The sequence below is a fragment of the Chryseobacterium kimseyorum genome, assembly GCF_025971945.1.
Taxonomy (GTDB): domain Bacteria; phylum Bacteroidota; class Bacteroidia; order Flavobacteriales; family Weeksellaceae; genus Chryseobacterium; species Chryseobacterium kimseyorum.
Window position 1 is genome coordinate 1 of sequence record NZ_JAPDHW010000023.1, and the last position, 45,418, is coordinate 45,418.

Consider the following 45,418-nt stretch of genomic DNA (forward strand, 5'->3'; position numbering starts at 1 on the left):
AATATCAGGGGCGATATCTAAGTATCAAAGAAACGTCTGTCTTTATCCTGCTGCTTTTGCTCTTTTGGTTAATTTTTTTAACCAAGTTATTAATCTATTTTGCTTCATGCAAACTTACCATTGCAGCGGCATCCTTTTTTGTTATTGCGATGGATGAAATAAGTCATGATCATCAACAATTGTTCGCAATGACAAAAAAGATATAGTGGACAGCAGGTTCCCGGCTCCCAATGCGCGTGTAAGATGTGTAGAATGTGAAAGATATTCAGTTTAAAATATTTGAATTATAACTGGCAACAGGATTTTTCAACTTTAATATTTGATTTTTTAGACTGCTAATTTTCCGTAATTTTGCACCATGAATCACGACACTATCTGCGCACTGGCGACAGCCAACGGAATCGGAGCTATCGGAATTATCAGAATTTCGGGAGAACAGTCTTTTGAAATTGTCAACCGGGTTTTTCAGGGGAAAAATCTCGAAAAAGCCGATTCGCATACGGTTCATTATGGGTTTATAGTAGATGTGAAGATGGAAGATGGAAGTGGGGAGACAGAAGCTAAAGGCCAAAAGCCAGCAGCCAATAGCGAAGTCATCGATGAGGTTATGGTTTCCATTTTCAGAGCACCAAAAACTTTTACTGCAGAGGATTCTGTGGAAATTTCTTTTCACGGTTCTCCGCATATTGCCAAAAAAATTCTGGAAGTTTTGATTAAAAACGGTGCGAGAATGGCGAAAGCCGGTGAGTTTACGATGCGTGCGTTTATGAACGGGAGAATTGACCTGAGTCAGGCCGAATCTATTGCCGATTTGATCGCTTCAGAAAATGAAGCTTCACGAAAAGTCGCTTTGAATCAGTTGAAAGGTGGGATTACCAATGAAATTTCCATTTTAAGAACTGATTTATTGAATTTTACATCATTAATCGAACTGGAACTTGACTTTGCCGAGGAGGACGTGGAATTTGCAGACCGAACCGCTTTGAAAGCATCATTAAACAGGACTGAAGAAAAACTTCGTTCGTTGATAGACAGTTTCCAATACGGAAATGCGATAAAAAATGGGGTAGATGTCGCCATTATCGGGAAACCGAATGCCGGAAAATCTACTTTGCTAAACGCCTTGCTGAAAGAAGAACGAGCGATTGTTTCTGAAATTGCGGGAACGACGCGCGATACGATTGAGGAAGTTTTACATATCAAAGGAACAGCTTTTAGATTTATTGATACTGCCGGAATTCGTGAGACGACCGATATTATCGAGGAAATCGGAGTTAAAAAAGCAAAAGAGAAGATTGAAACCGCAAAAATTCTTCTGTATCTGTACGATGAGTTTGATTCTACACCAAATGAGATTACAGATTTTATCAAAGAATTCTACCGTGAAGATTTAAAGATTCTTCTTCTTCACAATAAAATTGATTTGCAGGAAGCTTCTTCTGTCAATATATTTGACGCAGAATTGAAAGAGCAATTATTTCCAGATTATACTTCGCAGATCATCGGAATTTCAGCAAAAAACAAAACCGGAATTGAGCAGTTGAAAACCGAACTTGCCGACTACATCCAAAATCTGGAAACTCAGGAAAGCACCATTATCACCAACCAACGTCATTACGAAGCGTTGCAGAAATCTTTAGAATCCGTGAAAAGGGTAGAAGATGCCATTTCAGGAAAGATTTCAACTGAATTATTGGCTTATGAACTTCGCTATGCTTTGGAATATCTAGGTGAAATTTCCGGTGAGTTTACGAATGATGAGGTCTTGGGTAATATTTTTTCTAAGTTCTGTATCGGGAAATAATTTAGCTTTTCTTTGGTTTCTTTTTCTTTCTTTTATTTGATTATCAGTTATTTATAAAAATTTTATTTTCTCTTTTTGGTGTTTATTTATATATTTGTACCACTTTTGTACTACTTCAGACCTCAAAAAAAGTCAAAAGTAGTACAAAGTAGTACAAATTCGAATTTATGAAAATATCACTTAGTCAAAGAAAATTGAAAGACGGCAGGATTAGTCTGTCAATCGAGTTTTACCGTGGTTCTGAAATTACTGATGACGGAAAAAGAAAGCATCTGAGAAGTTTTGAGAATTTAGACACCTATCTAATTGTTGATCCAAAAACTGCCAAAGAAAAAAAAGAAAATAAAGAAGCTTTAGAGTTTGCAGAAAATGTAATTGCAATTCGAAAAGCTGAATATGCTCAAGGAAGATTTGAGTTGAAAAATACTGCGAAAGCTAAACGAGTGTTTTTAAATTTCTTCGCTGACCTTGCCGAGGAAAAACGAACGCTTGATTCTTCAAATAATTATGGGAACTGGTATTCTACTCACCAACATCTAAAAAAAGTGGTTCCAAAGAATTTAATTTTTGAGGAAATTGATGAGAATTTCATTAAAAAAGTTCGGAAATATTTTGAAAAAGATGCAATTAGTAAAAGTGAAATTCCACTTTCTCAAAATTCAAAATATTCATATTTCAACAAATTTAAAGCTGCACTTCGGTATGCTTTCGATAATGGATATTTGACGGTAAATTATGCGTCAAAAATAAAATCATTTGAGCAGGCTGAAAGTCAAAGAGAATATCTGATTTTTGATGAATTACAACGTTTAGCAAAAGCGGAATGTAAATATCCGGTTTTAAAAAAAGCTTTTCTTTTTTCGTGTTTATCCGGATTACGTTGGTCAGATATTAATTCTCTGACGTGGAAAGAGGTCCGTGATGAAGGTGATATTTCAAGAGTTAATTTCCGACAAGAAAAAACAGACGGTGTAGAATACCTTTATATATCAAAACAAGCAAGAGAATTGTTGGGAGATAGACAAGATCCGAAAGAACGAGTTTTCAAAGGATTAAAATACGGAATGACCTACAATACTGAAATCGTCCGATGGTGCAATCGTGCCGCAGTTCCTAAGCATATAACTTTTCATTCAGCTCGACACACGAATGCTGTGCTACTATTGGAAAATGGTGCAGATATTTACACTGTTTCTAAAAGATTAGGACATCGTGAGTTAAGGACGACACTGCTCTATGCTAAAATCGTTGATAGCAAGATGAAGGAGGCTGCTGAAATTATCCCGGAACTAAATATCGAACTGTAAAAAATTTTTTATTATTTAGATTAATATATTAGTTACTAAAATTGTACTCAATCTATATCAATAATGATTATTCTTATTTAGACTTTTGATATTAAAGATTATTACATATCATTCCTATTTCGCCTTTAAGCGTTTGATAATGTTGTTTTTATGGTTTTCTATGATGACTTTTGCTTCATTATATTTATTAGACGAAAGCAATGGAAAATAACGAAATCATTCTGCACAAACTCAACCGAATTGAAAAACATATTTTCGGTTTAAAGGAAATTTTGAATGTCGAAGAACTTGCAGATTATACCGGTTTTAAGAAATCTTATATCTATAAATTGGTACATTCTAACAGTATCGCCTTTTCGAAGCCCAACGGCAAAGTGCTGTTTTTTGAACGTAAAAAAATTGACGAGTGGTTGTTAAAAAACAGTCACAAATCAAATGATGAAATTCAACAAGAAGCATTAGAATTTTCTTTACGCAAAAATAAAACCTAAAGGGCAAAAATATTCTGCCCGTACATACTAACCTCATTCGAGAATTTTAGGTAAAAAGTGAATGAAGTGTTGCCTTTAAAACTACGCTGTAGAACCATAATATTGGTGATTGAAGGAGCTTTTCGTATCATATGTAACTCCTGTCATGTGAACTTGACAGCACTCTATTCAAACCAGCTTTTAACTGATATAGAAAAAGTTATCAACCTTTTTAATCAGATATAAAAGATTAAGATAGTTTATAATATTAGTACTACTATATAGGAAACTTGACGATTTTATATAATCAATTTTAGTGATGTGCTAATATTTTTTTTTGTATATAGAAATTAATTAATTGGCCTCAAATGAATATATGTGCCGTTATATTTATCTTATAGCTTCAATCATTATTGTAGCAAGCCTACTTAACCCGTAAAATTGCGTTTTACCACGTAATAAAAATACTTTAGTAAATTGTAGCTTTTTAGGATGATCAGAATTTTAACAGAGGAAATTTTTGTAGATAGTGTGGTTCTCGGTGATTCATTTCATCCGAGCAATTTTGCATTTATCTGTGTTTATGTTGGAGAGATTACAATCAGTGTTAATAATGTTTCGCATCAATGTGACTATGGAAATTTGCTCCTTCTTTCGCCAAATAATCTTTATAAAGTTGAAAGTCATACTGGAAATCTAAAAATGTTCGTTCTCTCATTTGAAAGAGAAAAGCTTAGGAGCCAGATAAATTTTAAATTCAACCGTTACGATGTTTATCAGATTGCACAGATGGAAAATAGACATACACTAGAAATCACTGATCTGGAATTTGATCATCTCAAGCAATTGCTAACGCTGGCCAATTATTATTCCGCCAGCGATACTGACCATAAGTTCAAAAGCGAGGTTTTGACAGGTATCGTAACCTCAGTTATTTACATCATCACCAGCTTTCTACTGATTAATGAAAATTCATCACAGCAGAAAAATCTTAGAAAAGAAGATATCACCATTTCATTTTTGGAATTGATCTCTAAGCATTTTAAAGAAAAGAAAGAACTTTCTTTCTACGCCGAGAGCCTTCTGATCTCCGTTAAATACCTTTCAAACTGTGTACGGGAAATTACGAAATCACCGCCGACTAGCTTTATTGCAGATGCTCTGATGAACGAGGCTAAAATAATGCTTTTGCATCCCAACAATACGGTCGGTATGATTGCAGGCGAATTGGGGTTTTCTGATCAGTATTCGTTTGGGAAATTTTTTAAAAAACATACAGGGTTGAGTCCGATGAACTTCAGAAAGCGTAATCATCTGATCGACCCTATTTTTTAGAATCTACATAATTGGAGCAACCCAAATAATGATACCATTTGGACTTGTTTTTGTGCATTATTAACCTTTTGTCAAACACTTGATTGATTGACCTTTGCACTATAAATTTTAAAGCAAAGGATAATGACGAAATTTCTTGGTAAACTGTTGCTGTGTTTCAGTTTGCTTTCAACATTACAATTTTTTAATGCGCAAAATATTTCAGAAAGATCGTTTACTGTAAATGAACTTTCTAAAATGGTAAAGGCCAATCATCCGACCTTAAAAGTATATAGATCAGACATCGATATTGCCCGGCAGAATGTGAAGATCGCAAAAAATAATCTGTTGCCGGAACTTACAGCTGGATTGCAGGGATTCTATCTGGGTGATGTTACCATTCTTGATAAAGATTTTTCCAAGGTGACAACTGCAAAAATGCCCCATTTTGGGAATACTTTTTCACTTCAGGCAAGCCAGTTGATCTGGAAAGGCAACACGGTAAGAAACGGAATCAAGATCAGAACATTGCAGGAAGAATTGTCTGAACTAAGTTATGAGAACAATGAGCAAAGTATCAAATTACTTGTTTTGGGTTATTACCTGGATCTTTCAAAACTTTATAATCAGGAAAATGTTTACCACCAGAATATTGATTTGGCGAAAAAACGTCTTGACAATATCAAAAAGTTCTACAATCAGGGAATGGTCACCAGAAATGATGTCATTCGTGGAGAATTGCAGCTATCCAATCTACAACTGGCGTTGCAGGTGGTCAACAACAACCAGCAGATCATCAACAAACAACTCACTGTTGCTCTTGGTTTGGACGAAAATATAAAGATCATCCCGGAAAATTCTGTCTTAGATCATACAGCAGCTGTTGGTCAACTGCAGGAGTACAAGGAAATGGCTCAAAACCATCCGGCTATTCGGCTCACCGAAAGATCTGTGGATATTTATGACGTTTCCTCAAAGATCACCAAGGCAGAAATGCTTCCTTCGCTGGCAGCTTTTGCGGGTAGCAATCTGCAGCGTCCGCTCACATCATCCTCACCTGCGGTAGATATGTTTAGTAACAGCTATAATGCAGGACTATCCTTGAATTTCAATATCGATGCGCTGTTCAAGTCGCCGAAGAAACTCCAGCTGAACAAGATCGAAAAGCAAAAAGCCATCAATCAGGCAAATGACACGAGTCTATCTATTGGAATTGCTGTGAATTCAGCCTACATCAAATACAATGAAGCCGTCACCCAAAATAAGACCCTTGAAGTGAATGCCGATCTGACCAGTGAGAATTACAGAATTATGGAAAGCAAATATAACAACCAACTTGCCATCTTACTGGATCTGCTTGATGCCAGCAACGCCAAGCTTGATGCTGAATTACAATTGGCGAATTCAGAGATCAACATTGTGTTTTCGTACTACAAACTTTTAAGAGAAGCAGGAAATCTTTAAACAAATTTTAAAACTAAATTTATTATGTCAGAAAATACACAAGATTCAAACTTACCTGAGCAAAAAAATGAGACAGCTACTCATGAAAAAAAACATATAAAGCACGTCAAGAAAAAGAAAACGACGAAAATTATCAATATGCTGATCTTGGTCGGCGTTATCATTGGACTATTCTTCGTTGTAAAATCTTATTTTAATATCGGAAATGACCGTTATACCAACGCTTCACAGGTCGAAAGTTTTATCAATCCTGTCAATACAAGAGTTTCAGCATACATCAAAGAAATTCGTTTTGTGGAACATCAATATGTAAAAAAAGGAGATACTTTGTTGGTGCTCGACGACCGGGAGATCCAGACGCAGCTTGGACAGGCAGAAGCTGCATATATGTCGGCAATGGCATCGAGGAATGTGGCTGACAATTCTATAAAGACGGTCGCAAACAATGTCAATACCGCAGGTTCAAATGTAGAAGTGGCCAAAGCCAATGTAGAAGCGGTGAGAGCCCGTTTGTGGAATGCCCAGCAGAATTTCAACCGTTATCAAAACCTGTTGAAAGACGAAGCCGTGACAGGTCAGCAATTTGATCAGATCAAAACCGATTTCGAAGCCCAAAAGGCACAACTAGAAATGCAGATCGCACAATACCAGTCGATCATCAATACAAAAGCAACCAGCCAGCTTTCTGTGAATGAAGCACAATCTAAACTGGGTTTGAATGAGGCGGATATCAAAAGAAGTAAAAGTGCTCTGGAAATGGCAAAACTTAACCAGTCTTATACGGTAATTACTGCGCCTCACGACGGAATTATGGGCAGGAGAACTGTCAATATCGGTCAGTTGTTGAATGCAAGCCAACAGGTTGCAACGATCGTTGATACCAATAATGTCTGGATCACAGCGAACTACAGAGAAAATCAAATGAGCAATGTTGTGATTGGCGGATTGGCGACAATTTCTGTAGATGCATTGGGCGGAAGAGTTTATGAAGGAAAAGTAACGGCGATCTCTGGGGCAACAGGAGCAAGATATGCAGCAGTGCCGGTGGATAATTCCACAGGGAACTTTGTGAAAGTACAGCAGAGAATTCCTGTAAGAATTGAATTTACCAAGAATAATAATGCTGAACATCTCAAGATGTTGCGGGCAGGAATGAATGTAGAAGTCACTTTAAAATAAAACTATGTACAATCAAGGTCCTTTTGCCACTTGGGTTCCAAAACCCGTAATGCTGTTGCTGATCATCTTTATAATGTTCCCTCTGATGTCGATCTCGGGAGTGTACACCAGTAATGCTATAGATCTGTCAGGGGCATTGGCCACTTACTCTGAGTTTGTTTCAATGGCCAACAACGCCGGTTCGATAGGTATGGGCCTTGCACTGCTGATCGTCTTTCGGGTGAAAATGAGATTCAGATCCAAAGAGATCATTACAACGTGTGCCATTATTTTGGCGTTACTGTCTTATATGAATGGGACGACAGAAAATCCTTACCTCTTGGTGGTTGGAAGTTTCCTGATCGGATTTTTTAAGATGTTCCCAATGATAGAGATAATTCTTCCAATGATGTTCATCATCTCCCCAAAAGGCGACAAAGGTAAATTCTATGCTATTTTTTATCCGATCTCGATCGGCTTCGGACAGTTGTCTTCCTACTTTTTTGCCAATCTCGTATTCAACCATAATTATCAGGCACCATTTTTCATAATGAGCAGCTTAATGCTGGCCATTGCCTGCATTAGTCTTATCTTCCAGCACGACCAAAGATTCAGTTTCAAAAAACCATTGTATCAGATCGACTGGCTTTCGATGGTACTGCTTGGAAGTTCGGCTATGAGCTTTAATGTGTTTTTCACGTTTATGAGACAGCAGGGATGGTTTGTTTCGCCTTACATCAGAAATGCGCTTATCCTGAGTTTTTTGTTTTTGGGATTGACGATCTGGCGACAAAAATTCTTGAAAAGGCCTTTGATCGATTTCAAGGTCTTTACCAGGGAAAATACACTTCACAGTTTAATTCTGTTGGTATTTCTAGGCGTGTTTCTGGCAAGTTCCAGCATTTATGTACAATATTCCGTTGGTGTATTGGGATATAACAATCTGATCAATGCAAAGATCAATTTATGGATGATACCAGGAATCATTTTGGCAGGAGTCCTTGCATTCTATTGTTTTAAATACGAATGGAAAATGAAGTTTTACGTGGCAGGCGGATTCATCAGTTTTTTTCTGCACACACTCTGTCTCTATCTATTGATCCAGCCACAGATGAATATCGAATATCTTCAGTACTCTATGATCCTGAAAGGTCTTGGGATGGGAATGTTGTTTATTTCTATCTGGCTGTATGCAGCAGAGGGTGTTTCTATGGACGGCTTATTCGGTGCAATGGGGATTTTGATCATGATCAGAGGTTTCCTGGCAACTGCATTTGGAGGAGCGATCATCAGCTGGGCACTTTATCAGGGACAGTGGCAGAGCATGAACGATATTTCGATGTTCCTGGATAACGGGAATTTTACCAACGGGATGGCGATCTACCAGAATATCAGTCTCAATGCATTGATGGCTTCTTCCAAGATAGTTTTAGGCTCCATTTGCTGGTTGACGGTCCCAATTCTGATCTTTGTTCTGACCCATCATTATGGACAATTCAATTACAGAAGGGTTGTTCTCTTCCGGAAAATAATCAAAGGTGACAGTGTCAAGGGTTACAGGTTTACGTGATAAATTAAAGTCTTGTAATAAATATTTCATTTAAGATTTCCAAATTATGATTGTAAACGGCCCTCGAAAAATAGTTGACAGCAACAAAACTCAAATCTTGTTGACCGCTCAAAAACTTTTCAGTGAAAAAGGATACAGAAACACAAGCATCCGCGATATCGCAGATCGTGTAGGTACCAACTGTTCGATGATCAACTATCATTTCAAAACAAAGGAGAATTTATATATTGAAATCATTGAAAATCTTTGGCCTTCGTTAGATTACATCAGCTCTGACACTGAAACAAATGCGAATGTATTGTTGAAGGATTTTGTTTTTAAATCAATTGAGGAAGCTTTTAACAATACACAGCTGATAAAACTCTGTCTGGAAACCAAAATATTTCCTGTTTCCGAAAAAACAGATTCAATTATAAAAAAAATGACTGAGAAGCATTTCAGTCATTTTAAAATTTTAGCAGAAAAGGCCAAGTACAGCCATATCAAATTTTTGTATACTTCCATCTTTGCACTGACAATCGATATTGTAAGCCAAAATGCAAAGTCTGTGTACACTTCGAAAGATAGTCGCAATGGGTTGGAGGAATTGTTACGTTACGTAGAAACGACATTCCTGGTTCAATAGATATTTTTTTTATTTTCTAAATGTTAACTATCAACTTACACAATTATTTAGCAATCATCTCTTTATGATTGATTCCCCATTCTTTCAAAGCGTAGATGATGGGTGTCAGTGTATCTGCATAAGGTTCTGACTTGTAAATTATTTTGACAGGATAATCATCAATGATAATTCTTTTGATCAATTTATGCTGTTCCAGATCTTTCAGCTCCTTTGCCAGAACTTTCGGTGTAATTCCTTCAATACTGTCCTGAATATCGGTAAAGCGCTCATTCCCGACACCAACAGAGATGATGATCGCAAGCTTCCATTTGCCGTTGATGACTTCTAGTGCATCTTTTACAGGTTTTACGGTGTTGAGACATTCGTTGTAGGGTTTCTTTTTTGCCATTGTTATTGATTTATAGAATCTGAAGAACTTTCCGCATTGATTTCATCCATCAACTCGGCAAAAAGCTGAGCCGATTTTATTCTGTCTTCCAGTGCAAAGATATTAGAAACCATAATAATCTCATCAACCTGAGTTTTCTTCAGAAAATCTTCTATCTGCTTTTTGACTGTTTCCTTGCTTCCTACAAACGAATATTTTAGCATTTGATGTAAACTTGGATGTTTTAGAACTTCAATTAAATCTTCTGTCATTTCTGTCGGAGGCTGGAGTGATTTCGAATTTCCGGTCAGGACTCCAAAAAACATTCTGATCAATGAGGTGAATGAACGTTCCGCTTCTTCATCCGTATCAGCCACAATGATGTTGACACCAGCAATTGTATAAGGTTTATCTAAAACTTCCGATGGCTGGAATTCTTCTCGATAGATTTCTAAAGCCGCGTGAAGATGGGTAGATGCAAAATGACTGGCAAAAGCGTATGGCAACCCTTTCGCTGCAGCCAAATGGGCGCTGTCTGTGCTGGAACCTAAAATGTAAATGGGAACTTCAACGCCTTCCGCAATCGGAACCCTCACTTTAGAAGTTTTATTTTCTGCTGAAAAGTATTCCTCGATTTTTTCCACTTCAGCAGGAAACGAATGCGCTGCTTTCATAAAATCTGAACGGATTGCCTGTGCTGTCGGCATATCAGTTCCGGGAGCTCTTCCCAATCCCAAATCAATTCTGTTGGGATAGAGTTGTGCTAAAGTCCCAAACTGTTCCGCAACCACCAGCGGAGAGTGGTTGGGAAGCATAATTCCGCCGGAGCCAACCCTGATATTTTCCGTGTTTTCAGCAACATAACCAATAAGAATTGATGTGGCACTGCTTCCCACTGATTCCGAATTGTGATGTTCTGCAAACCAATATCTGGAATAATTGTTCTTTTCTGCAACCTTCGCCAGTGCCAGCGAATTGTTTAAAGTTTCTTTAAAATTGCTGCCTTCTGAAACAATGGCCAGTTCTAAAATTGAATATGATGTTTTATTACCCATTGTATTTCTTTGTGATATTTGAATCGTCATTAAAAAACTAACAGCGCAAAGTTATAAAATACTTTATAAAAGAAAGTGATTATAAAATAGATAGCCAATATTGATGGGTCCTATCATTAAAAATACACTTTCCTAAAGGAAAGCACTATCAAAATGAAAGTAAATTTAACATAACTTTGTCCCATCGAAAACAGATTAAATAATATAGATTTAAAATCAAAAGACAATGAATAAAAAAAACCGTGTTACGGAAGTTTTAGGAATCAAATATCCAATTATTCAAGGGGCAATGTCGTGGGTGACCAATGCTGAATTTGTTGCAGCAGTGAGCAATGCCGGAGGTCTGGGAATGTTGGGTCCTCACGCAGGTCAGAAGACAAATCCGAAATCTTTGGAAGAAATTACTAATCGGCTGAGAAGTGAAATTCGTAAGGTAAAACAGTTGACCAATAAGCCTTTTGCAGTGCCGGTAATGCTGTCTAATGACCTGACTACGGTTGATGTTATCGCTGATTTGCTCATTGAAGAAGGTGTTGAAGTGGTTCTTATCAACGGGATTGAAGGTTATGAATTTGAACCTTTGGCGAAAAAACTTAAATCAAATAACATTAAAATAATTTATCGTGCATTGAATCCAAGTGTGGAAAATGCAAAGTATGCAGAAAAAATTGGAGCCGATATTCTTGTAGCTACCGGATTTGATGAAGGTGGCACGGTGCCTGATAAAATTATTGGCACATTCTCCATCATACCGATGATATCAGATGCCGTGAATATTCCGGTGATGGCTGCCGGCGGAATTGCTGACCTCCGTGCTGTTAGAGCGTCGTTTGCTTTAGGTGCTGAAGGTGTTTTTGCAGGAACAGTTTTTATTGCTACAGAGGAAAATCCTGCTGCCAAAAATGTGAAACAACTCATTGTTGACCATACCGCCAGTGACTTGTTGATCTTCAGAACCAATCCGGCGTATTACCGCTCCATTCCAACACCATACAGCCAAGAACTTTTGGAAATGGACGAACGGGGTGATTCTCGGGATGAAATTGCCAATAAAATGTATGGCGAGCAGGGCTTAAAAGTTGGAATGTTGGATGGGGATATTCAAAGAGGGTACATCACTGTAGGAAATGGAATTTCTTACATAAAGAATATTCGTCCCGTAAAAGAAGTTGTCGAAGAGTTGATGTATGATTTTAATTAATGCAATTTTCAAATCCATATTGTAAGGTAGAATTTAAGTTCATCAATGTTAAAATAGGAAATGAATAAAACAGGGAAAAAATTAAAACTAGGTGCTGTTCTCGACGGTCTAGGCTGGAATCATATGGCGTGGCAACATCCCGCGATGCCTTCTGATGCCAGTGAAAACCTTGATTTTTACATAAAACAGGCTCAGTTGGCGGAGTCTGCCAAGTTTGATACTTTGTTTTTGGTGGATGTCAGCCACGTCGGTCCCGGAAATATTCCGCATTACCTGAGTATGTTCGAAGGTGTGAGTATAATGTCTGCCCTTAGTATGGTGACCAAAAATATTGGGCTTTCCGCTACCATCGCATCTTCTTACGGAGACCCTTACAGTGCTGCAAGGCAGATATTGTCGCTGGATAAAATTAGCAAAGGACGTGCATCACTCAACGCCATCACTTCCAATCCTGGTGGAATGGTCAATTTCAGCCGTGGACATTTGACGAAGAGAGACCAGTACCCGATGAACAAGGAATTTATTGAAATTGTCCTTGGACTTTGGGATACCTATGAGGACGATGCCTTTATCCGTGACAAGGAAAGAGGAATCTTTTTGAATCATCATAAAATGCATCACGTCAACTATCGTGGAGATTATTTTTCGGTAGAAGGTCCTTTGAACATCAGTCGTTCGGTTCAGGGCAGGCCTGTTCTTTATACCGCAGGAACTTCTGAAAACTTTATGGAAATTGCCACCAGCTATACAGACGGCGTTTTCACACACGGTATTGATTGGGAAGATACTTCGGCGTTGGCACACAGAATCAAGCAGAAACTTATTGCAAAACAGAGGCGACCGGAAGATTTCATTATTTCCATCTCACAAAATCCTATTGTGGGTGAAACTGAAAAAAATGCGATTGATAAATATATAGAACTGATGCAACTCAGTCCAAGAAACAGTCTCCCACGACCACAATTTTTTGGTTCAGCTGAAATTGTGGCAGACCAGGTTCAAAAATGGCACGAAGCAGGAGCAATGGATATGCTTTTAATACGACAGGACCATCCGCAGGGTTTGCGTGATTTTATTGATTTGGTTGTCCCAATTCTTCAGGACAGAGGCATTTTCAGAACAGAATATGAAGCGGATACTTTGAGAGGCAATCTTGAAATTCCAAATCCGCCATTCAGAAAAATTAATTAAAAAAATTAAAAATAAATTATTATGAAAATAGGAATTATAGGAGCCGGAGCCATCGGTGAAACACTGGCCAAAAAACTGAGCAACAAGGGTCATCAAATCTTCATTGCTAATTCGAGAGGCCCTCATACCATCGGTTTTGCGGACAACGAAGGAATCAAAGCTGTTGAACTTCAGGACGCAGCGAAGGATGTGGACGTCGTCATTATTTCCATTCCGTTTGGAAAAGTTGCAGAACTGCCGAAAGACCTCTTCAATCAATTAGATGAGAATGTACCTGTGATTGAGACTATGAACTATTTTCCTCTTCGCGACGGGCTGATAGAAGAAATAGAAAACGGGAAATCGCACAGTGTTTGGGTCTCCGAGCAGATCGGCCGACCGGTTGTAAAGGCGTTCAACAATATCGTAACGCACAGCTTCAGAAAGTTCGGTAAACCGAGCGGAACTCCGGGAAGAATTGCGCTGACCGTATCAGCAGACAAAGAAAACTGGAAAAGAATAGCTTTTCAAATTATTGACGAAACAGGATTTGATAGTTATGATGCGGGATCGCTTGCAGATTCGTGGCGTCAGCAACCGGGCAGCCCGCCTTATTGTACTGATTTAACCGTTGAAGAAATGGCTGAGGCTATCAAAAGATCAGATAAGGAACAGACGATTATCAATCGTGATCTTTCCAATGAAAAAATTGCAGAGTTAGGTAAAGAATATATGGATATTGTGTTGAGCACCAATTATCCTGATGGATTTGTTGATCCTGTAATCAATATCTACAGATCGATCAATGGAATTCCATTAAAATAAATTACTAATACATCTCCGTGATAGATATGCCCCAACCATCAAAACGATGGGTTGCGGGTGACGATGCGGTTAATGGAATCATTGCAAAAGGCCATCAATTGTAGCAGAAGCCAATGCATTTTTGGAATTGTCAACGATTCTTTACCATAACGATTGATGTGTATCAATCGTTTAAATTTTAGTCATTCAGATGTCGTGAAAGCATTATCTTTGTATGAAGTATGTTGAACCATTTATTTACAGAAAAGAACTCATCCTCAATTGAAGAATCTTTCAGAACATTGGCGGAATCATCGAAATCGGGAGAAATCATCAGTTTTTCTCGCAAGAAATTTTTTTCAGTTATTTTGCTCGATGGCTCTTATGAAATTAATTTTGAAGAAACGAGCCTGCCTTTGGAAGGGAAAAATATTTTGTTCACCACAACAAAAGTTCCTTTCGGTATCCATTGTTTTAAGGAAAATAAACCAGTTCAGTCCTGTGCTTTTTCAGAAGGCTTTATTACAAAGGCAAATTCTGGGTATGAACTACTTTCTTTCAGCGTTTACAAACCTGGAAGTCAGTTTGTTTATACTCTTGATGAAATTGAATATGATAAGTTTTCAGATATTTTCAAAAAAATAGCAGAGGAGGATTCAAATGAAGTTAATCTGTTGCAGACATCACTGTTGAGGCATTATACGATGGAGTTGATTCTTAACGGGCAAAAATTACAGCCGTCCGCATCATATATCAATCGCAGAAATACCGCCGAAGTTGTTGCTTGCTCGTTTATAAGACTTTTGGAGAATCAGTTCCCTATTGATGAGCTTACAAAAATCATTGGTATAAAGACGCCTGGTGAATTTGCTGAAGCGCTACATCTGCATCCGGTTTATCTCAACAGACAGGTGAAGAAAGCCAAAGGACGCACGATGAGTGATTTCATTGCGTCACGAGTGTTGCAGGAAGCCAAAATCCTTCTCAGAACGACAACCTGGAATATCAGCGAAATCGCATCTGCGCTGGCTTTCGAGGAAGCTTCCCATTTCAATACATTTTTCAGAAAACACACAGAAGTGACACCTTCTGAATACAGGAATTCCAAAGTTTGAATTGTGTAAGCATTGGTTGTATTGTCGCTATAACTCGGATTGAATAAAGACTGAGATTTGCATCAAACAAAAATCAGTACAATGACACAACAAAAAGTAGCTTTGGTTACCGGTGGTAACAGAGGAATAGGAAAAGAAATCGTAAAGAAGTTGATAGAAAAAGACAATGCGGTGATTTTCACCTATCGGTCAAATGAAAAAGAAGCGGAAGACCTTATCGCAGAATTTGAATCCACAGGAACTCGCATTAAAGCTTTAAAACTGGATGTCTCAAAAATGGAAGAGTTTGAGAGTTTTTCTGAGTCGATTAACCTCATCTTAAACGAATGGCAGGCTACGGGCATCGATTCTTTGGTCAACAATGCTGGAATTGGATTTTTTGTACCATTTGAAGAAGCGACCGTTTCCCAGTTCGATGAAATGCTGAATGTTCATTTCAAAGGCCCCTTTTTCCTGACCCAGAAATTGCTGTCATCAATCAATGACAGCGCAAGCATTGTTAATATTAGTTCTACTGCAACCCGTGTTGCACTTCCCGGATTTTCCGTGTATGCTGCAATGAAGTCGGCTATGGAAACGATTTCATTATATCAGTCCAAAGAATTGGGAGCACGAAAAATCCGTTCCAACAGTATTCTTCCGGGACCGATTGCAACCGATTTCTCAGGTGGGGCAGTCCGTGATATTAAAGATATCAACAGCCGGATCGCCCAGCAACACGCATTGGGTAGGGTAGGTTTACCAAAAGACATTGCTTCTGCAGTGGCATTTTTATGCAGTGAAGATTCTGCCTGGATCGACGGGCAAGGGATCGAAGTATCGGGAGGTTATATGTAAAAGATTTCCTGAAATTATGTTAAGGTATAAAAACCCACTTTTTAAGTGGGTTTTAAAATGTGAGATACAAACATCTTATCAAACTCTGCTGCTGAAACGTTGAAAAAATAGTAAATTGTCTGATATTTTTAATATCTTAAAGTCGATGAAAAAGGAGGATCTGGTCAAACAGTATACAATCAGAAACATCATCAATTACAGAAAGCTTGACTGGAGTATTTCAGAGGAGTTCCTGTATCTTACAGATGTACCGGAGATCTTTGAACCTTTTGAGATGAAACCGCATTATTTTGCCTATGGAATAATCAATTCCGGTAGCATCACAATTGAAGTGGATTACCAGAAGTTTGTGATAGATGAGCGTTCATTGTTAATCTACCGTCCTGATCAAAATGTCAAGGTAACTAGGATAGAAGCTGGTACCAAGGGAATGTTTGTACTATTTACGAAAAAGTTTACGGATTATCTTTTCGAGAGTTTCTTCTCCATCGCGCCCAATTCTTTTCTGAAAAATAAGTTCGGTTCACAGGTTGTACTTTCTAAGGAAGATCACTCGAAAATGAGTACATTGTTTACACGCACACTGGATTTTTTAATTACCTCGGAGGCAGACAATGAGAGATGGATCTACTCAGCTAAAAGTATGCTTCTGGCATTGATCAACGAAAGTGATTTTTTGGTAAACAGGTACATCGAAAACAGAAACACCAATCATCAACCTCGTGAGGAAGAGATCGGTTACAGTTTCAAAAAACTGGTTTCAAAGCACTACTTAACCTTTAGAAATATTGAATTTTACGCCCAAGAACTGAACATCACAACTAATTATCTGCATAAAATTATAAAAAGTCAGTTTTATCAAACTCCTTCAGAGATCATCAATATGGCGCTCCTGTCTGAGTGCAAAGTGCGTTTGTCAGATCCCAATGAGTCGATAAGTCAAATCGCCGATCATCTTCAGTTTACCAATCTTCAATCGTTCAGCCGATATTTTAAGAAGCAAACAGGCAGCACGCCCAGTTCATTTCGGAAAAACAATATTTTGGTAAATCCATAAAATGATAAAGTTTGTCCATTTTCGGATAAGCAAAAGGAGATAATCAATTGCTAATTTTATTTTATAATTAAATTCAATTAGTATGGAACGATTAAAAGGAAAAATAGCCATTATTACAGGTGCGTCTCAGGGAATGGGAGAGTCGCACGCAAGAAAATTTATTGAAGAAGGAGCGAAGGTGATACTTACGGATCTCAATGAAGACAGAGGAAAAAAGATTGCCGATGAATTAGGTGAAAATGCTTTGTTCGTAAAGCACGATGTTTCGGATGCAAAGCAATGGAAAGATGTTGTATCAAAAGGTGAAGAAAAGTTTGGACCTATTAATGTTTTGGTCAACAATGCGGGAATATTAGGGCCGATAAAAACGGTAACCGAAATCACGGAAGAAGAGTACCTGAAGGTAATTGATATCAATCAAAATGCTGTCTTTTATGGAATGAAATATACAATTCCGTCGATGCAGAAGGCTGGCGTAGGTTCAATTGTAAATATTTCGTCAGTTGCCGGAATAGTAGCAATCCCGGGATATCCAAGCCTGGCCTACACAGGCAGTAAATTTGCTGTCAGAGGTCTTACAAAGGCAGCCGCAGTAGAATATGGCAAAGAAAATATCAGAGCCAATTCAGTGCATCCAGGATACATCAAAACTCCAATGATGGTGGAAGCCACCGGCGAAGACGGAAGCGGAGCAGCAGATGTTACGCCTCTGGGCAGAATGGCAGATGCAAGTGAAGTCAGTAACCTGGTAGTATTTTTAGCATCTGATGAATCTTCATTTCTTACAGGAACCGAGCAGGTAATAGACGGCGGGATGAGCATCCAATAGCTAATTGTTTTCTGCTGAACATTAAATTTGTTTTTTAATAGCGTCACTTTAAGGAAAGTGGCGTTATTTATTTTTACGGACTATAGTGAACTTTAAAACACTTATAGGTAATCCTTGAGCGATTGATTTACAACCTTGATTCTCGTAAAATTGTGCTAAAACTTACTACTTATGTATCCACAAAATGTCATTTAAAGTTCGAACTTTGCACTGTAAACAATAAGGAATGAGTTACAGATTATGAAACATTACAATGACATCAGCAGTTTCAATAATGATATCGGAGTGGAAAGCCCGGAACATCCTTTGTTCAGTGTTACCTTTGGTCACAAAAGTGATGGTGGAATTGAGGATATCATTTTTACTGCCGATTTTTATATCATTTCTTTTCAGACATTTATTTCAGGAGACATTACCTACGGTACAAAAGAATTTGACCATCAAAGGGGGAAGATGACTTTTTTTCGGCCCAATCAAACGGTTACGTTTAAAAATGTAAAGGTGGAGGATGGCTGTTTTTTGATAGCGGTCAAAGAAGATTTTCTATCTGGCACCTTTCTGTTCACTGAAATGAAAAGCTATGGCTATTTTGATTATGAGACCAAGGAAGCTCTTCATCTTACGCCCAGTGAAGAAGAGACCATCTGGAATCTCGCACGGAATATGCATAAAGAATCATATAATAATACGGATGTTTACAGCAAACAAATTCTTCTGGCGCATCTTGGAACTTTACTGACTTATTCTCAACGATTTTATAAGAGACAGTTTATTAATCGAATTCAAACAACGGGTGCTTATGCCGATAGATTTCAGCAGGAGCTTGATAGATACTACAATGAAAGAATCATAAGTCAGGCAGGTCTTCCGACGGTTTCCTACATGGCGGAGAAACTTAATCTGTCCTCCCGGTATCTAAGTGACCTTCTCAAACAGGAAACGGGTAAAACAGCAATCGAGCTTATCCATATGTATCTTGTAAAAGAAGCAAAAAATCTACTCACTGAAGGGAAAATGAACATTACTGAAATTGCATTTTCCCTCGGATTCGAAAATTCTAATTATTTCGCAAGGCTTTTCAAAAAAGAGGTGGGTGTCTCGCCCAATGCCTTTAAAGATAACAGTTTAAATTAATTTTTTTTCGTGAAATTCTTTACCTGCAGGCAACTGGGGTGGGCTGCGCTATTGTCCGAAATCAAATTAAATATCAATTATTAAGTAAGACTTTAAATTAAATTATAATGAATACAGAAACACAACAATTATTCGAATCTTTTTCGTTTAAAAAAGGAATAAGTACCAAGAATAGAATTGCAATGTCACCAATGACAACCTGGGCCAGCAATGATGATTACACTGTTGCAGAAGATGAGATCAGACACTACGAGGCGCGTAGCGGAAATGTTGGTTTGGTCATAACGGGCTGTACCAGAGTGATGGCAAATGGTATCGGTTTTACAAATGAATATGCTGCTTACGATGATTCGTTTCTGCCAGGTCTCAAAAAACTGGCTGCTGCTGCGAAAAAGGGTGGCGCACCTGCTATACTTCAAATCTATCATGCCGGGAACAAGGCGGTGTTAGACCTTATTCCTGATGGTATTCCCGTCAGTGCAAGTGCTGTAGCTTTGGCACCATCTGCCTTATATACAGGTGGCATCGTAGCACGGGAATTAACAAATGAGGAAATTTTGGAAATGATTCGGGCTTTCGGAGAGACAACCCGCAGAGCAATAGAAGCTGGCTTCGACGGAATTGAATTGCACGGCGCTCACGGATTTCTTTTGCAGAATTTCTTTTCACCCTACTATAATCAGAGAAATGATGATTGGGGTGGAACAGCTGAAAAGAGGATGAACTTTGCCCTGGAAGTTATCAAAGAGGTCAAGGAAGTCATCGCAAAATATGCTGACCGTCCGTTTCTGATAGGCTTCAGAATATCTCCCGAAGAGCCAGAAAGTTACAGGGTAAAAGATACATTTCCACTGATTGATAAGCTGATTGATTCAGGGATTGATTATCTTCATGTGTCATTGGCAGATCTGCTTCATCAGAAACCGGCTGGTGAAGAAAATGGTGATTCAACTATATTAAGTTTGATACTTGATCACATTGACAACAGAATACCTGTAATCTCAGCAGGCGGTATCAAACAAGGCGATGATGCTGTGGAGGCAATTAAAATGGGATTATCACTGGTTGCCGTCGGACACGGATTAATTATAAACCCTGATTGGGCCGACCGTGTGAAAAATGGTGAGAAGGTCGATGAAGTTCTGTGTTTATCGAAGGCCGATGAGCTTGCTGTTCCGAAAAAGTTGCAGACCTTCATCAAAGTTGCCACAGGTTTTTTTCAGGTAACAGATTGATAAATTAACCTGATTTCGGTTTAAGCAAAATTTAAAAATAGTTGACCGTCATTTACTTTTTTTAAATTAAGTGACGGTTTTTTTTGGAAAGAAGCAATATGCCGTTAGCCCTTCCAAAATGTAGTGAACAGAGAGGTAATGTATCCCGGTAGCTTAGGAATTGGGATTTGTAAACTAATCATATTGATTTATTAATTTCTATATTTCTACTAATATAATTACTCTATATACAAAGACAGTATAAGTTAGCTGCTCCATTAAGTTCTACATAAGAATATGATTATTTTAAAAAAAATAATCTGGATTATTCTGGAATCAAAAGTAAAAAAAATGCTCTAATTTAGATTAAATTGGAGCAATTTTAGCATTTGTGCACTTGACAGGACTTTGTTCAAACCATTTATTGACAGATATAGATAATATTTTGAATGTATTAAATGATATTTAATTTATACCTTGGTCAACTAAAATCAATCAAAAATTATGTAATTTTTTTTAAAATTTTCTCATAAAGAGAAAAGTCTATTAAAATACAGTTTGTTAATTAAAATATATAGCGGACTTAATTTATTATTAAGGATATCAGTACTTAATGCAGAGTCATCAGGGGTTATGATAATTGTATCAATTTTTATAATACTTTTTCTTTAACCATAGACTTGCCCGTACCAACAAAATCAGAACCGGAACTTCTACCAATGGGCCTATGACCCCCACAAAAGCTTGCGCAGAGTTGATACCGAAAACAGAGATCGCCACTGCGATTGCCAGTTCAAAATTGTTTCCTGTGGCTGTAAATGCGATGGATGCATTTTTGTCATAAGGTACCTTCATCGACCTATTGATAAAGAAACTGACAAAGAACATCAATATAAAATATACTACCAGCGGCACTGCAACTTTTACCACATCCATCGGCAGTTCTACTATTTTTTCACCCTTAAGGCTAAACATCAAAACAATGGTAAATAATAACGCATATAAGGTTATGGGAGAGATTGCCGGTACAAATTTTCTGTTGTACCAATCAAGACCTTTTAATTTCACCAAAAAGTATCGGCTTAAAAACCCAGCCAGAAATGGGATGCCCAAGTAGATGAGAACACTCTCCGTTACATCTTTCATTGATACACTGACATTAAAATTGGCCAGTCCTAATTTTCCTGGTAAAACATTGATGAACAACCAGACAAAAAAACTGTAGGTGAATATCTGAAAAATACTGTTTAAAGCGACTAATAAGGCAGCATATTCTCTGTTTCCTTTGGCGAGATCGTTCCATACGATGACCATTGCAATACATCTTGCCAAACCGATGAGGATCAATCCGATCATATAATCCGGCTCGTTTCTTAAGAAAATAATGGCAAGGCCAAACATCAATATCGGACCGATGATCCAGTTCAACAACAATGAAATGCTGATTACTTTTTTATCTTTAAATGCAATCGGTAGTAAAGAATAATCAACCTTTGCAAGGGGAGGGTACATCATCAAAATCAATCCAATTGCCAGTGGAATGTTGGTTGCCCCAACAGAAAGTGAATTAGTGATGTTTGTTATTTCGGGAAATAGATATCCCAAACCGACTCCGAATGCCATCGCAAGAAATATCCATAACGTTAAGTATCTGTCGAGAAATTTTAGTTTTGGTTGCATACTGTTCAATTGATTCCTATTGTTTTACTTCTTCTTTCCATCATAATGGTATTGCGCCAGGTATTTCCCAGCTTTCCTACTTTTTCCCGATGACCAATCATTCTAAAGCCTGCGCTTTTATGAAGGGCCACTGTTGTTTCATTCTCAGGAAACATCCCGCTTTGCAGTGTCCATATTCCATTACTTTCACTTTCTTCTATCAGTTTTTGCATCAAGGCTTTTCCAATGCCTTTGCCTTGATAGTCATTGGAAATGTAGATGCTCACTTCTGCCACACCACCATAGACACATCGGTCACTCACTGCCGAGAGTGCCGCCCAGCCAACAACCGTGTTGTCTATTATTGCAACCAATCGGCTGTGCTTTAGTTTAGCTTTGTCCCATTCTTCCCAAGTCGGAAGAGTGGTTTCAAATGTGGCATTTCCTGTTTCAAGACCTTGCATGTATATTTCAGCGATTTCAGGAAAATGGTCCTTGTGTATTGGTATTATTTCCATTTTATTTTTCTACCTGTGAGAAAATATAAAACATCTCTGTGGCGATTTGAAGGCTTCTTTCTGCATAGACTTTTGTTTGTTCCGGCGTGTTGTCTGAAGCTTTGGGATCATCATATTTGATAGGAAATCTTGCTTCAGCTCCTATTACCAAAGGACAACCCTCATCAGCATTGTTGCAGGTCATAATCGCACCAAATTCTTTTTTGGGATTAAATTCATTGCTGTATTCCTTCGAAAAGCAAATGACAGGCGCTTCATTTTCTGCATACTTTACAGCATAGACAGGATTCTCATTATTACTCAGCATCTGAATTTGAAATCCTTGATTTTCCAATGTTTCAGCCACTTTTGGGAACATTGCGGTCGCTTCTGTACCTCCGGAATAACAATAAACGTTTTTAATGCCAAAATGAAAGGCCATTGTTTGCGCCCAGATCTGTGATAAGTGGCTTCTTCGGCTGTTATGGGTACAGATAAAATTCAGTCTATTGGTCTGATCTGCTTCCGATTTACTTTGGATGTAATCTGCCAATGGCTGCAAAACAGTTTTTCTTTCCTCGGTAATAGAGTCCAGTGAAATTGATTCTATAGTTTCTAAAATGGTCTGGTTCATTTTTATTTATTTTAATTAATAGCCTCTTCTTAAATTCTCTGCGTATTCATTGGGTAGGGGACTGTCTTCAACTGCCTTTGCCGCTTTCTCAATATTATAATCGAAGCGTATGAATTCTACCTGAATACTATTTTTATCCAAAATGGAACTTTTTTCATCAATCGTCAGCATTACATACCCACCACGGACGTCATTGTCTTTCGGCTTACCGACAGAACCTATATTGATCGCGTGACGGAATTGATCCTGACCATCAGCTCCCAAATTTAAGATTCGGTGGTAAGGTTTGTGCGTATGTCCAAAACACAGGATATCAGCATCTGCCTGTTCCATAATTCGGAGCATACTTTTTTCCTCACGGTCTTCGAAAAGATATTCGTTTATCTTTCTTGGACTTCCGTGAACCAATAGAAGCTTTAATTTGTCTTCATTCAGCTGAAATTCAACTTTGATATGTGCAGGAAGTGATCGCAGATAAGCACGTTCGTCATCCTTCATTATAGAATTGGTGTAGGAAATAGAAATGCTTCCATTGTCTTTTTCACTATCCGTCTTATACGCACAACCGCAGTCGTTGCTCATACGACCGATCCCGAAATCATAATTACCTGCTATGGTCGGTATTTTTCGTTTGCGGATCTCGTTGATGACCTCGTTTGGCCAGATGTTGTAACCGACAAGATCGCCTAGACAGTAGATGCTGTCGGGGTTTCTTTTGTCAACATCTTTGAAGAATGCTTCCAATGATGGTAAATTTGCGTGAATGTCGCTGAATAATGCAATTTTCATTTTATCTGTTTTTATTAGTATTGATAAGAAGATTTATTTTTAATAATCTTAAGTTTAATTAGATTGTATTTAAAATGTAACCTAATAATGCACCTCCTAATACGATGAACGCACTATTGATTTTTTGATGATTGAAAACAACAAAGGCACTTGCTAATGCGATAATGATCGTTCGCCATTCGGTAATAGTTTCTTTCCCCATTGTGAAGCATATCGCAACTATGATTGCTACAGAAGCTACATTGACGGCATCAAGAAATGCGGAAAGGCTTTTGTATCGCCGAATCCTTTTCATCAATGGTTTGAGCAATGCGACGAAAACAAATGACGGAAGAAATATGGCAATGGTCGAGAGAATGGCACCGGACAAACCGTTGATCTGATAACCGATAAAAGTCACAGACGAGAAAACCGGTCCCGGTGTGACCTGTCCCACTGCGATCGCATCTATTAATTGCTGTCTGGTGATCAAGCCTTTTGCAACCAATTCTGTATCTAAGAATGCAAATAACACATATCCGCTCCCATACAGTATTGAGCCGATCTTCAGGAAGATCCAGAACAATTTGACATTTGTTTCTGAAAGAAATTCACTTTGACCAACCTTGAAAAATAATAAAGGAACAAAACCCTGCATAGTGTTAACATTATTCCTGTTTTGAAACGAGAATACAGCTATGGCCAAGAAGCCCGCACCAAACATCAGATAAATCTCGATGATTCCTGATAAGGAACCTAATAATACAGCCATACCGACCAAAGCCAGGAATGCAGATTTGATCGACTTCTTTGCCAATGGAACCACTGCGCCGATGATCACCGCAATGATCGCAGGCTTGATACCGTAAATGAACGGTTGAACTTGAGGCAGCTGCCCATATTGATGATATAAAAAAGCAAAAACTCCCGTGATCAAAACGGCGGGGAAAATAAAGCACAAGCCAGCTGCTAGCAGACCTTTCCATTCGCCTTTGTCATAGCCGATGTGTATGGCCATTTCCGTACTGTCGGGACCCGGAATGAGGTTGGTTGCTCCCAGCAGATCCAGAAAATGCTGTTCGCTCATCCATTTCCTTTTGGCCACCACTTCATTCTGCATCATGGCAATGTGCGCTGCGGGACCTCCAAAACCGATGATTCCCAGTTTGAGAAAAAGAAGGATGATCTCTGTGATGCTTACCTTATTTTCCATCGGTCATTAACTTATTATCTAATGACCAGTAGCCTCCACCTTTGAGCAGCAAAAAAATGCTTCCCAAAAGCATAGCCCAGTCAGTTCGGCTTCCATGCAGCAGTTCCCATAATCCTTTTTCGATGTAGACTTCTGTTTTTGTAGTGGCAAAAGCAACTAGCATAATAATGATCAAAGGAATGCTGGCCAATCTGGTAAGTAATCCCAGTATTACCATTACGCCACACAGGATTTCAAATGTCCCTACGAGATTTCCGGAAAACTCGGGTAAGGGCAATCCTATTTTTTCAAATCGCCCGGAACCTTGCAACGCTGGGAAAAGCAACTTCTGGATACCTTCCGAAAGGAATACTGCACCAACCATTAGCCTAATTAAAATGGTGGTTTTGCTATTGTCGGTATGGTTAAGCTTTAACATTATCAGAAATGGTGTTTTTTCTTCTGAAGCTGCAGAATACAAAATTCTGAATGGTTTCAAATGGTGTCTTATGATCAACAGAAAAACACTCGACTGCTTCAAAATATTTCTCAAACCGATCTGTCATTGTCTGTTCTGAATATTGTTTAATATCGATACCGCTGCATTTTTTTGGTCCGAGCTTCGAAAAGGTACCGATTACCATCATTCCATTTCTGGAGATTGCATTTCCTGTAGTTTCTATATAATGATCCACATCATTTTCTTCGGTCAAAAAATGAAAGGCCGCCCTGTCGTGCCAAAAATCATATAGTTCTGTTGGTCTGAAATCCAAAATATCTGTAGTGATCCACTGCACTTTGTCGGCTTTGCTTCCTAGCCTTGCTTTTGCCCGTTCTATGGATGTATGGGAAATGTCGAGCACTGTAATATCTTCATACCCTAGCTCAAGCAGATGATCCACAAGAAAACTGTCCCCTCCGCCAATGTCAATAATCTTGGCGGACTTAGGTAAATCGAGCTGGCGGATAAATTGTAAAGAGGTCTCGGGATCAGGCTGATACCAGCTTACCGTTTCCAAAGGTTTATTTTGGTAAATGTTTTCCCAATGCGATCTTTTGTCGAATGCTTCCATATAGAAATTGATTTAGCAACAGCCTCCGCCTGGCGTACAAGTATTAGCATTAGTAACAGGCAGTTCCGCCAGATTCTTTTTCAACTTATCCGAAGGAATTCCGCAAGCATCCTGAGCAAGACAAGCCGTGGTCTTACTTTTCAGAACAAAAACTTTCCCATTGAACTCCAGATCATATTTACCAATGGTATTGCTTTGATATTCCACTTCGATCTCATTATTTTCAATTCCTAATTCCTCCTCAGAAAGTTTAATAATATCGAGCAGTTTACTTGGTTTTAACCGATGCTCGTAGTCATCTGCATTCCATAATTGAAAATTGACCACAGATTCCTGACGAATCGTTCCGCCACAATCAATGAATTTTTTATTGATCTGTCCGACTTCCGTCACGTGGAAATGCTCAGGCACAAAAGTCCCGTCTTCCAATTGAAACTCTACATTCTCCAATGTCGGCAAGATTTCTTTTATTTGTTCTAGTGTCATACTATTTTGATTTAATCGTTTTAATTTTACGGTAGGGTTTTGAAATTCTAATAACATATTGTACTAATGCAATATTGCGATATTTCACAGTAAAAAAATGCATCAACAGCATTTCTGATCGGTAACCGTATTGATAATTTTTGAAAAGTAATCTTTAAGGATCTCGAAAGTATTTTCATCGATGCAGTAACAAACGGAATTTCCTTCAATACTGCCTTTTATCAAACCCGCATTTTTCAGTTCTTTCAAATGCTGGGATATGGTGGGTTGTGCCAAGGGTAATTCATTGACGATGTCTCCCGTGATACACGTATTTACCTTGAGCAGATATTCTATGATGGCGACTCTTGCAGGATGTCCCAATGCTTTTGCTATCACTGCTATTTTATTTTGTTGATCTGTAAAGTGATCAGTTTTCGTAGCTCCCATAATAATTTAATATTGCAATATTACGATATATTTTATTGATAAAAAAAATTATTTGATGTAAAATCGAAAATTTATAAATTAATGTAAATTCGTTGCATATTTTCACATAATGAACCCAAATATAATTTCTTCCGAATTCAGTTCTTCAGCGGAATTAACTAATAAGCTTTATCAAAACGGTATCCTGAAAACATACCACGAAGGTGACATCATTCTGGATGAAAATGCTTCCATACGTTCCATTCCGATTGTAATGAAAGGATTGTTAAAAGTAATAAGGACAGAAGAAGATGGCAGAGAAATTTTACTCTACTACATCAAAGCAGGTGAAAGTTGCATTATGTCGTTTCTTGGTGGGATGCACAATGAGAAAAGTATTGTAAAGGCCGAAGTGGAGGAAGATTCAGAGATCTTGTTTTTACCAATGGATAAAGTTACACTATTCATCAAAGAATATCCGGAATGGCTGGATTACATTTTCAGGCTCTATCACAAACGTTTTGAAGAATTGCTCGATATTATCAATGCGATTGCCTTTAAAAAAGTAGATGAAAGATTACTGAATCTCCTCAGTAAGAAATCAGAAATCTCCCGTTCTAAAACCATCGTAATCACTCACGAACAGCTTGCCAATGAACTCGGAACAGTTAGAGTAGTTGTGTCCAGACTTCTGAAACAGCTGGAAGATTCCGGTAAATTAAAACTGGGTAGAAACAAAATTATCCTTTCAGATTCTATTTAAATTTCCCTATGTAACAAAAGTAGCTGTACAGCTTCACAGATATTTCCATTTTTGCTTTATAGAAATTAAACATGGAAATTTTCGGATATATAGCATCGGTTTTTATAGGTATTTCTTTAGGATTAATAGGGGGTGGCGGAAGTATTCTTACCGTTCCGGTTTTGGTTTATCTATTTGGAATTGACGCTTTTCTCGCTACAGAATATTCATTTTTTATTGTGGGAATCAGCAGTTTGGTTGGCTCCTTTTCTTACTTTAAAAAAGGATTGGTCGATTTCAAAACGGCATTTATTTTTGGCGTTCCATCTATCGTATCCATTTTTCTTACCCGAAATTTTCTTCTTCCTTTAATTCCCGGCGAAGTTTTTAGAAGGGGAAATTTTATAGTGACCAAAGATATTTTTCTTCTGTTGCTATTTGCAGGATTAATGATTACCGCTTCCTATAAAATGATACGGAAAAGAGTGGGATTAAAAATTGAAACAATCGCTTCAGAAAATAACAATACACCTTTAGCAGTAGCTGAAGGATCTGTAGTCGGTATCCTGACAGGTCTGGTAGGAGCAGGGGGTGGATTTATAATTATTCCTGCCTTGGTCAATCTTCTGAAAACGCCAATGAAAGTTGCTATTGGAACCTCTCTGATTATCATCTCCCTAAATTCTCTGATCGGATTTTTTTCATCCAGTAATCACATCAGAATAGATTGGAATTTATTAGGAAGAATCTCCGCGATTGCAGTTGTTGGAATAATCATTGGGGCACAATTATCAAAGAAAATTGATGGCAAAAAGCTAAAACCTGTATTCGGATGGTTTATTCTGGTGATGGGAATTTACATTATTATTAAAGAACTTTTCTTCTAATATTATTTGGGCAGCTTAATCCGCCTTCCACTCCCGCTTTTTGCTCGTCGTTCCTCCTCACAAAAAGAGCTCCGTTCAAGTCGGGCTGCAAACATTCGGTATTTCAAAATAGGACATAATTTATTAAAACTCTTATGTAACAAAAGTAGCTGTACAACATAAAACAAAGACAGAAATTTGTATCAAATTAAAATTAAATAAAAAATATCAAAATGCAAATAGAACAGATTTATACGGGATGTTTAGCTCAGGGAGCATACTACATCGTTTCTGAAGGTGAAGCGGCAATCCTTGATCCTTTAAGAGAAACTCAACCTTACATTGACAGACTAGAAAAAGACAATGTAAAATTAAAATACATTTTTGAAACGCATTTTCACGCAGATTTTGTGAGTGGCCACGTTGATTTAAGTAAAAAAACAAATGCGCCAATCGTGTACGGACCAACTGCAAAGCCCGAATTCAATGCGATTATTGCCGAGGACAATCAGGTTTTTGAAGTGGGAAAAATCAAAATCAAAGTTATGCATACGCCGGGGCATACGATGGAAAGTTCTTCCTTTTTGTTAATCGATGAAAACGGAAAGAAAAAAGCACTTTTCAGTGGAGATACTTTGTTTCTCGGCGATGTTGGTCGTCCTGATTTAGCTCAGAAATCGGCGAATATGACTCAGGAAGAATTGGCAGGACTTCTTTACGAAAGTTTATACCAAAAAATTCTCCCTTTAGATGATGAGATTATTGTTTATCCCGCGCACGGAGCGGGTTCTGCCTGCGGAAAAAATATGCAGAAAGAAACAGTTGATACGTTGGGTAATCAAAAGAAAACCAATTATGCATTGATTCAAAAAGATAAAGAAAGTTTTATCAAAGCTGTGACAGACGGACTTCTTCCGCCGCCGGCTTATTTCGGGATGAATGTAGCGATGAATAAAAAAGGCTACGACAGTTTTGATGAGGTTTTGTCAAAAGGTCTTCACTCTCTTTCTCCTGAAGAATTTGAGGAAATGGCAGAACATTCAGGAGCTTTTATTTTGGATGTTAGAAATAATGAAGATTTTGCAAAAGGTTTTGTTCCTCAATCTGTTAATATCGGATTAAACGGAGATTTCGCACCTTGGGTCGGAGCTCTGATTGTAGATATAAAACAACCTATTTTGTTAATTACCGATGAAAATTATGAGGAGGAAACGGTTACAAGACTCAGTAGAGTAGGGTTTGACAATGTTTTAGGTTTTCTAAAAGGTAGTTTTGAAGCCTGGAAAAACAGTGGAAAAGAAATTGACAAAGTTCATCGAATTTCTGCTACAGATTTTGAAAAGGAAATTAAAAATAAAGAGGTGAAGATTATTGATGTACGAAAAGAAAGTGAGTATGAAGCGGAACACGTCAATGAAGCCTACAGTAAACCTTTGGCTTACATCAATGAGTGGGTTAACCATATTGAACCGACCGAACATTTTTATCTTCATTGTGCAGGCGGGTACCGAAGTATGATGGCGGCGAGCATTCTCCTGGCAAGAGGTTACCGGAATTTTACCGAAATTGAAGGTGGATTTAAAGCCATCACACAAACTGATGTCCCCAAAAGCGATTTCGTTTGTCAAAGTAAAGTTTTGAAGTAATTTTAAATCAAATAAGTAAATTAATGTTAGATATCATAAAAGAACCCTGGCCTTGGTATATTGCAGGCCCGCTGATAGGTCTTACCGTTCCGGCTTTGCTGATTTTAGGCAATAAATCTTTCGGGATCAGTTCGTCGTTACGCCATATTTGTGCAGCCTGTATTCCAGCAAACGTGAGTTTTTTCAAATATGACTGGAAAAAAGAATCCTGGAACTTATTTTTTATCCTCGGTATTTTCTTCGGAGGAATGATTGCTGCTCATTTACTAATGATTCCTGGAGAAATTACAGTCAATTCAAACCTTAAAGCAGAATTGGCAACCTATGGGATCACGGATTACAGCGATCTTGTTCCGAAACAACTGATGAATTTTGAAAGTTTATTGACGTTAAAAGGAGTCATTCTGATGGTTGTCGGCGGATTTTTGGTTGGCTTCGGAACCCGATATGCGGGAGGCTGCACCAGCGGACACGCCATAATGGGACTTTCCAATCTTCAATGGCCGTCTTTAGTAGCAACGATCTGCTTTATGATTGGCGGTTTTTTAATGGCAAACGTGATTTTGCCCATCATTCTTTCACTCTAAATGTATCTAATAATGAAAAAAGAAACAGATATACGTCACCAAGATACCATTTGTACCAACGAAAGCCATCTTCAGCACAAATGGTATCGCAATATTAAATATTTAATTGTTGGTATTTTATTCGGAATCGTGTTTGTAAAAGCGGAGATTATCAGTTGGTTCAGAATCCAGGAAATGTTCCGTCTCCAGTCGTTTCATATGTACGGCGTGATTGGAAGCGCAGTTGTGACGGGGATGATTTCCGTTTGGATCCTCAAAAAATTTAAAGTTAAAACTATTTACGGAGAAAAAATTTCCATTGCTCCTAAAACTTTTAACAAAGGACAAATTTACGGAGGTTTGATCTTCGGGTTTGGCTGGGCCATCACGGGTGCCTGTCCGGGACCTCTTTTTGCACAGATCGGAACAGGAGCTTTTGGCATTGTTATTACTTTAATGAGTGCCGTAATCGGAACATGGATTTATGGTTATTTTAAAGATAAGTTACCACATTGAAAAATTATTATATTGATCTAAGATCATAAAATTTATTTGATCAATAGCCACTAGAAACCTATTTTTAGATCTTGAGTGAATGTTTAATTGATGACAGAAATAACTTTGGCTTTATCAAGTTTCTTTTGTAGACTAAAATAATTTACAACAGCACCTGTAAAACAGCAAATAATATAGACGGCACAGGATCTGCCGTGTAGCTTTCAGATAAGAAACGAAAGACACCCTCAAACACTATAGTTAAATTAAGAGCTGCTTTACAAATGTGGGCTAAATAAAAAAAGAGTTGCTCTACTAAAGGCAAAAAGGAGATGACTGAGTTATGATATTATTCTACAATCATAATCTGATTAATCAGATTAATCTGAATAATCCCTTAATAAGTCCCGATAACTGGTAAGTATTGAAGATTTAGAAATGAAACCGAGAAAAATATTTTCTTCATCTACTACCGGAAGACTCCAGGTGTCGGTATTGTCAAAGATCTGAAGGATGTCCCTGGCTTTGTCCTCCGGATGAATAAAAGCAGCAGGGGCTCTCATCAATTTTGTTAACGTCGGCATTGCATTATTTCCGGTACAAAAACAATATGGTCTGATGTCATCCAGTGTAAGAATACCCCTCAATTTTTTATCAATGTCAATAACTGCGAAAATATTCTTATTGCCATTCTTTACTAAATTGGACAGTTCTTCTATCCCAGCATTTTCATTTATAGTTTGGGAATATTTATCGATTAAATCTCCAGTATGCAAGGCAAATAAAAGATTCTTGTCGTGCTGACTGGTAAAGATCTTCCCCTCTTCCGCCAGTGATTTAAGTTCTGGGGAAATCGGAGAGAACCATTTTGCAATGAGATACGAGATCACCGAAACGATCATCAACGGAATGAAAAGGTCATATCCGAAGCTGGATTCTGCAATAAGAAATATTGCTGTTAGTGGTGCGTACAAAACGCCGCTCATTGCGCCGGCCATTCCCACAAGAACAAGGTTAGACACGGGCACATCCTTGAATCCGAACTGCTGGCAGACTATTGCAAACAAAAATCCAACAGTACCTCCGGCAAATAGGGAAGGTGCGAAATTTCCACCATTACCACCGCTGAAAATGGTGAAGGAGGTAGCAAAGGCCTTTAATAGACAGATTAAAACTAAAAATATAATGATCGTCCATTGTTTGATCTCAAAATACCGAAAAAGGCTGTTTTCTATAATAGAGTTTGTGTTTCCATTGGTAAAAGTTTTTACCGTGTCATATCCCTCACCGAATAATGGTGGAAAGAGCACACAAAGTAAAGATAGTATAGCGCCACCCAGCATTGCTTTTCGGATACGAGGCATCTGCAGTTCCTTCATAAAATGTTCGACCTTTTGTGAAATGATCAGAAAATATCTTGCATATATTCCGGTCACAATACCTAAAACAAGATAGTAGGGAAGATTCCGGTAATCGAAGGCCTCCCTTGTATGAAATCTGAAAAGGATATCTTCCTGAAGAAGGATCCGGGAGAGTAGACTTCCGCAGACCGCCGCAACTACCAAAGGAATAAAATCTGTGAAAACTACTCCTGTCAATAGAATCTCAAAAGCAAACATAACGCCTGCGATCGGGGCATTGAAGGCTGAAGCAACACCTGCTGTGGCGCCTGCTGCCAATAGCAGAGTTCTTTCTTTGTAATTGAGTCGATAGGTCTGCGCATAATTGGAGCCGATCGCTGCGCCAGTGACGGCAATTGGACTTTCCAGACCCGCTGATCCTCCGAGACCCACCGTAATGGCACTTTGTACGATTTGAGAGTAGGTTTTTACATAAGAAACAATGCTTGAGTTTTGGGCGATTTCATACAGGATCGCACCAATTCCTTTTCTGTCCTGGCCTTTGAATATGGTAAGGACGATAGTGGTGGTCAATACAATTCCCAAGAAGGGAAAGATGACGTAGAATAAGATCTGGTATTCAAAATGTACTTTGTGTGTAATGAAGAAATGGATGTTGTGAACAATTGTTTTCAGGAGAACACCTGCTAAACCGGCCGTACAGCCAACAAGAATACCGGAGAGCAGAAGGAACTGACTTCTACTGAGCCTATTATTGAGCCAATGCAGGATCAATTCATAGCTACGCGCCTTTTCAAGGCCATATTGTTGAAAGTCTCTTTTAAATCTAAGAAAACTTATTAATCGTTTTTTATTATGAATTTTCACTTCTATAATGTTATCTTATGAATTAAATGGGCATTTCCGCTGCCATTTTATATTGTGGATGAAATACAAAGAATGATAGATTAGATGTTTCATTTTTCAATACCTTATCAACTTGTTCTTTCCAACTATGGAGATCAAGGAAATTAAAAATATTATTCATCGATTCCTTTCTTTTCTGAATTACTGTTAAGGATCACATAGCCAATAATCCCGCCAATAATTGAGGCGGCAAATATTCCGATCTTCGCCTGGGTCTTGTACTCCTCGTGGGTAAAAGCTAGGGATGTGATAAACAACGACATTGTAAATCCTATGGATGCCAGAAAACCAATTCCCAAAAGATTACGGATATTCATACCCTCCGGTAATTTTACTACTTTCAATTTTATGAAGACAGCGGTGAATCCGACCACACCCAAAACCTTCCCAAGTAACAAACCCAAAGCGACACCTAATGCCACATTGGTATCAACCAGGCTATTAAGATCAATATCGAGTGAAACTCCGGCGTTGGCAATGGCAAAGACAGGAATAATGAAGAACGTCACGAAAGGATGCATTGCGTGTTCTAGTCTTTGCAGTGGAGGTGTTGCAGCAATAGTAGCCTCATTTATTTTTTCCAGCACGTGCAGCTGGTCATTGGTGAGGGTCGGTGTATTTTCCATAGGGTCTATATTTTTAAAAGATTCCAGGTAGTTGCTTATTTTTAATATAAAGACGGTCTCTTTGATCTTCACATCCGCAGGGATGGTAAATGCGGCCAATACTGCAGCAATCGTGGCGTGAACGCCGGAAATTATAAAACAGGTCCAAACGCCTGCAATCCCCAAAAATGCAAAGAAAAAGACAGACCTGATTCCCAATCTACTTCCTAGATACATTACGCCTAAAATCAGCAGGCCAATGATCAGATAAGTCATCTCAATGTTGGAAGTGTAGAAAAGTGCGATAACAAGAACAGCTCCCAGATCATCAACGATTGCGAGAGCTGTCAAAAACACTTTTAATGAAAGTGGGATCTTTTTACCCAAGAGAAAGAGAACACCCAGAGCAAAGGCGATATCCGTGGCCATTGGGATGCCCCAACCTTGATGCATCTCTCCGGTAGGGTTGAGCAAAAGATAGATTAATGCAGGCATTAGCATTCCTCCGATGGCGGCAACAATCGGAAGCATCGCCTTTCTCGGATTAGACAATTCTCCGCCAATGATCTCGCGTTTAAGCTCAAGACCGACTACGAAGAAGAAGATCGACATCAATCCGTCATTGATCCAGTGGTGGACACTGAAATCAAAATGGCTTTTGCCATTCCATCTGAATCCAAAAGTCTGTTCAAGAAAATGGTGGTAGTCCTCCGACAGACCGGTATTAGCCAATATCAATGCGATAATAACGCTAATCCCCAGAAGCAGTCCTCCTGATTTTTCCTGTTGTATAAATCTCTGAAGAGGCTGCGTTATTTTATCGATGGGCTTTGTGTTGTAGATATTAGTCATAATTTTTTAGAGATGTAAATCGCAAATTTATGAATCTAAAATCTATATTTCCTTCGAAAATATTTTTTTAAATTTATTAGCTTTAACTCTACATTAAATATCTACTAAAATATAGCTGTTACTTGTCTGTGTATTCATCTCTGGTTACGTAGTGGCAGGTTAATATGCCGGGGTTGATGTGCGGTAAATGGCTGCGGAGTTTAATTTTAGAGAAAGTATTAATGTACTTCTGCTAAATGGCAGTTTGTGATAATGGAATTGCTGAACACAAGATCTCAAAGTCTTGACGCCGTCGTTGCTGCTTATTCTTCTAAACTGTTGGGATGCTCGCAAAAAGGAGTTTTTTTGTCAAATTATTGCTGTCTCCGTTTGATATTAAGCGTCCAATCAATTCATGGTAATTTTCCATATGAATTTTCGTGCTATTTTACAATGCTGTTGATATAGTTTTCCAGATTCGTAAAGCCTGTTTGGGTTATAGTTGCTGCATCTGCGGCATCATTCATATTTAGCTTTTTTTCACTTTCCCAGCGATCCGGTATTCCGTCTGCGTCAGTGTCCTTTAATTTTGAGGTCTTGGCTTTCACTTTCGGTTGTCCGCCAGCATCAACTTCAGTTTTAAAGATCTGACCTTTTTTACCAAGGCTTTTAAAATAACCAATGATTCGCTTATCTACTGCATCGCGTCTTAAAGAAGAACCTGCTTCCGCCATGACAATTTTCCAGGCATCTGATGCAGCATGAATAGTAACATTACTTCTCAGTAATGCTGACGGTTCTTTTATTAGAGTTGCTTTTTGTCTGATAAAATCTTCATCATTCACCAACCGTCCGTTTACTTTACCATCTTTATTGAGATCAATATAATTATCTCTGTGATATACGTGATCTGTAGCAGTAAACATACTTAAAAAATCACTGGTAGAACTTGGTCCTGCAATAAAGTAGTTTCCCACAATATCCTGGAAGTGGTCTGTTGCCGAATGTCCTCCAACGAATGCACTTTTACCCCAATTGTAGACCACATTATTAATATATTCGATCTTTGCCTTCGCTTTAGGATTGCGGCTCTGGTTCCCTGTCCATAGACAATGGTGTACCGTTATATCTTTAGGATTCTCCAGAAGTGCCCCGAAACGTTGAGGGTCTATGCCTTCTCCGATAAGGCAGTATTGAAAAGTTATATTGCTGCTGTTCTTTACGTGTAGGTTGTCCCATCTGCCCCATTCGATGGAAACGTGGTCAAAGATAATATCCTTCAAATCATCTGCTACCACGGTGCATGCACCTTTGGGCATATCAATGCTTCCTCTGAATCTCATGTACCTGACAATTGTATTTCCACCAAAAGATACACCGTTGCCGTAAACCGTTACACCGATTCCGGGTGCGGTCTGTCCTGCAATTGTAATTCCTGGAGCAGCCGAGATCTTTTCTTTGATCTTGATCACACCTGCAATATCAAAAACAACAGTTCTACCGCTCTTGCTTACGGCGTCCCTAAATGAACCTGCTCCTGCGTCGTTGAGATTGGTTACATGATAAACTGTTCCGCCACGACCGCCGGATGCAAAACGACCAAAGCCTTCAGCTCCAGGAAATGCCAGCTGTTGTGCATTGCTCATCAAATTAAAATAACATAAAATGAATGGTAGGGTTATTTTCCAAAGCATAGCCATTTGATTTATAGCGAAATTAGTGCGAACATATTGATAGAGTGTCCTGCACTTTCCGTTCTAAAAATCTCAATCGATTCAACTCTCAGTAAACTACGCTGTCAACTCAACCAATCGTATTATAATATGTGTTATATAATCCAATATTTTAATCAAATCGATGTTGTTATCATTTTCAAAGCTTGATCCATTCAAGATCAAAATTAGAGACATAAAACTTTCAATTATAGACTTATAAAAATGTAAGTGAGTCAAGTGATATGGATCTTGATTTCGTCCTGCGGATAAAGTCAATTTCTTAAGTTCTTTATGAAATCACAGCTGATGTAAGATTATACTGCTTTATAGTTCTAAATTCCTTTTCCATTTTTTAAGACGTTGATTTATCGTCATAGAGCTGATTTGGCAAAAGTGTGCTATACATTATGAAATGTCTGCTGTTATGATCATTGTCATAAGATCAGTTTACTCTTGTTTATACATTTGAATTACCAAAACAAATCTAGTATATGGAAACAATATATTCTTTAGCTCTTTTAACAGTGCTACCGAAAGTCGCTAGCAAATCGATAGTTCAGCCAGTATGTCCGTTTAAAAAAGGCTCTGTTGTTAGCAAATATTCGCTAATGCTAAGCTGCAAGCTGGCATCTACATAATCAATAGTAAGTAAAATAACTTTTGACCAGATTGCGAAGTGACTTCTATATAAACAAACTATGTCAACTTTAATTGGTGCTTTAGATTCGGAAGAATTATATTTTCACCCTGCGAAAATTTATTATACCAAATCCATAAGCACAGTTTTCAACCCGTAAACCGGGCAATTGCTCAAGATATTGTTTTAAAAGGTTAAATTCTATGTTTTTAAAAGCTGGAAAGCCAATAAAATAGTTTTGCGTTATGTGACTTTTTATTCTCTACAAATTAACATATGATATGAGATATCTTGCTTTAATTTTTACTTTCTTCTTTTGTTGTAGTTATGCTCAGATATTAGATGCTATCCAAATAAATGAGATTGGACAGCATGAATTTGATGTTCTAGATGATCTTATGGTTTCAAAACATAAATTCACGCGTGTTAAGGATATTGAAGATGAAAATCAAAAAGTTTATACTAATGACAGTGACCATTTAGAACAATTGATGGTAGTGACTGTTTTTAGAAATTCGAATGGTTGTTCGAATGTGTTGAGTATTGTTGACAAATCTGCGATAAATGTCCTTCAATTGAAAAATGATCTTCCACAAGAAGGGTATGTATATCAAGGGAAAAAGAAGATGTCAGAGGATTTAATAGTTTCTCAGTTTAGTAAAGGAAAATTACATGTTCTGATCTCTGATACCATAACAGCATCTGGAGCTTACCAGATATTGTTAATATGTAGTAATTAAAAATCATTTTAATCAATATAATACTTGAAGTTATTAGCTTAGATTATTGTCGGATCAATTGTTGGGCTATTAGCCAAATTGATATTAAGGGATTTTTCAAGAGTGTCTTGGATGGTGACTATTATGCTTAGCAATACCGGAGCTGTCGTTGCTGGACTTCTCTCAGCAACTATTAGCTTAACGCCTGCGGGCGCCTGGGAAATTGGCTCTGTTGGTACTATGATTTCGGGATCAATAAGTTTACTTTTAATTCATCAGATATTTGAAAAGTATTGACATTATCTGTACAATAGATATACACATTATTTAATTAAACTCATTTTTATTATTCAGTAATAACATATAAAGATTCTTATGGAGCCAGAAAAATTTAGTTACGACAATTCTATTGTGAAAGCATTTTTATATGCTACTGTTGTGTTCGCGCTCTTCGGATTTATTTTTGGACTCACAGCAGCCTTGCTATTGTTTTATCCAGAACTTCCCGAATATTTATTCGGAACTGATGATCCTACAATCAAATCATTTTCTGCACAAAATATACAGGGTTTAATGAATACTCAGGGTGCTTTCGGATTTGGTCGGATCAGGATGCTTCACACAACGAGTGTAATTTTTGCTTTTGTATGTAATAATGTATTTGTCGGGATATATTATTCACTCCAAAGATTATTGAAAACCCGAATGTATAGTGATGTTCTGTCATGGATTCATTTTTGGTCTTGGCAATTCATGATTGTAACCACCTACATTACATTTTTTATGGGAATTAATACATCAAAAGAGTATGCGGAACACGAATGGGCAATTGACATTTTAATCGGTTTCTCATGGATTGTATTTGGACTCAATATGTTTCTGACGATTGCTCATCGCAGAGTCAGACATTTATACGTCGCAATTTGGTTTTATGTAGGTACTTGGATAGCATTTGTCATGCTTCATATCTTTAACAATCTTGAAGTTCCGTTAAGTTTTAGTGGATGGAAATCGTATTCTATGTATGCAGGAGTGAAGGATGCCGTTGTTCAATGGTGGTATGGACATAACGCAGTTGCTTTTATTCTTACAACACCGGTATTGGGGTTGATGTACTACTTTTTGCCGAAAGCAGCAGATCGTCCCGTATTTTCTTATAAATTATCAATTATTCATTTCTGGTCATTGATATTTGTTTATATATGGGCAGGGCCCCACCATCTGCAATACACGTCAATACCGGCATGGGCTCAGGCAGTTGGTACCGGATTTTCGATCATGCTTATAGCACCATCTTGGGGTGGTATGTTGAATGGTCTCTTAACGCTGCGAGGTTCATGGGATAAAGTAAGAGTAAACCCTATATTAAAATTTTTCGTTGTTGCTGTAACATGTTACGGAATGGCAACATTTGAAGGACCTCTTTTGGCTACCAAAAACATTAATAAAATAGGACACTTTACTGACTGGGTTATCGGTCACGTACATGTTGGTGCATTAGGGTGGAATGGTTTTATGGCGTTCGGAGTGATTTATTATTTGATTCCTATTCTTTGGCGAACGCAGCTTTGGTCTGTAAAATTGGCCAACTGGCACTTTTGGCTGGGTACTTTTGGCATTATTTTTTATGTGGTACCAATGTATATTTCCGGTTTTACACAAGGGTTGATGTGGAAACAGTTTAATCCAGATGGAACATTACTTTGGAAAAACTGGCTGGACACTGTAACTGCCATAATTCCGTATTTTCAATTGAGATTTGTGGGAGGACTGTTTTATTTGTCCGGTGGAGTTTTAATGGTAATTAATTTGGTAGCAACAGTTAGAAAGGGTTCTTTTCAGAAGAATGTACACGCAGAAGCCTTTGCTCTGGCAGATATCAGCAATAAACGTAAAGAAGGTGAGGGTGCGCATTTGTGGCTTGAACGGATGCCTGTTCTGATGGGAATATTGTCTTTTGTTGCAATCTCGATCGGAAGTATGACGGAAATACTTCCCACATTGTCAATGGACAAATCGGTTCCTATTATCTCAGCAGTAAAACCATATTCACCTTTAGAACTGGAAGGAAGGGATATTTACATCCGGGAGGGATGTAATGCATGTCATACACAGATGGTGCGACCTTTTAGAGATGAAATTACCAGATTTAATGGAAAGAACGGACAGTATTCGAAAGCTGGAGAATTTATTTATGACCGTCCATTCCTTTGGGGATCCAAAAGAACTGGACCCGACCTGCATAGGGAGGGTGGCAGAAATCCAAGTTCATGGCATTACAAACATATGTACAATCCTAGATCCACATCTGCAGGTTCTATAATGCCGCGATATCCTTGGTTAATTTCCAATAATTTAGATCGGTCTACAATGGTCAGTAAAATTAAACTGATGAAAGATGCTTTTAACGTTCCTTACACAAAAGCTCAAATTGATTCAGCTGACCGATGGGCTGACAACCAGGCAGCAGAAATAGTGAAAGACATTTTTGTCGAAGCTCAGGATTTAAAAACTGCTTATTCGACCAGAAAGGCAGGAGAATTGGAGAGAAAAGAAATTATTGCCTTGATTGCATATCTCCAGAGACTAGGAACTGACATCAGAACCAATGAAATTAAAACTGCTTCGACCAACTAAATATACTGTGTATGAAAAACTTGATTATTGTATTACTCGCAGATAAAGAAGATTATGGGATGTTTGAAGTCTTATCGACAATCAGTGTTATGCTTTTGATTTTAGCCATTGTTCTTTATGTATTTACTAGAAAACATCGCCGGGAAGAGGTTCGTGCACCTCTTGAAGATGATGGTAGTGGTGAAGCGGAATCCCATACGAATGACTTTGAGAAATCAGAAACTGATATTGATTCTAAGAACAGAAATTAAAATGAAAAGTACGAGATATACAGCGCTTACCATTTTATTGGTACTAATTAATTGCGCTCAGAAGAAAGAAGGTCGTGAAGATTACAAGAATGAGCATGACAAAGATTTTCTTCGTAACAAAGTTGGGAATTCTGCTGTACCAAATTCTGAAAAAGCAATTACAGTGGATGATTCGTCGACAGTTTCAAAACAGGCGGAGGAATCACCAACTAATTACAAAAAAAATAATAAACCAAACACTGGTGTGGGCGGAGCAAGGTAAAAACTGTAAGATTTACAAAATAAAATTTTGTAAATTATTTCTGCCAGATTATACTGATGCCGCACAGTTAACTTAAAGATATCGAGCTTAAAAACTTCGTAAGGAAAACTCTTTAAGAACAATATTCTCAATTTAGGTGGATTTCGAAAGGGCTGAATTCAACTCATAATTATTGAGCACCAACTTTAAGATAAAATATACATAGTCCTGTTCAAATGTTAATTTATTCTTCAATTCTTTAGATATATCAACGGATTGTAAATCCTTTGATAACTGCGCATAAATGGTTAAGTCGTCACCGATTACACGTATTCGAGAGTTGCCATCAATTTTCTTAACGAGTTGATCATTCAAGGTTCGTACTTTTACAAAGACTTCAATTAATTTAGGATTAAGATTCATGCGTCCAGCATATCTCTCAATGATGTTGATCTTAAACGACTCAAATGTAATCATATTAAATACCAGTGATGAAGAAGGATCCTGAGTGTTGATTTCTAGTTTGTAATTCATGAATTTGATATTGTTATTCTAACTTAAAATTTAAGGGCTTAAATTTATGAAAGAATTTTTTTTACTAGTATGTTTTAGACCATAGGTCCTGACATAAAATAATTTGGAGTTAAAAAATTGCTATGGCATTAAAGATCTAGAAAATCTTTTTCAATCAGTGATCACAGTCATAAAGACAAATATACATAAATGGTATTTTAGAATATTCTGTAATGACCAATAATTTTTAAGATTATCAATCACAATAAATAACTAATTATGATTATTGATGAAAAGCTACTTATAGCTTCTAAAACTGAATTAATCGTTCTTTCAAGGGAAGAAGACCTCTTTTCAGTAGGAGATATTCCTCAAAATTATTTTCAGGTTAAGAGTGGATGCTTAAAAGTTATAAACGAAAGAGAGGGTAATCGTCAATTTATTCATGATTTTTCTAATGCGGGAGACCCGGTAGGGGAAACATTTTTATTTACTGACAATCCTTATAACATTACTGCAATTGCACTTAATTCATGTAGTGTTTATGCATTGCCTAGGGAAACATTCTACAAATTTCTACTAAATTACCCAAACATACAGTCGAGACTCATTCAACATATTTCTGATAGCGCCAACTATAGGATGACGTTAATAAATCAGATAGCGTATAGTGAACCACGTCAAAAGATTATCGCAGTAATTGATCACTTTAAAATGCTGAAAAAGCATCGAAAAAAGCGATACGAGGTCCCATTTACAAGACAGCAATTGGCTTCGTTGACAGGTCTGCGTGTTGAGACCGTTATACGTACGGTAAAAACGATGGAATTTGAAAACATCGTTAAAATTATTGATGGGAAAATTTTCATATAGTTATTAAGTACCCTATAATTTAAAATATATGTGCTATTAAATAATGAATTAATAATCTGAAGATCTTTACTAAATTTTAACTGTGTTGGAATACCCCCACCCCCAATAAAGATCCTACCATTAATGACCTCGAAAGAGCTTCGATTTTCAAGTCATTAGAAGTAAGTGCAAACTGAACTTTCTTCCTGATCATGTAAGAAACCATACCAATTACCTACGTCATCTTATCTTGCCATATTCTGATTATCTTCATTTATAATCCCATTATAGAAGATCTTTAGAAGTATCTCTTTAGTATTCCAGCTCCATAATGCGGTCTTTCATAGCACATTGAAATAAATAATTCCAGTTGTTCGATACTGAATACTACAGTTTCATAGCTCTGTAGTCATCATAGCTTTATGACTACATATTGCTGTTGGTATAAGTATCTTAGATTACGTGCAGAAGTGTACTTGGCAAAAAAACAATTTTTCATCGCAACATTGTATTTGTCATATCACATAGCTTCCGCTTTTTAGATTAAAAAATGAGCATGTTAAGTCATTATGACTAATGTCATAAAACAGGATGTTATTATGAATGATCTTTGTTATTAACGCTTATACAATCATCTAAAACAAATTATATATGAAAAAGACAGAAAATCAGAATGCAAATTCTACGGGAAACATCAAGGCAAAATCTTCAGCGGCGGAAGGGCTGAGAGAATTGTTCATCGATGAGTTGAAAGACATTATTTATGCAGAAAGGGCATTGCTGAAATCTTTGCCGAAAATGGCTAAAAATGCAACCGAACCTAAACTTGTATCTGCAATAGAAGAGCATGTAAAAGTTACGGAAGGTCAAGTGCAAAGATTAGATCAGATCTTTGAAATTCTTGGGGAATCTAACCGGGGTAAAAAATGCGATGCCATGGAAGGTCTTATTAAGGAAGGTGAAAGTATTATGGAAGAAACAGAAGCAGGTCCTGTGAGAGATGCGGGAATCATTTCCGCTTCGCAGAAGATCGAACATTATGAGATTGCATCTTATGGAACATTGGCTGCTTTCGCAAAAACGCTTGGCGAAGACGAAATTTCCTCACTACTTGAAGCGACCCTTGCAGAAGAAAAAGAAGCAGACGCATTGTTAACTGATTCTGCATATAACACTATCAATTTTGAAGCTGCTGAAGAGGATAATAATTAAATAACTTTACATCAAGCTGGTTTTGCAGCTTGATGTTTTTTTAAACCCATATAATAGATGAGCACGCACTATATTTTTAAAGTTATTCCTATCGTTACGGCTTTTGTGTTTTCATCGGTGTCGGCACAGCGAGGAATTCCTCCCAAGGATATTACAAAAATTACCCATTCTACCAATTACCCGGAACATCTCGATTTCCTCCCCGAAATGGTTAATCTCTTAAAAGTTCCGGACGGATGGACGGTATCGATCGCTGCTTCAGGTTTAGGAAAACCGAGAATGCTTTATCATACTCCCAATGGAAATCTTTACATCACAAGACGTGATACAGGAGATGTGCTCCTTTTAAAAGATACCAACAACGACGGCAAATTTGAGGAAGTAAAAACTGTGGTAGCAGAATTTAAAGGCGTCCACGGAATTACTATGAAAGATGGATTGATGTATTTATGTAACAATAATGAATTGCGCAGATACACAGTCAACACAGACGGAACATTGTCCAATAAACAAATGCTTTTTAATGATATGCCGAGTGCAGGACAACATCCCAACAGAACCATGGATTTCGGGCCGGATGGTAAGCTTTATATTTCAATCGGAACACTCTGTAATGACTGTAAAGAGTCCGACCGCGAGGCTGCAACGATGATACAGGTTGATCCTTCTACAGGGAAAAGAATGATTTTCGCATCAGGTCTTCGGAACACCATCGGTTTTGACTGGCATCCACAGACCAATGAACTTTGGGGAATGGATAACGGCGGTGATGCAAAGGGTGATGACTGGCCACCGGAAGAACTTAACAATATAAAAGAAGGTAAAAACTACGGATATCCTTTTGCGTATGCCAAAAAGGAGGTTGATAAAACCCGTGAAGACCCGGCAGGAAACAGCAAAGAAAAATGGGTAGAAACCACTGAGCCTTCTTCTGCCGAATACCAGGCGCATATGGCACCTATCGGATTTCAGTTTTTCCCGGCAGGTTCTCCTTACAGTGGAGACGCGTTGGTTAGCTGGCACGGATCCTGGAACAGAAGCAAACCTGTTGGTTTTAAAGTGCAGAGAATCAGGTTTTCTAACGGCAAGCCGATAGGGGCAGATGACTTTTTAACTGGTTTCCTTAAAGGTAAAACGAGATTTGGAAGGCCCGCAGGTGTGGCAATTACGGCATCAGGTACTGTCTATATATCTGACGATGCCAACGGTGTCCTTTACAGTATTAAGCAAAAATAAAAAAGTATGAAAAAATTAATAGTATGCTTACTGATGGTAGGCTGTGCCGCTGCCATTCCTGATCAGCCTACGGCAAGAATTGAATTTAATGCTCCGGAATCTTATCCTGAAGGAATTGCTTATGACAGTATTTCAAATGTTTATTTTGTGTCCTCAGCAAGACTTGGCAGCATCG

45 protein-coding genes and 1 pseudogene are annotated in these 45,418 nt (G+C 37.9%); 30 read left to right on the forward strand and 16 right to left on the reverse strand.

Features of this window, described 5'->3' with window-relative positions; genetic code table 11:
* The 9 genes from OMO38_RS18865 to OMO38_RS18905 all read left to right on the forward strand — a co-directional run.
* The coding region (locus OMO38_RS18865; protein WP_264751729.1) for a hypothetical protein at positions 1–206 on the forward strand (206 nt) is incomplete at its 5' end.
* Positions 207–358: 152 nt separating this feature from the next.
* Positions 359–1,804, forward strand: a complete 1,446-nt coding sequence (gene mnmE / locus OMO38_RS18870; RefSeq protein WP_264751730.1) for a tRNA uridine-5-carboxymethylaminomethyl(34) synthesis GTPase MnmE — start codon at positions 359–361, stop codon at positions 1,802–1,804.
* 167 nt (positions 1,805–1,971) lie between these two features.
* The gene (locus OMO38_RS18875) at positions 1,972–3,111 is read left to right on the forward strand and encodes a site-specific integrase (protein ID WP_264751731.1); all 1,140 of its coding nucleotides are present in this window, start codon (positions 1,972–1,974) and stop codon (positions 3,109–3,111) included.
* A gap of 200 nt (positions 3,112–3,311) precedes the next feature.
* Positions 3,312–3,602 (forward strand): excisionase family DNA-binding protein, encoded by a 291-nt coding sequence (locus tag OMO38_RS18880; protein ID WP_264751732.1) that lies wholly within the window; start codon positions 3,312–3,314, stop codon positions 3,600–3,602.
* 471 nt (positions 3,603–4,073) lie between these two features.
* The gene (locus tag OMO38_RS18885) at positions 4,074–4,916 is read left to right on the forward strand and encodes a helix-turn-helix domain-containing protein (protein WP_264751733.1); all 843 of its coding nucleotides are present in this window, start codon (positions 4,074–4,076) and stop codon (positions 4,914–4,916) included.
* Between the two features lie 123 nt (positions 4,917–5,039).
* Positions 5,040–6,359 carry a TolC family protein gene (locus tag OMO38_RS18890; RefSeq protein WP_264751734.1) on the forward strand — a complete coding sequence of 440 codons (1,320 nt, stop codon included), beginning with the start codon at positions 5,040–5,042 and terminating at the stop codon, positions 6,357–6,359.
* 24 nt (positions 6,360–6,383) lie between these two features.
* Positions 6,384–7,538, forward strand: coding sequence for an HlyD family secretion protein (locus tag OMO38_RS18895; RefSeq protein ID WP_264751735.1), 1,155 nt, complete (start codon positions 6,384–6,386; stop codon positions 7,536–7,538).
* A 4-nt stretch (positions 7,539–7,542) separates the two neighbouring features.
* Positions 7,543–9,087, forward strand: a complete 1,545-nt coding sequence (locus OMO38_RS18900; RefSeq protein ID WP_264751736.1) for an MFS transporter — start codon at positions 7,543–7,545, stop codon at positions 9,085–9,087.
* A 46-nt stretch (positions 9,088–9,133) separates the two neighbouring features.
* Positions 9,134–9,712 carry a TetR/AcrR family transcriptional regulator gene (locus OMO38_RS18905; protein ID WP_264751737.1) on the forward strand — a complete coding sequence of 193 codons (579 nt, stop codon included), beginning with the start codon at positions 9,134–9,136 and terminating at the stop codon, positions 9,710–9,712.
* A gap of 43 nt (positions 9,713–9,755) precedes the next feature.
* Here OMO38_RS18905 and OMO38_RS18910 read toward each other — a convergent pair whose 3' ends face one another.
* Together OMO38_RS18910 and OMO38_RS18915 are read right to left on the reverse strand one after the other, a co-directional pair.
* Positions 9,756–10,100, reverse strand: coding sequence for a winged helix-turn-helix transcriptional regulator (locus OMO38_RS18910; protein WP_264751738.1), 345 nt, complete (start codon positions 10,098–10,100; stop codon positions 9,756–9,758).
* A 2-nt stretch (positions 10,101–10,102) separates the two neighbouring features.
* The gene (locus OMO38_RS18915) at positions 10,103–11,134 is read right to left on the reverse strand and encodes an LLM class flavin-dependent oxidoreductase (protein WP_264751739.1); all 1,032 of its coding nucleotides are present in this window, start codon (positions 11,132–11,134) and stop codon (positions 10,103–10,105) included.
* Positions 11,135–11,360: 226 nt separating this feature from the next.
* Here OMO38_RS18915 and OMO38_RS18920 point away from each other — a divergent pair, with 226 nt between their 5' ends.
* The 9 genes from OMO38_RS18920 to OMO38_RS18960 all read left to right on the forward strand — a co-directional run bounded on the left by OMO38_RS18920 (position 11,361) and on the right by OMO38_RS18960 (position 20,516).
* On the forward strand, positions 11,361–12,335 hold the full coding sequence (locus OMO38_RS18920; protein ID WP_264751740.1) for an NAD(P)H-dependent flavin oxidoreductase: 975 nt from the start codon (positions 11,361–11,363) through the stop codon (positions 12,333–12,335).
* A gap of 60 nt (positions 12,336–12,395) precedes the next feature.
* A complete protein-coding gene (locus tag OMO38_RS18925; RefSeq protein ID WP_264751741.1) occupies positions 12,396–13,526 on the forward strand; it encodes an LLM class flavin-dependent oxidoreductase in 1,131 nt (376 codons plus the stop codon).
* Between the two features lie 21 nt (positions 13,527–13,547).
* Positions 13,548–14,330, forward strand: coding sequence for an NADPH-dependent F420 reductase (locus OMO38_RS18930; RefSeq protein WP_264751742.1), 783 nt, complete (start codon positions 13,548–13,550; stop codon positions 14,328–14,330).
* Between the two features lie 221 nt (positions 14,331–14,551).
* Positions 14,552–15,424, forward strand: coding sequence for a helix-turn-helix domain-containing protein (locus OMO38_RS18935; RefSeq protein WP_264751743.1), 873 nt, complete (start codon positions 14,552–14,554; stop codon positions 15,422–15,424).
* Between the two features lie 81 nt (positions 15,425–15,505).
* Entirely contained in the window at positions 15,506–16,261 is a 756-nt protein-coding gene (locus OMO38_RS18940; protein WP_264751744.1) for an SDR family NAD(P)-dependent oxidoreductase, read from the forward strand.
* Positions 16,262–16,406: 145 nt separating this feature from the next.
* Complete coding sequence (locus tag OMO38_RS18945) at positions 16,407–17,318, forward strand: helix-turn-helix domain-containing protein (protein ID WP_264751745.1); 912 nt, start codon at positions 16,407–16,409, stop codon at positions 17,316–17,318.
* An 82-nt stretch (positions 17,319–17,400) separates the two neighbouring features.
* On the forward strand, positions 17,401–18,147 hold the full coding sequence (locus OMO38_RS18950; protein WP_264751746.1) for a glucose 1-dehydrogenase: 747 nt from the start codon (positions 17,401–17,403) through the stop codon (positions 18,145–18,147).
* Positions 18,148–18,387: 240 nt separating this feature from the next.
* The gene (locus tag OMO38_RS18955; protein ID WP_264751747.1) at positions 18,388–19,281 is read left to right on the forward strand and encodes a helix-turn-helix domain-containing protein; all 894 of its coding nucleotides are present in this window, start codon (positions 18,388–18,390) and stop codon (positions 19,279–19,281) included.
* A 107-nt stretch (positions 19,282–19,388) separates the two neighbouring features.
* Positions 19,389–20,516: an NADH-dependent flavin oxidoreductase gene (locus OMO38_RS18960; RefSeq protein WP_264751748.1), complete on the forward strand. Its 1,128-nt coding sequence runs from the start codon at positions 19,389–19,391 to the stop codon at positions 20,514–20,516.
* Between the two features lie 20 nt (positions 20,517–20,536).
* Here OMO38_RS18960 and OMO38_RS20385 read toward each other — a convergent pair.
* The 10 genes and pseudogenes from OMO38_RS20385 to OMO38_RS19005 all read right to left on the reverse strand — a co-directional run.
* Positions 20,537–20,636, reverse strand: a pseudogene (locus OMO38_RS20385) (IS982 family transposase); the annotation flags it as partial.
* A gap of 504 nt (positions 20,637–21,140) precedes the next feature.
* Positions 21,141–22,175 carry an ACR3 family arsenite efflux transporter gene (gene arsB, locus OMO38_RS18965; RefSeq protein ID WP_264751749.1) on the reverse strand — a complete coding sequence of 345 codons (1,035 nt, stop codon included), beginning with the start codon at positions 22,173–22,175 and terminating at the stop codon, positions 21,141–21,143.
* A gap of 5 nt (positions 22,176–22,180) precedes the next feature.
* The gene (locus tag OMO38_RS18970) at positions 22,181–22,672 is read right to left on the reverse strand and encodes a GNAT family N-acetyltransferase (RefSeq protein ID WP_264751750.1); all 492 of its coding nucleotides are present in this window, start codon (positions 22,670–22,672) and stop codon (positions 22,181–22,183) included.
* 1 nt (position 22,673) lies between these two features.
* Positions 22,674–23,285 (reverse strand): arsenate-mycothiol transferase ArsC, encoded by a 612-nt coding sequence (locus OMO38_RS18975; protein ID WP_264751751.1) that lies wholly within the window; start codon positions 23,283–23,285, stop codon positions 22,674–22,676.
* 15 nt (positions 23,286–23,300) lie between these two features.
* Positions 23,301–24,074: a metallophosphoesterase family protein gene (locus OMO38_RS18980; RefSeq protein WP_264751752.1), complete on the reverse strand. Its 774-nt coding sequence runs from the start codon at positions 24,072–24,074 to the stop codon at positions 23,301–23,303.
* Positions 24,075–24,132: 58 nt separating this feature from the next.
* On the reverse strand, positions 24,133–25,266 hold the full coding sequence (gene chrA / locus OMO38_RS18985; protein ID WP_264751753.1) for a chromate efflux transporter: 1,134 nt from the start codon (positions 25,264–25,266) through the stop codon (positions 24,133–24,135).
* The gene (locus OMO38_RS18990; protein ID WP_264751754.1) at positions 25,256–25,684 is read right to left on the reverse strand and encodes a DoxX family protein; all 429 of its coding nucleotides are present in this window, start codon (positions 25,682–25,684) and stop codon (positions 25,256–25,258) included. Before OMO38_RS18990 ends, chrA begins: the two co-directional genes overlap by 11 nt.
* A complete protein-coding gene (locus OMO38_RS18995) occupies positions 25,671–26,318 on the reverse strand; it encodes a class I SAM-dependent methyltransferase (RefSeq protein ID WP_264751755.1) in 648 nt (215 codons plus the stop codon). The genes OMO38_RS18990 and OMO38_RS18995 overlap by 14 nt, the downstream gene beginning before the upstream one ends.
* Before the next feature lie 12 nt (positions 26,319–26,330).
* Positions 26,331–26,804 carry a DUF6428 family protein gene (locus OMO38_RS19000; RefSeq protein ID WP_264751756.1) on the reverse strand — a complete coding sequence of 158 codons (474 nt, stop codon included), beginning with the start codon at positions 26,802–26,804 and terminating at the stop codon, positions 26,331–26,333.
* 102 nt (positions 26,805–26,906) lie between these two features.
* On the reverse strand, positions 26,907–27,233 hold the full coding sequence (locus OMO38_RS19005; RefSeq protein ID WP_191177908.1) for an ArsR/SmtB family transcription factor: 327 nt from the start codon (positions 27,231–27,233) through the stop codon (positions 26,907–26,909).
* 109 nt (positions 27,234–27,342) lie between these two features.
* Here OMO38_RS19005 and OMO38_RS19010 point away from each other — a divergent pair, with 109 nt between their 5' ends.
* From OMO38_RS19010 to OMO38_RS19030, 5 genes are all read left to right on the forward strand, one after another.
* Positions 27,343–27,975, forward strand: coding sequence for a Crp/Fnr family transcriptional regulator (locus OMO38_RS19010; protein WP_264751757.1), 633 nt, complete (start codon positions 27,343–27,345; stop codon positions 27,973–27,975).
* Positions 27,976–28,046: 71 nt separating this feature from the next.
* Positions 28,047–28,841: a sulfite exporter TauE/SafE family protein gene (locus tag OMO38_RS19015; protein WP_264751758.1), complete on the forward strand. Its 795-nt coding sequence runs from the start codon at positions 28,047–28,049 to the stop codon at positions 28,839–28,841.
* A gap of 212 nt (positions 28,842–29,053) precedes the next feature.
* Positions 29,054–30,466, forward strand: a complete 1,413-nt coding sequence (locus OMO38_RS19020) for an MBL fold metallo-hydrolase (RefSeq protein WP_264751759.1) — start codon at positions 29,054–29,056, stop codon at positions 30,464–30,466.
* A 23-nt stretch (positions 30,467–30,489) separates the two neighbouring features.
* Complete coding sequence (locus tag OMO38_RS19025; RefSeq protein ID WP_264751760.1) at positions 30,490–31,053, forward strand: YeeE/YedE family protein; 564 nt, start codon at positions 30,490–30,492, stop codon at positions 31,051–31,053.
* A gap of 12 nt (positions 31,054–31,065) precedes the next feature.
* A complete protein-coding gene (locus OMO38_RS19030; RefSeq protein ID WP_264751761.1) occupies positions 31,066–31,548 on the forward strand; it encodes a YeeE/YedE family protein in 483 nt (160 codons plus the stop codon).
* Between the two features lie 359 nt (positions 31,549–31,907).
* Here OMO38_RS19030 and OMO38_RS19035 read toward each other — a convergent pair whose 3' ends face one another.
* The 3 genes from OMO38_RS19035 to OMO38_RS19045 all read right to left on the reverse strand — a co-directional run bounded on the left by OMO38_RS19035 (position 31,908) and on the right by OMO38_RS19045 (position 36,924).
* Complete coding sequence (locus tag OMO38_RS19035; RefSeq protein ID WP_264751762.1) at positions 31,908–33,755, reverse strand: chloride channel protein; 1,848 nt, start codon at positions 33,753–33,755, stop codon at positions 31,908–31,910.
* A 152-nt stretch (positions 33,756–33,907) separates the two neighbouring features.
* Positions 33,908–35,251: a Na+/H+ antiporter NhaA gene (nhaA, locus tag OMO38_RS19040; RefSeq protein WP_264751763.1), complete on the reverse strand. Its 1,344-nt coding sequence runs from the start codon at positions 35,249–35,251 to the stop codon at positions 33,908–33,910.
* 422 nt (positions 35,252–35,673) lie between these two features.
* Positions 35,674–36,924 (reverse strand): pectate lyase family protein, encoded by a 1,251-nt coding sequence (locus OMO38_RS19045; protein ID WP_264751764.1) that lies wholly within the window; start codon positions 36,922–36,924, stop codon positions 35,674–35,676.
* 939 nt (positions 36,925–37,863) lie between these two features.
* Between OMO38_RS19045 and OMO38_RS19050 the strand changes: the two genes are divergently transcribed.
* From OMO38_RS19050 to OMO38_RS19065, 4 genes are all read left to right on the forward strand, one after another.
* Entirely contained in the window at positions 37,864–38,322 is a 459-nt protein-coding gene (locus OMO38_RS19050; protein ID WP_264751765.1) for a hypothetical protein, read from the forward strand.
* Between the two features lie 354 nt (positions 38,323–38,676).
* The gene (ccoO, locus tag OMO38_RS19055; protein WP_264751766.1) at positions 38,677–40,938 is read left to right on the forward strand and encodes a cytochrome-c oxidase, cbb3-type subunit II; all 2,262 of its coding nucleotides are present in this window, start codon (positions 38,677–38,679) and stop codon (positions 40,936–40,938) included.
* A gap of 11 nt (positions 40,939–40,949) precedes the next feature.
* The gene (locus tag OMO38_RS19060; protein WP_264751767.1) at positions 40,950–41,189 is read left to right on the forward strand and encodes a hypothetical protein; all 240 of its coding nucleotides are present in this window, start codon (positions 40,950–40,952) and stop codon (positions 41,187–41,189) included.
* A gap of 1 nt (position 41,190) precedes the next feature.
* Positions 41,191–41,451 carry a hypothetical protein gene (locus OMO38_RS19065; protein ID WP_264751768.1) on the forward strand — a complete coding sequence of 87 codons (261 nt, stop codon included), beginning with the start codon at positions 41,191–41,193 and terminating at the stop codon, positions 41,449–41,451.
* A gap of 132 nt (positions 41,452–41,583) precedes the next feature.
* Here OMO38_RS19065 and OMO38_RS19070 read toward each other — a convergent pair whose 3' ends face one another.
* Positions 41,584–41,964: a prevent-host-death protein gene (locus OMO38_RS19070; RefSeq protein WP_264751769.1), complete on the reverse strand. Its 381-nt coding sequence runs from the start codon at positions 41,962–41,964 to the stop codon at positions 41,584–41,586.
* A gap of 258 nt (positions 41,965–42,222) precedes the next feature.
* Here OMO38_RS19070 and OMO38_RS19075 point away from each other — a divergent pair, with 258 nt between their 5' ends.
* From OMO38_RS19075 to OMO38_RS19085, 3 genes are all read left to right on the forward strand, one after another.
* Positions 42,223–42,816, forward strand: coding sequence for a Crp/Fnr family transcriptional regulator (locus OMO38_RS19075; protein ID WP_264751770.1), 594 nt, complete (start codon positions 42,223–42,225; stop codon positions 42,814–42,816).
* Positions 42,817–43,446: 630 nt separating this feature from the next.
* A complete protein-coding gene (locus tag OMO38_RS19080; RefSeq protein ID WP_264751771.1) occupies positions 43,447–44,007 on the forward strand; it encodes a YciE/YciF ferroxidase family protein in 561 nt (186 codons plus the stop codon).
* 57 nt (positions 44,008–44,064) lie between these two features.
* Entirely contained in the window at positions 44,065–45,243 is a 1,179-nt protein-coding gene (locus OMO38_RS19085) for a PQQ-dependent sugar dehydrogenase (protein ID WP_264751772.1), read from the forward strand.
* The last annotated feature ends 175 nt before the right edge of the window (positions 45,244–45,418 follow it).

Bases quoted from the DNA above. Each gene is read 5' to 3' on its own strand.
- mnmE (WP_264751730.1), top strand. From the start codon at position 359: ATGAATCACGACACTATCTGCGCACTGGCGACAGCCAACGGAATCGGA.
- OMO38_RS18875 (WP_264751731.1), top strand. From the start codon at position 1,972: ATGAAAATATCACTTAGTCAAAGAAAATTGAAAGACGGCAGGATTAGT.
- OMO38_RS18880 (WP_264751732.1), top strand. From the start codon at position 3,312: ATGGAAAATAACGAAATCATTCTGCACAAACTCAACCGAATTGAAAAA.
- OMO38_RS18885 (WP_264751733.1), top strand. From the start codon at position 4,074: ATGATCAGAATTTTAACAGAGGAAATTTTTGTAGATAGTGTGGTTCTC.
- OMO38_RS18890 (WP_264751734.1), top strand. From the start codon at position 5,040: ATGACGAAATTTCTTGGTAAACTGTTGCTGTGTTTCAGTTTGCTTTCA.
- OMO38_RS18895 (WP_264751735.1), top strand. From the start codon at position 6,384: ATGTCAGAAAATACACAAGATTCAAACTTACCTGAGCAAAAAAATGAG.
- OMO38_RS18900 (WP_264751736.1), top strand. From the start codon at position 7,543: ATGTACAATCAAGGTCCTTTTGCCACTTGGGTTCCAAAACCCGTAATG.
- OMO38_RS18905 (WP_264751737.1), top strand. From the start codon at position 9,134: ATGATTGTAAACGGCCCTCGAAAAATAGTTGACAGCAACAAAACTCAA.
- OMO38_RS18910 (WP_264751738.1), bottom strand. From the start codon at position 10,100: ATGGCAAAAAAGAAACCCTACAACGAATGTCTCAACACCGTAAAACCT.
- OMO38_RS18915 (WP_264751739.1), bottom strand. From the start codon at position 11,134: ATGGGTAATAAAACATCATATTCAATTTTAGAACTGGCCATTGTTTCA.
- OMO38_RS18920 (WP_264751740.1), top strand. From the start codon at position 11,361: ATGAATAAAAAAAACCGTGTTACGGAAGTTTTAGGAATCAAATATCCA.
- OMO38_RS18925 (WP_264751741.1), top strand. From the start codon at position 12,396: ATGAATAAAACAGGGAAAAAATTAAAACTAGGTGCTGTTCTCGACGGT.
- OMO38_RS18930 (WP_264751742.1), top strand. From the start codon at position 13,548: ATGAAAATAGGAATTATAGGAGCCGGAGCCATCGGTGAAACACTGGCC.
- OMO38_RS18935 (WP_264751743.1), top strand. From the start codon at position 14,552: ATGTTGAACCATTTATTTACAGAAAAGAACTCATCCTCAATTGAAGAA.
- OMO38_RS18940 (WP_264751744.1), top strand. From the start codon at position 15,506: ATGACACAACAAAAAGTAGCTTTGGTTACCGGTGGTAACAGAGGAATA.
- OMO38_RS18945 (WP_264751745.1), top strand. From the start codon at position 16,407: ATGAAAAAGGAGGATCTGGTCAAACAGTATACAATCAGAAACATCATC.
- OMO38_RS18950 (WP_264751746.1), top strand. From the start codon at position 17,401: ATGGAACGATTAAAAGGAAAAATAGCCATTATTACAGGTGCGTCTCAG.
- OMO38_RS18955 (WP_264751747.1), top strand. From the start codon at position 18,388: ATGAAACATTACAATGACATCAGCAGTTTCAATAATGATATCGGAGTG.
- OMO38_RS18960 (WP_264751748.1), top strand. From the start codon at position 19,389: ATGAATACAGAAACACAACAATTATTCGAATCTTTTTCGTTTAAAAAA.
- arsB (WP_264751749.1), bottom strand. From the start codon at position 22,175: ATGCAACCAAAACTAAAATTTCTCGACAGATACTTAACGTTATGGATA.
- OMO38_RS18970 (WP_264751750.1), bottom strand. From the start codon at position 22,672: ATGGAAATAATACCAATACACAAGGACCATTTTCCTGAAATCGCTGAA.
- OMO38_RS18975 (WP_264751751.1), bottom strand. From the start codon at position 23,285: ATGAACCAGACCATTTTAGAAACTATAGAATCAATTTCACTGGACTCT.
- OMO38_RS18980 (WP_264751752.1), bottom strand. From the start codon at position 24,074: ATGAAAATTGCATTATTCAGCGACATTCACGCAAATTTACCATCATTG.
- chrA (WP_264751753.1), bottom strand. From the start codon at position 25,266: ATGGAAAATAAGGTAAGCATCACAGAGATCATCCTTCTTTTTCTCAAA.
- OMO38_RS18990 (WP_264751754.1), bottom strand. From the start codon at position 25,684: ATGTTAAAGCTTAACCATACCGACAATAGCAAAACCACCATTTTAATT.
- OMO38_RS18995 (WP_264751755.1), bottom strand. From the start codon at position 26,318: ATGGAAGCATTCGACAAAAGATCGCATTGGGAAAACATTTACCAAAAT.
- OMO38_RS19000 (WP_264751756.1), bottom strand. From the start codon at position 26,804: ATGACACTAGAACAAATAAAAGAAATCTTGCCGACATTGGAGAATGTA.
- OMO38_RS19005 (WP_191177908.1), bottom strand. From the start codon at position 27,233: ATGGGAGCTACGAAAACTGATCACTTTACAGATCAACAAAATAAAATA.
- OMO38_RS19010 (WP_264751757.1), top strand. From the start codon at position 27,343: ATGAACCCAAATATAATTTCTTCCGAATTCAGTTCTTCAGCGGAATTA.
- OMO38_RS19015 (WP_264751758.1), top strand. From the start codon at position 28,047: ATGGAAATTTTCGGATATATAGCATCGGTTTTTATAGGTATTTCTTTA.
- OMO38_RS19020 (WP_264751759.1), top strand. From the start codon at position 29,054: ATGCAAATAGAACAGATTTATACGGGATGTTTAGCTCAGGGAGCATAC.
- OMO38_RS19025 (WP_264751760.1), top strand. From the start codon at position 30,490: ATGTTAGATATCATAAAAGAACCCTGGCCTTGGTATATTGCAGGCCCG.
- OMO38_RS19030 (WP_264751761.1), top strand. From the start codon at position 31,066: ATGAAAAAAGAAACAGATATACGTCACCAAGATACCATTTGTACCAAC.
- nhaA (WP_264751763.1), bottom strand. From the start codon at position 35,251: ATGACTAATATCTACAACACAAAGCCCATCGATAAAATAACGCAGCCT.
- OMO38_RS19045 (WP_264751764.1), bottom strand. From the start codon at position 36,924: ATGCTTTGGAAAATAACCCTACCATTCATTTTATGTTATTTTAATTTG.
- OMO38_RS19050 (WP_264751765.1), top strand. From the start codon at position 37,864: ATGAGATATCTTGCTTTAATTTTTACTTTCTTCTTTTGTTGTAGTTAT.
- ccoO (WP_264751766.1), top strand. From the start codon at position 38,677: ATGGAGCCAGAAAAATTTAGTTACGACAATTCTATTGTGAAAGCATTT.
- OMO38_RS19060 (WP_264751767.1), top strand. From the start codon at position 40,950: ATGAAAAACTTGATTATTGTATTACTCGCAGATAAAGAAGATTATGGG.
- OMO38_RS19065 (WP_264751768.1), top strand. From the start codon at position 41,191: ATGAAAAGTACGAGATATACAGCGCTTACCATTTTATTGGTACTAATT.
- OMO38_RS19070 (WP_264751769.1), bottom strand. From the start codon at position 41,964: ATGAATTACAAACTAGAAATCAACACTCAGGATCCTTCTTCATCACTG.
- OMO38_RS19075 (WP_264751770.1), top strand. From the start codon at position 42,223: ATGATTATTGATGAAAAGCTACTTATAGCTTCTAAAACTGAATTAATC.
- OMO38_RS19080 (WP_264751771.1), top strand. From the start codon at position 43,447: ATGAAAAAGACAGAAAATCAGAATGCAAATTCTACGGGAAACATCAAG.
- OMO38_RS19085 (WP_264751772.1), top strand. From the start codon at position 44,065: ATGAGCACGCACTATATTTTTAAAGTTATTCCTATCGTTACGGCTTTT.